Raw genomic sequence first — 43,424 nt, forward strand, 5'->3', positions numbered from 1 at the left:
GCGCACGAGACCCTCGAGTACGGCTATCCGCGCAACGACGTCTACTACACGGCGACGGCGGACGACGTGGCCCGTGTCCGGAGGGAGTTGGGGGTTCCCGAGGGCAGGACGGCCGTCCTGTACGCGCCCACCCACCGCGACTACCACACCGGCTTCGAGACCGGCCTGGACCTGGAGGCCTTCTGCGAGGAGGCCGGCGAGGACGTCGTGGTCCTGCTGCGCGCCCACTACTTCTACGACCAGGGCAAGGCGAAGAACACCGGCCGCATCATCGACGTCACCGCGCACCGCTCCTCCGAGGACGTGTGTCTGGCCGCCGACGCGCTGATCACCGACTACTCGTCGATCATGTTCGACTACGCCAACCTGGACCGCCCGATGGTCGTGTACGTCGACGACTGGGAGGTCTACCGGGAGACACGGGGCGTCTACTTCGACCTGATGGAGCTGCCGCCGGGGCCGGTGGCCCGGACGCCCGAGGAACTGGCGCGGATCTTCCGCGACGGCTCCTGGGCCGGGCCGGAGTCCGGGGCGGCGCGGGCCGCGTTCCGGGAGCGGTTCTGCGGCTTCGACGACGGGCGCGCCGCCGAACGCGTCGTACGACGCGTGCTGTTGGGCGAGCCACCGGAGGCGATCCCGCCGGTGATCCCGCTCGCCGAGCGCCTGCCCGCCCCCGCCGCGACGACCCTCGCAAGGAGCTGACGTGCCCCGCTTCAGCATCATCGTCCCCGTCTTCAAGGTGCAGGGCTATCTGCGCGAGTGTCTCGACTCGGTGCTCGGGCAGTCGTACCCCGGCTTCGAGGTGATCGCCGTCGACGACCGCTCGCCCGACGGCTGCGGCGCGATCCTCGACGAGTACGCGGCCCGCGACGAGCGGGTGCGGGTCCTGCACCTGCCCGAGAACGTCGGCCTGGGCCGGGCCCGCAACGCCGGTCTGGCGCAGGCGCGCGGCGACTACGTCCTCTTCCTCGACAGCGACGACCTCTACACGCCGGGCCTGCTGGCCGCCGTCGCCGATCGCCTGAAGTCGGCCGAGGACCCGGACATCCTGGTCTTCGACCACATCCGCACCCACTGGTGGGGCCGCGGCGGCCCCAGCGACGCCTCGGCCCTGCTGGCCGCGGCCGGCCAGGACGTCTTCGACCTGCGCGAGAGCCCGCAGTACATCCATCTGTTCCTGGTCGCCTGGAACAAGGCGTACCGCAGGGCCTTCTTCCAGGAGCACGGCCTCCAGTACGCGCCGGGCCTGTACGAGGACGCGCCCGTCACCTACCGCTCGATGGTGCTGGCCGACCGCATCGCCTGCCTGGGCCGGATCGGGGTCGAGTACCGGCAGCGGCGGCAGGGTGCGATCACCAAGACGCCTGGGCGCAGGCACTTCGACATCTTTCCGCAGTACGAGGGCCTGTTCGCGTTCCTGGAGGAGCGGGAGGACCTCGCGTGGGCGCGCCCGCTGCTGTTCGAGCGGGCCCTGGACCACATGCTGTACGTCATCGCCCGCGAGGACCGGGTGACTCCGGCGGACCGCGCCGACTTCTACCGGGAGATCCGTTCCTTCCACCGCCGTCACTGTCCCGAGGGCTTCACGGTGCCGGACGGCGAACGCGGCACCGAGATGCGGCTCTTGGCGAGTGCGCCCTACGCCTCGTTCGCGGCCCTGCGGGGTGCGCGCGGGGTGCGACGGCTCGCGGATGCGGGCAAGCGGCGTACGGGGGCCAAGGTGTCGGCGTCGGCCCAGAGTGCCTGGTACGCGGCCCAGTTGAGGCTCCCCCTCGATCCCCGTCTCGTCGTCTACTCCTCCTGCCATCACGCGGGCGTCTCCGGGGATCCGGCCGCGATCCACGCCAAGGCCCGTGAGATCGCACCGCAGTTGCGCGGAGTGTGGGTGGTGCGGGAGGAGGACGTGGCGTCAATCCCGGAGGGCGTCGACCATGTCACGCCCGGCTCGCGGCGCTACCACTCGGTCATGGCGCGGGCCACGTACTGGGTCAACAACGTCAACTGGCCCGGCAGCCTGGTCAAACGTCCCGGCCAGGTCCAGGTGCAGACCCATCAGGGCACCCCGCTCAAGTACATGGGCGTCGACCTGCTCGCCAAGCCCGGCGCCCGGCACGGCTACAGCGTGCCGAAGCAGCTGCACCGGGCCGACCGCTGGGACCTGAGCCTGGTCGCCAACCGGCACTCGGAGCTGGTGTGGGAGCGGGCGTATCCCTGTCACTTCGCGTCGCTGCGGACCGGCAGCCCACGCAACGACATCCTCGTCGACGCCCCTGAGGGGCACGGCGCTTCGGTCCGTGAGCGGCTCGGCATCCCCGCCGGACACACCGTGGTGCTGTACGCCCCGACCCGCCGCGAGTACCGGCGCGGCGGGCACGTCGACCGGATCGACCTGGCCCGGTTCGCCGCGGACCTGGGCGCCGGCCACACCCTCGTCGTACGCCTGCACCCCACGCTCGCGACCGGTACGACGCGCGGGTTCGGTCTCGCCGATCTGCACGCGCGGGGCGTCCTGGTCGACGCGACGGACGAACCGCACGTCGAGGATCTGATGCTCGCTTCGGACGTGCTGGTCACCGACTACTCGGCCCTGATGTTCGACTACGCCAACCTGGACCGGCCGATCGTCGTCCACGCCGACGACTGGGGCGCGTACGCGGCGAGCCGGGGCGCCTACTTCGACATCACGGCCGAGGCGCCGGGCCATGTGTCGTGCTCCTACGGGGAGTTGGCATGGCTGTTCGCCTCGGGGACCTGGCGGGACGAGGAGTCGACGGGCCTGAGGGCCGCCTTCCGGGAGCGGTTCTGCGAGTTCGACGACGGGCGGGCCGCGGAGAGGGTCGTACGGCAGGTGCTGCTGGGTGAGACGCCGGTCTCCGGTGAGGGCGCGGTCGCGAGCATCCCGCGGGCAGCCGACGGGTCGGCCCGGCTGCCTCAGTACAACTGATCCTGAGATACCGGGAGTTGCTCTCCCGCCCGAGGGGGCCGGACGGTCGCGTCCGGTCCCTTCGCCGCTTGGTTCCTTGTGTGGTTCTCGATCAGGAGCGGGATGCCGCACACCGGCAGCAGGGTCGCCATCACCAACAGCCGTGATCCCATGGCCATTTCGGGATGTCCGGCCTGGTTCACGAAGCCCGCGACGGCGACCCCGACGACCAGGAACCCGAACGAGCGGTGCCACCGCAGCGCCCCCCACGCCCCGGCCGCGAGCAGCAGCAGGTTGAAGGGCTGGACCAGCCCGCCGCGCAGCCACTCCCGCCAGAACCCGATGCTCAGGCGCAGGAAGTGGTGCAGCAGGTGCGGGGGAAGGGGCCTGCTGTAGTGGACGGCCATCAGCTCCTGGAGGCTGGCCCGGGTGCTGGGCAGTCCGAGAGCGACGATGACGAGTTGAAGTGCCGTCACGAAGAGACCGGTCGCGGCGAGGAGCAGCCATTCCGGCCGGGGGAATTCCCGGTGCCGTAGCCACCGTACGCACACGAACAATGCCGTCATGCCCGCGATTCCGGCCACGGCCAGCAGGGTCTGGGCGTATTTGACCGTGGCGGCGCCGGCGAACGCGGCGAGAGAAATCGCCGTACCCGAGCGAAGGTGTCCCTGGAGAACGCGGACGCAGCCGAGAATTCCGGCGAGGAGAAGGCACAGCAACAGTCCCTCGCACAGGGGCTGCATGGAATCCGTGCCGGTCTGGAGGGCGTAGTAGAGGATCTGCCCGAGGAGGGCGAGGGGGACGGAGACCCCCAGTCGGCGCAGCGTCAGCACCACGAATCCACTGGCCGCGACGGTCACCACGACGGCCGCCATCCACAGGCCCCGGACCAGGCCGAACGCCTTGACGAAGGGGATGATGAAGGCCGGATAGCCGGGCCGGGTCGCGAAGATCTCGGAGACGCGCGGGTCGCTGAAGAGGGCCTGGTAACCGGTGATGTCCGTGCGCCGCGCGGCGTTCTCGATGCCGCGTTCCGTCCGGGTCCGGCAGCTCCAGTAGGCGGATTCCCCGCCGCTGTGATTCCGGTAGTTCGCCAGATCGGCACTGTCGCGCCGGGCGGTTCCGACGCGCGCGCTGTCGCAGTAGTACTCCATCGCCCGCCGGGAGGCCTCTTCCCGGCCGACCCCTTGCAACATGTAGCTGTGGGCGACGTATTGGCGGGTGTCCATGCGGGCGCGGCCCTGAATCTCGGCCGACTGCGCGACGGTGAATACCAGGGCGATGACAGCGAACCAGAAAGGGAGCCTCCACATGGTGGAACGGCCTATCACGAATACCGCGCTCATGACTCGACCCGCGCCGAGGTGTCGACGCGGGTCGGGTGAGGGTCGTCTCGGACCTACTCGCAGGGGACTTACTCGATGACGAGGTCGACCTCGATGTTGCCGCGGGTCGCGTTGGAGTACGGGCAGACCTGGTGGGCCGTCTCGACCAGCTTGCGGCCGGTCTCCTCGTCCACGGTGTCCGGCAGCTCGACGCGCAGCGTCACCTTGAGGCCGAAGCCCTCGCCCTGCTTGCCTATGCCGACCTCGGCGGTGACGGCGGCGTCGGTGACGTCGACCTTCGCCTGGCGGCCGACGAGGCCGAGGGCGCTGCCGAAGCAGGCCGCGTAACCGGCGGCGAAGAGCTGCTCGGGGTTGGTGCCCTCCCCGTTGCCGCCCAGCTCCACCGGCGGGGCCAGCTTGAGGTCGATCTTGCCGTCGTTGGAGACGGCGCGACCGTCACGGCCGTGGGTGGCGGTGGCGACAGCGGTGTAGAGCGCGTCCATGGAAAACCATCCCTCTCGAGTCACAGTGCTCCGGCGGCTCTCTTGCGGCCGCCTCACGGCCATAAGTAGAGCACACAATTTAGTTGTGCACAACTAAATGACGGGCAAGAGCTATCCTGGGAGCATGAGCACCTCGCCGACCCCGACACCGACCCCCACGGCCACGCCCACGCCCACGGCCGACTGGCTCCGCCTCGACCAGCAGATCTGCTTCTCCCTGAACGCCGCCTCGCGCGCCTTCGGCGGCCTCTACCGCGTGCTCCTCAAGGACCTCGGCCTCACCTACCCGCAGTACCTGGTGATGCTGGTGCTGTGGGAGCACGGCGATCTGCCGGTCAAGAGGCTCGGCGAACACCTGCGCCTCGACTCCGGCACGCTCTCCCCGCTGCTCAAGCGGCTGGAGGCGGCCGGCCTGGTCCGGCGCGAGCGCAGCGTGCGCGACGAGCGCTCGGTGGACGTGCGGCTCACCGAGGAGGGCACCGCATTGCGCGAGCGCGCCCTGGAGGTACCCCGGCGCATCATGACGGCGACGACCTTCGACGTCGACGAGATCCGCGCCCTGCGCGCCAGCCTCGACGAACTCACCACCGCACTGGATGAAGCGGCCCTTTCGGAGGCCGACTCACAGCAGTGAGCGGCGGACGTACAGGCCGAGGGTGATCCGGCGCCCGCTCCCGTAGTCCTCGACGGGCGTGAAGTGCTCCTCCACGAGCGCGAGTTTGAGGCGCTCGGTCGGATCGCTCGGGTACCGGCGCGACCTCAGGACATACGCCGGGGCGACGACCCAGACCCGGTTCACCGACGCTAGCCTGCGCCGCAGCTCCCCCGGCGGCGCTTCGAGGCCGCTCAGCGTGCCGGACCGGGGCCCGGACTCGGCGAGCGCCACATCACGCGCCTCCCGGAAGCCCTTCGGATAGGCCAGCGCCCCGACCCGCCAGAACGCCGGCAGGAACAGCACCGCGTCGCCGGGTCGGGCCCGCCGGGCGACGACCGCGGAGACGGCGGCGAAGTTCTCGGGGCGGTGGTCGGCCTCACGGTCGGCCCGCTGCTGTGGCAGGCCGTCGACGAAGGCGAGCGCGACGGCCAGGACACCGGCGAGGGCGACGAGGGGATGCCTTCCGGGATGCGGCCGCCGGGGTGCGCTCGGCAGCAGGCGCCCGGCCGACGTCACCAGCCGGTCGGCGGCCGCCGCCGCGAGCAGGGGCGCGCCGGCGAGGGCGTACAGCACGTACCGGTCGTCGTAGAGCGGCTGGATCTGCGATACGGCCAGCAGGGTCGCCGGGGGCAGCACCAGCAGCGGCAGCGCGACCGCGGCGAGTCGCCGCCCGGCCCAGACGCCCATGGCCACGAGGAGGACGTACCCCCAGAACACGACCCCCGTCCGGCCGACGGCGAACGACCGCACCAGGTCCTCCACCTGCGGCCAACCGGGCGTCCGCAACCACGCCACCTGCCCGGACTGCCCTTCGGAGACCCGGACCAGCGGCAGCAGGACGACCGCCGCCGCCCCCGCGCCGCGCACCCACCCGAACCACACCGCGCGCGGTACGCGCGCGAGGGCGAGTGTCGCCGCGTGGGCGAGGAGCACCAGGACCGCCAGCTCGTGCAGGACGGACGTCAGCGCGAGCAGACCGCCGTACGCCCACCACGCGCGCGTGCGCCGCTCCCGCAGGGCGCGGACCAGGAGCAGCGTCGCGCCCGCCACGCCGGCCGAGACGAGCGCGTACGACCGCCCTTCCTGCGCGTAGTGGCCGGTCATCGGGGTGATCGCGTAGAGCAGGCCGGCCCACAGGCCGACCCGCGGGCGGGCCAGGCGGGTACCGAGGGCGGCGATCAGGCCGGCGGCCACGGTGGCGCCCAGGACGGACGGGAGGCGGAGCACCACCTCGCCGGGGTGAAGCGCGAGGACGTAGTGCATGCACAGGTAGTACAGGCCGTGCACCGCGTCGACGGTGTGCAGCAGCCGCCAGATCTGCGGCACCGTGCGCCGCGCGACCAGATAACTGACGCTCTCGTCGCCCCACATGCCACCCCGGTCCAGGCCCCACAGCCCGAGCCCGAGCATGACGGCCGACGGCACCGCCACGGCAGTGATCTGCGCCCGCCTCGAAGCCTCGCTCTCCACACCCTGGATAACGTTCGTCACGCCGCTGAGTTTGGGCCGTTAGCGAGCTCTTACCGACGATTGACGGTGTATTAGCAATCACACACCATTCGCCCGGCTTACGATCCGCGGTGATGAATGCCGCGTCGAACATCCTCGGGAACGTCCGGACCATGGGGAAACACCCGCGCCTCGCTCTCGCCGCCGCCTGGCTCGCCACCCGCGCGGCGATGCTGTGGCTGCTCACCCACGACGCCGTGCCCCTGCTCGGCAGCGGCTCGGTCGCGCGGGAGGTGTGGCGGCTGTACCACCAGTGGTACGGCGTCCTCGCGCACGGCACCTTCCCGGCGCACGACCCCCTGTGGCAGTACCCGCCGGGCGCCGGCGCCGTGCTGCTCTCCCCCGCGCTGCTGCCGGGCCTGACGTACTTTCAGGCGTTCGTCGTCCTCACCCTCGCCGCCGACGCGGCGATCGCCCTGGCACTGACCGTCGTCGGCGGCCGCCCCTGGCGCTCCCTCCTCGGCGCCTGGGTGTGGGTGGGCGGTCTCCCACTCCTTCTGCACATCCCGCTCGCCCGCTACGACGTCCAGGTCACGGCCCTCGCCGTCATCTCCCTGTTGACGTTGCCGCGCTCCACGCGTGCGTGCGGCGTGTTCGCGGCACTCGGGGCGCTCGTGAAGGTGTGGCCCGCGCTGGTGCTGCTGGGTGTGCCGAGGAGGCGGGCGACACGCTCGGCGTGGAGCTGGGCGGCCGGTGCGGCGGCCGTCGTACTCGGCGTACTGGCCGCCGTGTTCGCCCACCCCTTGTCCTTCCTGCGCCAACAGGGCGGCCGGGGCGTGCAGATCGAGTCGCTGGGCGGCACCGTGCTCGCGTTCGCGACGCACGCCGGCTGGCCGGGGAAGGTGCGCTACCAATACGGCTCCCTCGAATTCACCGGCCCGCACGTCCGGACCGTCGCCCACGTCTGTCTCGCCCTCACCGCGGTCGCCTTCGGCCTGCTGCTCCTGTGGCGGCTGCGCGCCCGCCGCTGGACGCCCGCGACGCCGTACGACGCCGCCCTGAGCGCCGTCCTGCTCTTCACCGTCACCAGCCGGGTGATCAGCCCGCAGTACATGATCTGGCTGGTCGGCCTGGCCGGCGTCTGCCTCACCGCACGCCAGACCGTCCAACGCCCGGTGGCGGCGCTGATCCTGGCGGCGACCGCGGTCAGCGCGCTCGCCTACCCGGCCCTCTACCACCAGGTCATGGCCTGCACCTGGACGGGCTGCGCCCTGATGCTGGTCCGCAACGGCCTGCTCCTGACGGCCGCGATCCTGTCCTTCACCCGCGTATGGCGCTCGACGAGGCCCGCACCGCCTCTCCGCGTACCCCACGTGTCCCCCGACGCACGGGGAGTCACCCCACCCGTGCCGGTCTGACGGTGCCGCCTGCTTCACTGATACGTGAACACGGGACAGGACACGGGACAAGGCAGACAGGCCCAGGGACGAGGGGACGGCCGCACATGACCTGGCTGATCACCGGCGGTGCCGGTTACATCGGGGCGCACGTCGTACGGGCGATGACGGAGGCCGGCGAGCGGGCCGTGGTCTACGACGACCTGTCGACGGGCTTCGCCGAGCGCGTGCCGGCCGGGGTGCCGCTGGTCGTGGGCTCGACGCTGGACGGCGAGGGCGTGACGCGGGTGCTCGCTGAGCACAAGGTCACCGGGGTGGTCCACCTGGCGGCGAAGAAGCAGGTGGGCGAGTCCGTCGACCTCCCCCTCCTCTACTACCGGGAGAACGTCGAGGGCCTGCGCGTCCTCCTGGAGGCGGTGACGGCGGCGAACGTCCCGTCCTTCGTGTTCTCGTCCTCCGCGGCCGTGTACGGCATGCCGGACGTCGACCTGGTCACGGAGGACACCCCCTGCGTCCCCATGTCCCCGTACGGCGAGACCAAGCTGGCCGGCGAATGGCTGGTCCGCGCGACGGGCCGGGCGACGGGCCTGTCCACCGCCTCCCTTCGCTACTTCAACGTGGCGGGCGCGGCGAGCCCGGAGTTGGCCGACGTGGGCGTCTTCAACCTCATCCCGATGGTCTTCGAGAAACTCACGGAGAACGCGCCCCCACGCATCTTCGGCGACGACTACGCGACCCCCGACGGCACCTGCGTACGGGACTACATCCACGTGGTCGACCTGGCGGAGGCCCACGTGGCCGCCGCCCGCGCCCTGCGGTCCTCCCCCGGCCGCGACCTCACCCTCAACATCGGCCGCGGCGAAGGCGTCTCGGTCCGCGAGATGATCGACCACATCAACGCCCTCACCGGCTACGACCGCCCCCCGACGGTCACCCCCCGCCGCCCCGGCGACCCCGCCCGAGTGGTCGCCTCGTCCGACCGAGCGGCCACAGAACTGGCCTGGAAGGCCAAGCACGACGTGCAGGACATGATCGCTTCGGCTTGGGAGGGGTGGGTGCGGAGGTATCCGGGGGCGGCGCGGAACTAGGGCCTGTCGCCCCAACCGACAACGGGCGTCCACGCACGCACCGACCGCACCTCGACGCCGGGCGTACGCCGGTAGTACGGATCGGCGTCCAGGATCTCCTCCAACTCCCCGCGGTCCACGGCGAACACGAGCAGCGCCCCGTCGTCCTCGGCCCAGGGCCCTGCGGCCATGAGCCGCCCCTCCGCGTGCAGACGGGCGAGGGTCTCCCGGTGGGCGGGGCGGGCGGCGAGGCGTTCGGGGGCGGGGGTGAAGGCGAGTTCCACGACGAGCACGGCGGTCCCTTCGGTCGGCTCTGCGTACGGCGACGGATGCGAGGTTAGGCTCGGCGCGGTGGGCGAGGCTGTATCGCGCGATACAGCCGACACGGCACGGCTACGGCGGTGAGGGCGCCGCCGGCGAGGAGGCGGCACGGGCATGGGCGGCAGCGCGCCGGGCCGACGGCGACTGCGGGACGTACCTCTGTTCTCCGCGCTGCCGGACCCCGACCTGGACCGCCTGTGGGAGGCCTCCGTTCCGCGGTGCTACGACACCGGGGAGCAGCTGCGCGCCCAGGGCGAGCCCGCCGACCGGCTGCTCGTTCTCCTGGAGGGCCGTACCGCGGCGTCGGTCGTCACGGCGGGCGGGCGTGTGGTCCGGTTCGGCGCGTGGAGCGGGCCGTGTGCGCTGGACAAGGTGGCGCTGCTCGACCGGGCGGGCCACACGGCGACGTTCACCGCGCTCACTCCGTGCGTCGTACGAGCCGTGCCGCGGACGCGGTTCATGGAGCTGCTGGACGACTCCGCGGCCGTACGCGCGCATGTGCTGCGGCTGCTCGCCGCCCAGGCCCGTGCCCAGCAGCGGCGGTTGACGGACACGGTGACGCTGCCGTGCGAGGCGCGACTGGCGGCCTGGCTGCTGGAGGCGACGGACGCCGACGGGCACGCGTCCCTGCCCGGCGGTCAGCGGGAGCTCGCCGACCTGCTCGGTGTCACCCGCGTCACGGTCAACCGGGCCCTGTCCCGGCTCCGGCGCGACGGTCTGATCGGGTCGGCCGAGGGCGGCCGGATCGAGGTGCTCGCACCGGAACTGCTCGCGCTGCGGGCCGCACCGGACGCGTACCTGAACTGATCTGCGGCTACTGGTTGTTCAGATACGCCAGGACCGCCAGCACCCGCCGGTGCCCGCTGTCGCTCGGCGGCAGGCTCAGCTTCAGGAACACGTTGCCGATGTGCTTGTGGACCGCGCGTTCGGTGACGACCAGGGTCTTGGCGATGGTCGCGTTGTCGTGGCCCTCGGCCATCAGCCCCAGCACCTCGCGCTCGCGGGGCGTGAGGGAGTCGAGGGGGGAGTCCTTGCGGCGGGTGAGGAGTTCGGTGACGACCTCGGGGTCGAGGGCCGTGCCGCCGGCGGCGACCCGCTCCAGCGCGTCGAGGAACTCGTCGACCCGGCCGACCCGGTCCTTGAGAAGGTAACCGAGCCCGCTCGCCCCGCCGGTGAGCAATTCGGCGGCGTACGACTCCTCGACGTACTGGGAGAGGACCAGCACCGGGAGGCCGGGGATCTGCGCGCGTGCCTCCAGAGCGGCCCGCAGGCCCTCGTCACGGAAGCCGGGCGGCATGCGCACATCCAGGACGGCCGCGTCGGGGCGGTGTTCCAGGAGCGCGGGGAGCACCTCGGGACCGGTGCCGGCGACGGCCACGACCTCATGACCGGCGGACGTCAGCAGCAGGACGAGCCCCTCGCGCAACAGGGCGTTGTCCTCGGCGATCACGACTCTCACGGCAGTTCCGCCTCAACTCCGGTCACCGCGGGCGGCGACGCACCTTTCGGCCACCGGCGGCCGGGGACCGCAGCATACTCACAGCGCCTTGAGAGCCTGAGCGGTGGCCCTGGTCAGGACCCCCAGGTACTCCTTCGGCAGCTTCGGGCTGCGGATCACCACCGAGCGCCAGTACAGGGGCCCCGCGATCAGGTCGAGCGCCAGCTCGTCGTCGAAGCCCGCACGGATCTCGCCGCGCTGCTCCGCCGCCACCAGGATCTTGAGCGCCACACCCTCCTGGCCCTCGCGCAGGGTCTTCTGCACGGCCTCGGCGATCTCGGGGTTGCGCGCCGCCTCGGCCTGCAGGTCCGGGATGATCTGTGAGGCCACCGGGTGGCGCAGGGCACGCGAGGTGACCTCGTACAGCAGGCGCAGGTCACCCTCCAGGGAGCCGGTGTCGGGTGTCGGCAGGCCCATCACCGCGAGCGCCGAGACGACGTCGAGGACCAGGTGCAGCTTGGACTTCCAGCGCCGGTACACCGCGGTCTTGCCGACGCCCGCTCTCCGCGCGATCCCCTCGATGGACATCCGCGCGTAGCCGACCGCCGCGAGCTCCTCGAAGACGGCCGCCCGGATGGCTTCGGTCACATCCTCCCGGAGTACCGCCGCTCCGGCGGGGGTCCGGCGGCGCGGACGCGTCTGGGGCTCCTCGGCGTTCGTCGTCATACGGTCCAGCATAGGGCGTTGCGACGATACGGTCCCGTCCCCACGCAAGAGGACGCCCGGCGCGTCACGACGAAACGGTTGCGTTCCGACGCCGGTTGGGCCTACGCTCACGTTGCGACGATACGGTCCCGTCCCGACGTAAGAGAACGTGAAGAGAAGCGTAAGGAAACGTGGGGCAAAGGACCGGCCGGCCGACGGGTCGGACGCCCGCACCCCCCTCCCCCCGAGCGAAAGCAGCGGATGTGAGCCAGGTCCTCCACACACCGCCACAGGCACCGGCCCCGGCCGACGACGACCTCGCGGCGCTCGCCGCCCGCCACGGCCTGACGGTCAGCGGTGCCCGCCCCACCCTGCCCGAGTACGTCCGCCAGCTGTGGGCCCGGCGCCACTTCATCACCGCCTTCGCCACCGCCAAGCTCACCGCCCAGTACAGCCAGGCGAAGCTCGGCCAGATCTGGCAGGTCATGACGCCGCTGCTGAACGCGGCGGTGTACTACTTCATCTTCGGCGTGCTGCTGGGCACCAAGCGGCACGTGCCGGACTACATCCCGTTCCTCGTGACGGGCGTGTTCATCTGGACGTTCACACAGAGCTCGATCATGGCCGGCACCCGGGCCATCTCCGGCAACCTCGGCCTGGTGCGGGCCCTGCACTTCCCGCGGGCCGCGCTGCCGATCTCGTTCGCCCTCCAGCAGCTCCAGCAGCTGCTGTTCTCGATGGCCGCGCTGGTCGTCATCCTGCTCTGCTTCGGTGTGCCCCTCGCCTTCTCCTGGGTGCTGGCGATCCCGGCCCTGATCCTGCAGTTCACGTTCAATGCCGGCGTCTCGATGATCATGGCCCGGATGGGCGCGAAGACCCCGGACATCGCCCAGCTGATGCCGTTCGTACTGCGCACCTGGATGTACGTCTCCGGCGTGATGTGGAGCATCGACCGGCTGACCAAGGGCGACCACCTGCCCCGCTGGCTGACGATCGCGCTGGAGACCAACCCGGCCGCCGTCTACATCGACCTGATGCGCTACGCCCTGATCGACAGCTTCCACGCCAGTCAGCTGCCCCCGCACGTGTGGGCGGCGGCGACCGGCTGGGCCCTGCTCGCGGGCGTCGGCGGGTTCATCTACTTCTGGAAGGCTGAGGAGACGTACGGCCGTGGCTGAGCACATCACCGAGCGGACCCCCGTGCCCGCGGACAGCACGATCCCCACCGTCGTCTGCGACAGCGTCGACATCGTCTACCGGGTCAACGGCACCGGCGCCGGACGTGGCTCCGCGACCGCCGCCCTCAATCGCATGCTGCGCCGCCAGCAGGCCGAGAAGGCGGCCGGCGTGCGCACGGTGCACGCGGTCAAGAAGGTGTCCTTCGTCTCGTACAAGGGCGAGGCGATCGGTCTGATCGGCACCAACGGCTCCGGCAAGTCGACACTGCTCAAGGCGGTCGCGGGCCTGCTGCCGGTGGAGAACGGCAGCATCTACACCGACGGCCAGCCCTCCCTCCTCGGCGTCAACGCGGCCCTGATGGGCGATCTGACCGGCGAGAAGAACGTCTACCTCGGCGGCCTCGCGATGGGCATGTCCCGCGAGGAGGTCAAGGAGCGCTACCAGGACATCGTCGACTTCTCCGGCATCAACGAGAAGGGCGACTTCATCACCCTGCCCATGCGCACGTACTCCTCCGGCATGGGCGCCCGGCTGCGCTTCTCCATCGCCGCCGCCAAGGACCACGACGTGCTCCTCATCGACGAGGCGCTCGCCACCGGCGACCGTTCCTTCCAGCGGCGCTCCGAGGAGCGCATCCGCGAACTGCGCCAGCGCGCGGGCACGGTGTTCCTGGTCAGCCACAACAACAAGTCGATCCGGGACACCTGTGAGCGGGTCCTGTGGCTGGAGCGCGGCGAGCTGCGCATGGACGGCCCGACGGAAGAGGTCATGGCCGCCTACGAGGAGTTCACCGGTGGCGCCGACAAGGCGAAGCCGAAGGCCGCCTAGCGTCTTCGGCGGACCCCGCGCTCCTGCGCGAAAGGGGGCGCCCCGAGCCGATCCGGCCCGGGGCGCCCCCCTCGTCGTAACAGCGGTACTGCCTGGGAGACGTACCGCCTACGAGTGCTGCCTCAGCAGCGTGCGCATCGTCCGCATCGCCACCGACAGGTTGGCCAGGTCGAACGTCTCCGAGCCCTGGATCTCCTCCAGGGTCGTGCGCGCCCGGCCCAGGATCGCCGCGTTCTTCTCCTCCCAGGCCTTGAAGCGCTGCTCGGGAGTCGAGGTGCCGTTGCCGACCGCCAGGACGTCGGCGGTGAGCGCCGCGTGGGCCGCGTACAGGTCCTCGCGGATGGAGGCGCGGGCCATGGACTGCCAGCGGTCGGCGCGGGGCAGCTCGATGATGCGGTCCATGAGCTGGGTGATCCGCAGGCGGTCGGCGAGGTCGTAGTAGACCTCGGCGACGTCCAGCGGCTCCCTGCCCATACGGTCGGCCACCGAGACGATGTCGAGCGCCGGGAAGGCGGAGGAGAACCCGGCCACGCGCGTGGCGAGCTCGTCCGGGACGCCGGGGCCGGTCAGCTCGTCGTAGATCTGCTGCCACCACTCCAGGTCCGCGCCGCGCAGCAGTTTGGTCAGCTGCGACCAGACCTGCTCCACACGCTCGGCGAAGAACTCGACCGTCTCGGCGAGCTGGAGCGGCTGCGGCCGGTTGTTGAGCAGCCAGCGCGTGCCGCGCTCGACAAGTCGCCGCGAGTGCAGCCGGATACGGGTCTGTACGGCGGCCTCGACCTGGTTGTCGAGGGCCTCCACCGCGTCCCACACCGGCGCCGAGCGGAAGATCGCGCGGGCCGCGGTCTGCGCGCGGACGATCTCCTCCAGGGAGGCCCCGGTCTCCTCGCGCAGGCGGTGCAGATACGTCGTACCGCCCGTGTTGACCGTGTCGTTGACCAGGACGGTCGTGACGATCTCACGGCGCAGCGGATGGTTGTCCATGTACTGCGGGAACTGCTCGCGCAGCGCCGTCGGGAAGTACGCGTGCAGCAGACCGCGCAGGTACGGGTCGTCCGGGAGCGAGGTGTGCAGCAGCTCGTCGGCGACCGTGATCTTCGTGTACGCCAGCAGGACGGCCGTCTCGGGACTGCTCAGGCCCTGGCCCTGGGTGACGCGTTCGCGGATCTGACGGTCCGTGGGCAGGAATTCCAGCGCCCGGTCGAGGTGGCCCTCGCGCACCAGGTGGCGCATGAAGCGCTGCTGGGCGTGGAGCATGTCCTTGGACTGGAAGAGGGCGTTGGCGATCGCCGTGTTCTGCGCGTAGTTGTTGCGCAGGACCAGGTGGCCGACCTCGTCGGTCATCTCGGCGAGCAGCTTGTTGCGCTGCTTGACGGTCATGTCGCCGTCCGCGACCAGGCTGTTGAGCAGGATCTTGATGTTCACCTCGTGGTCGGAGGTGTCCACGCCCGCGCTGTTGTCGATGGCATCGGTGTTGATCTTGCCGCCGTGCAGCGCGAACTCGATCCGGCCGAGCTGGGTCAGGCCCAGGTTGCCGCCCTCGCCGACGACCCGGACGCGCAGGTCGGCGCCGTCGACGCGGATCGGGTCGTTGGCCTTGTCGCCGACGTCCGCGTGGGTCTCGGTGGACGCCTTGACGTACGTACCGATGCCGCCGTTCCACAGCAGGTCCACCGGCGCCTGCAGGATGGCCTTCATCAGGTCGGCCGGGGTCATCTTGGAGACCTTGCCCTCGATGCCGAGGGCCTCACGGATGTGCGAGTTGAGCTGGATCGCCTTGGCGGTACGGGGGAAGATGCCGCCGCCGGTGGAGATGAGCTCGGTGTTGTAGTCGGCCCAACTGGAGCGCGGGAGCTCGAAGATGCGCCGGCGCTCGGCGTACGAGGTGTCCGCGACCGGGTTCGGGTCGATGAAGATGTGCCGGTGGTCGAAGGCGGCGACCAGGCGGATGTGCTCGCTGAGCAGCATGCCGTTGCCGAACACGTCACCGGACATGTCACCGATGCCGACGACCGTGAAGTCCTCGGACTGGGTGTCCACACCCAGCTCGCGGAAGTGCCGCTTCACGGACTCCCAGGCGCCGCGGGCGGTGATGCCCATGCCCTTGTGGTCGTAGCCGGCCGAGCCGCCGGAGGCGAAGGCGTCGCCCAGCCAGAAGTTGTAGTTCTCGGCGACCCCGTTGGCGATGTCGGAGAAGGTCGCGGTGCCCTTGTCGGCGGCGACGACCAGGTAGGTGTCGTCCTCGTCGTGCCGGACCACATCGGCCGGGGGCACGACCTCGCCGGCCACCATGTTGTCGGTGATGTCGAGCAGCGCCGAGATGAACGTCTTGTAGCTGGCGATGCCCTCGGCCAGCCACGCGTCCCGGTCCACGCTCGGGTCCGGCAGCTGCTTGGCGACGAAGCCGCCCTTGGCGCCGACCGGCACGATGACGGTGTTCTTCACCATCTGCGCCTTGACCAGGCCGAGGATCTCGGTACGGAAGTCCTCACGCCGGTCGGACCAGCGCAGACCGCCGCGCGCGACCTTGCCGAAGCGCAGGTGCACGCCCTCGACGCGCGGCGAGTACACCCAGATCTCGAACGCCGGGCGCGGCGCGGGCAGATCGGGGATCGCCTGCGGGTCGAACTTCATCGACACGTACGCGTGCGGCTTGCCGCCCTCCGCCTCCTGGAAGAAGTTCGTCCGGAGGGTCGCCTTGATGACGGTCAGGAAGGACCGCAGGATACGGTCCTCGTCGAGGCTCGCCACCTGGTCGAGGGCCGCGTCCACCTCTTCGAGGAGAGCGTCGACGATCTCGTGCCCGGCGCGCTGCCGGTCCGGGGACATCCGCGCCTCGAACAGGGAGACGAGCAGCCGAGTGGTGTGGACGTTGTTGCGGAGGGTGTCCTCCATGTAGTCCTGCGAGAAGGTGGAGCCCGCCTGCCGCAGGTACTTGGCGTACGCCCGCAGCACCATCGCCTGACGCCAGGTCAGGCCGGCGCTCAGCACGAGCGCGTTGAAGCCGTCGTTCTCCGCCTTGCCGGTCCAGGTGGCGGCGAAGGCGTCCTGGACGCGCTCGCGGGCGTCGTCGCCGAGGTAGTCGCCGCTGCCGTTCTGCGCCTTGGGCAGGCGCAGGCCGAAGTCGTAGATCCAGGCGGTGGTCCGGTCCGCGCAGCGCAGTTCGTACGGCCGCTCGTCCGTGACCTCCACGCCGAGGCGGCTGAGCACCGGCAGCACCGCCGAGAGGGAGACGGCGTCGCCCTTGCGGTAGATCTTGAAGCGGCGCTCCTCGGGGGCGGCGCCGACCGGCTCGTAGAGGCTGAGGGCGAAGTCCTTGCCGCTCTTCTCCTGGGCGTCGCTGAGCTGTTCCAGGTGGATGAGGTCGGCGACCGCGGCCCGCGGGGTGTGGTCGGCCTTGTAGCCCTCCTGGAAGGCGTTGCCGTAGCGGCGCAGCAGTTCGGCGGCGCGCTCCTCGCCGCACTCGGCGTTCAGCGCCTCCGCGAAACCGTCGGCCCAGGAGCGCGCGGCCTCCACCAGGCGCGCCTCGATGCGCTCCTTGTCGGTGTCGGACAGCTGCGGCAGCTCGGTGCCCTGCGGGACACGGACCACGAAGTGCAGCCGGGAGAGGATCGACTCGGTGTTCCAGGCCGTGAAGTCCACGCTGGTGCCGTCGAGTTCCTCCTTCAGGATGTCGATGATCCTGAGGCGGACGCCGGTGGTGTAGCGGTCGCGGGGCAGGTAGACGAGGGCCGAGTAGTAGCGGCCGTACTCGTCCTGGCGCAGGTAGAGCCTGAGCCGCCGGCGCTCCTGCAGGTACAGCACGGAGGTGGCGATGGACTCGAGCTCGTCGGCCGGGGTCTGGAAGAGCTCGTCGCGCGGGTAGGTCTCCAGGATCTGCAGCAGGTCGCGCCCGTCGTGGCTGCTGGGCGAGAACCCGGCGCGCTCCAGCACCTCGTCGACCTTGCGGCGGATGACGGGAACCCGGCGCACCGACTCGGTGTAGGCGGCGGAGGAGAACAGCCCGAGGAAGCGGCGCTCGCCGACGACGTTGCCCTGGTCGTCGAACTTCTTGACGCCGATGTAGTCCAGGTACGACGGCCGGTGCACGGTGGCCCGGCTGTTCGCCTTGGTCAGGACGAGGAGCTTGTGCTCGCGGGCCTTGGCGCGGGCGTCGGCGGGCAGCCGCTCGAAGGACGGGCTGACCGGGTGGCCCTCGTCCCCGGCGTGGTGCGGGTCGGAGCGCAGGATGCCGAGCCCGGTGCCGGGGACGGCGGCGAGGGTGTCGTCGTCGCGCAGCCGGTACTCGCGGTAGCCGAGGAAGGTGAAGTGGTCGGTGCCCAGCCAGCGCAGCAGCTCGCGGGCCTCCTCGACCTCGTGCTTGGGCAGGTCGGAGGCGGTCGGCTCGGTGGGCAGCTCGTCCGCCATGCGGACGGCCGCGTCCCGCATCTTGTCCCAGTCCTCGACGGCCTCACGGACGTCGGACAGGACGCGCAGCAGGTCGGCGTTGATCTGCTTGAGGTCGCCGCGGTCGGTCTCGCGGTCGATCTCGACATGGATCCAGGACTCGACGTGCGCGTCATGCGCAGGCTCGCCCGAGGCCTGCGCGGGCAGCACCTCGATGAGTTTCCCGGTCACATCGCGGCGCACGGTGATCTGCGGATGGATCACGACGTGGATGCCGCGCCCCTGCCGAGTCAGCTCGTTCGTCACGGAGTCCACGAGGAAGGGCATGTCATCGGTGACGACCTCGACGACCGAGTGGCTGCACATCCACCCGTTCTCCTCGACGGTCGGCGTGTGCACTCTGACGTTGGCCGTGCCCTGGGGACGGTTCTCGGCCAGCCGGTAGTGGGAGAGCGCGGCTCCGAAGACGTCGACCGGGTCGCGGCCGCTCAGGTCCTCCGGGGCGGTGTGCAGGTAGTAGCGCTGGAGGAACGCGAGCACGGTCTCCCGGTCGGGAGTGTCCTCATCCGTCGTCCCGGTGGGTAGGTGCCCCCCGACCGGGCTGTTCTCAGCTACCCGAGCAGCCCTCTCCAGCAGCTCGGCCTTGGCTTCGTCCAGCTTGGTCTGCATTGTCCTCTGGCTCCTGTCGCGCGCCGTTGCGTGACGTAGAAGGAAGTACGGTCTCTTCCCCTGCGGCTCGTCGCCACGGCCCGGGTTCTCCGGTCTGCTCCGACGCTATGCCGCACGGTGAGATGAGCGGGGGGTTATCAGCCATTTTCGACGCGCCCGCGGGGTGTGACGCTGATCTCTGCGTCGCCTGCTTCCGGGGTGTGTACGGCGTCCTGGGGACCCTTGCGATCCCGTCCCGCCCGCGAGGACCAGCGACCGCCGCCCGGTCACGGAGGTATTCCGTGCTCACCGGGCGCAGGGCAGGGGCGACAGTGCCCCCGCGAACTATCGCGCTGATCACGCCACAAGGCTATCGCTCCCTACAGGGGGCCCGTCATGAGCCGTATGTGTACAAAACCGGGGGTGGAACTTTGACGTTCTGCACAGGGGCAAAGGGAGCTTCGAGGGCGTATCCCGCACATTCCCCTTTTCGCCTCCTTTTCCTCCGCGCGCCCCCTTGGCAAGCGCGGCCGTCGGAGGCACGTTGCCGACATGGCAGCCAAAATCCTCATCGTCACCGGCGACGCGGCCGAGTCGCTGGAGGTCCTCTACCCCTACCAGCGCCTGATCGAGGAGGGCTACGAGGTCCATATCGCGGCCCCCACTCGCAAAAAGCTGCAGTTCGTCGTCCACGACTTCGAACCCGGCTTCGACACCTACACCGAGAAGCCCGGCTACACGTGGCCCGCCGACCTGGCCTTCGCCGAGGTCGACCCCGGCCAGTACGCTGCCCTGGTCATCCCCGGCGGCCGCGCCCCCGAGTACCTGCGCAACGACCCCGAACTCCGCAAGATCCTCAAGTCCTTCTTCGACGCCGACAAGCCGGTCGCCCAGATCTGCCACGGCCCTCTGCTCACCGCCGCGATCGACGGCCTCCGGGGCCGCCGCGTCACCGCGTACCCGGCCCTGGAACCGGATATGCAGGTAGCCGGCGCGAGCTTCCAGGACGCGGAGGCGGTGGTGGACGGCACGCTGGTGTCATCCCGCGCGTGGCCGGATCATTCGGCGTGGATGCGGGAGTTCCTTACGGTGCTGCGGGCGAAGGCGCCGGTGACGTAGCGGCCGGCCGACGGAGCCGATGAGGTGGTTGGCCGAGGGAGTCGACGGGGGCGGTTGGCCGACGGACCCGGTGAGGTTGCGGTCGGCCGACGGATTCGGGGAGAGCCGTGCCGCTCGCTCAGGCCGCGAGCCGCTCCGCCTCCACGACCGCCTCCGCCAGTGTGTCCACCACGGGCACCCCGGCCTCCGCGAGGCTGGCCCGGCCGTGCGACCCCCCGGTGTACAGCACGGCCCGCGCCCCCGCGTGCAGCGCCGCCACCGCGTCGTCGGCCGCGTCGCCTATCACCACCGTGCGGGCCGGGTCCACGCCGTCGAGCGAGGCGAGGTGCCGCACCATGTGCTCCGCCTTGCTGCCCCCGGACGGCCCGACCCGCCCGTCGACCCGTATGAAGTGCGCCTCTATCCCGAACCCCCGCACCAGCGGCACGAGTTCGTCGTGCACGTACATGCTGAGGATCGACTGGCTGCGCCCCGCCGACCGCCACCCGGCGAGCAACTCCGCCGCCCCCTCGGCGAGCCGGCAGTCGACCCGGTGCTCTGTGTAGTAGCTGTGGAAGGTCTCGTCCATGACCTCCCACTCGGCGTCCGTCGGCAGCCGTCCGAGCAGCCGCTCGTAGAACTTCGGCACCGGCACGCAGTACAGCGCCCGGTACTGCTCCATCGTGATCGGCTCGAGCCCCAGCTCGCCGAACGCCGCGTTCGTCGCCCCGATGATCGCGTCATTGTCGTGGAACAGCGTGCCGTTCCAGTCCCACACAATGTGCGCTCCTGCTTGCTTCCCCATGCCAAAAACGTACCCGCCGCCACTGACAATCAAGAGAACCGCAGGCCAGAAGGGCACTGAGCTGGGGGAACGGGTCTCAGTCGCCGAGCCCCACCAGGTTCGGGATCTCCTGCGTGGCGTACCACAGCAGCTCGTGATCCTCGGCTCCGTCCACCACGAACTGCGCGTCGTCGTCCCCGCTGTCGGCGGCCTCCAGCGCTTCGGCCGCCGCGGCCACGTCCGCCTCCGCGTCGTCGAGGTCGACATGCACGGCGGCCGCCTTGGCCAGCGCCACAGCGCCCTTGACCCGCACCTCGCCGAGCGCCGCCGGGTCCAGCCCCCGGTCGGGGTCGGCGGACGCGGCACCGTCGGCCACGTCGACGGCGACCACGACACGGCGGCGCGGGGCCTCGGCATCGGCGGCCAGCAAACGCAGCGAGGCGAGGGCGGCGCGGTTCAGCGCCGCGTACTCCAACTCCTCGATGTCGTCGGAGAGATACCACTCGCGCAACGCGGGCGTGACGGCGTAGGCGACGAACGGCCCGCTTCCCAACTCACCCGTCTTGTACGCCTCGGCGAGCCCGGGGAGGGTCAGGGGGACGTAGACGCGCATGGCTGGCCGCTTTCGTGGTCGGAGGGCTGAGCTGGTGCCCGGAGGGCCGAATCGGTGCCCGGCGGGCCTTCAGGATACGTGCGGGCGTCCCCTTTCGAGTCCCCACCAACCCCTTCGGACCCGTCACCTCCCGACCCGCAATTCACCCGCCGCCCCCTTGTGAGTACGGGCCTGCACGCCTCCCCGTCACCCTGATAGGTGAACATTCCGACCCTCCGACGCGGGCCTGCCCTTCCTTGCGGCTGCCGTCCGGAGCCCCGTACAAGATCCCCAACAAGAAGTTACCGCCCGGTATCAATCGGGCAGGCAGAACGGGGACACCTATGTACGTCATGTCCAGGGCAGCCCAGCGCCGGTCCGGCACCCGCCCGCCGACCCGCGGTGACTCCCGCCGCCCCGGCGGGAACCCGCCCCGCACTCCTGGCGGCACCCCCACCCGCACCGCCCCGGGAGGCGGCCGCCCACCGGGCGCGCGGGGCACCGGCCTCTCCACCCGCACCAGGCCCGCCGACGGCCGCCCCTCGCCCGGCCCCGGAAGGAGCGCGGTCTCCGCCCCGATGAGGACCAGCGCGGCCTCGGGCAAGGCCGTGACGAGCTCCGGCAGGGTCACGACGCCCTCGGGTGGAGTCACGCCGGGTGGGACCGCCACCGCCCCGCGCGGAGCCCTTCCGGCTCCCCCCGGAGCCACGGCCGCTGCAAACGCCCGCCCCGCCCCCGCATCCCACCCGACGGTCCCCGCCCAGGCCGTCCACGCGTGCGTCCCGCACCCCCGCCCCACCGACCTCTTCGCCGACCGTCTCCTCGCCGTCCTGAGCGGCCAGCGCCCCGTCCACTCGATGCTCCGGCACACCGCCGGCCGCGCCTACGACGAGCTGGCCCGGCTCGCCGAACGCGGTCCCCTGCGGGCCCGCGGCACCCGGCCCGTCGTCCGCGACATCGGCTACTGCGTCCCGCGCCCCGGCGCCATCGAGGCCTTCGCCCGCATCGGCGCCGGCAACCAGCTGCGTGCCATGGCCTTCCGTCTGGAACAGGGCCCCGACCTGCGCTGGCGCTGCACGGCGATCGAGCTGGGCGGCACCCGCATGCCACGCCCGGCGGACGACTAGGCCTGTTGCGAAGGTCCCGTCGTCCGCCCGTAGGGCGGGGCCTGCGGCGGGACTTTCGCAACAGGCCCGAGGCCCGCACCCGCCCCACGCATGCCGAAGGGCCGGGCCCCCTCAGGGTGACCCGGCCCTTCAAGCCGCTACGGCGCCACCGGCACCGTCAGTGGTCGCGTTGCCGCCCGCTCACTTCTTGCGGCGTCGCCCGCCCCGCGACTGCTTGCGGCGCTCCGCGCGGGTGAGGCCGTCGGCCTCGGAACGGATCGGCTCGTCGTCGCCGACGAAGTCGCCCTCGATGGTGCCGCCCTCGCCGTCCACCGTCGGCGCGGAGAAGTGGAGGTTGCGGCGCTGCGGGGCGTCCAGCCCCTTGGCGCGGATCTCCGGACGGGCACCCGCCTGGGCGGGAACGACGTCCTGCTTCTCCATGTCGACCGGCTCGGCGTCCTCGACCGGGACCTCCTCGACCTGCTGCTCGACCTGGACCTCCAGGTTGAACAGGTAGCCGACGGACTCCTCCTTGATGCCCTCCATCATCGCGGTGAACATGTCGAAGCCCTCGCGCTGGTACTCGACCAGCGGGTCCTTCTGCGCCATCGCGCGCAGGCCGATGCCCTCCTGGAGGTAGTCCATCTCGTAGAGGTGCTCGCGCCACTTGCGGTCCAGCACCGACAGCACGACCCGACGCTCCAGCTCACGCATGATCTCGGAGCCGAGCTGCGTCTCCCGCGTCTCGTACTGCTCGCGGATGTCGTCCTTGATGGACTCGGAGATGAACTCGGCGGTGAGGCCCGCCCGGTCGCCGGCCGCCTCCTCCAGCTCGTCGACGGTGACCCGCACCGGGTAGAGCTGCTTGAAGGCGCCCCACAGCCGGTCCAGGTCCCAGTCCTCGGCGAAGCCCTCGGCGGTCTCGGCGGCGACGTACGCGTCGATCGTGTCGTCCATGAAGTGGCCGACCTGCTCCTGCAGGTCCTCGCCCTCCAGGACGCGGCGCCGCTCGCCGTAGATGACCTCGCGCTGGCGGTTGAGGACCTCGTCGTACTTCAGGACGTTCTTACGGGTCTCGAAGTTCTGCTGCTCGACCTGCGACTGCGCGGACGCGATCGCGCGCGTGACCATCTTGTTCTCGATCGGCACGTCGTCCGGGACGTTCGCCATCGACATGACGCGCTCGACCATCTGGGCCTTGAACAGCCGCATCAGGTCGTCACCGAGGGAGAGGTAGAAGCGGGACTCGCCGGGGTCGCCCTGACGGCCGGAACGACCGCGCAGCTGGTTGTCGATACGGCGCGACTCGTGCCGCTCGGTACCGAGGACGTAGAGCCCGCCGAGGTCCTTGACCTCCTCGAACTCCGCCTTCACGGCCTTCTCGGCCCGCTCCAGGGCGGCGGGCAGCGCCGCGGCCCACTCCTCGATGTGCTCCTCGGGGTCGAGGCCGCGCTGGCGCAGCTCCGCCTCGGCGAGGTCGTCGGGGTTGCCGCCGAGCTTGATGTCGGTGCCACGGCCGGCCATGTTGGTCGCGACGGTGACGGCGCCCTTGCGGCCGGCCTGGGCGACGATGATCGCCTCACGGTCGTGCTGCTTGGCGTTCAGCACTTCATGCTGGACGCCTCGCTTGCTCAACTGCTGGGACAGGTACTCGGACTTCTCGACCGACGTCGTACCGACGAGGATCGGCTGGCCCTTCTCGTGCTTCTCGACGATGTCGTCGACGACCGCCTCGAACTTCGCGACCTCGGTGCGGTAGATCAGGTCCGACTGGTCCTTGCGGACCATCGGCCGGTTGGTCGGGATCGGGACGACGCCGAGCTTGTAGATCTGGTGGAACTCGGCGGCCTCGGTCATCGCCGTACCCGTCATGCCGGACAGGCCGGGCAGTTCCTTGCCGTTCTGGTCGTGACGCTTGTAGAGGCGGAAGAAGTTCTGGAGGGTGATGGTGGCGAGGGTCTGGTTCTCGTCCTTGATGTCCACCCCTTCCTTCGCCTCGATCGCCTGGTGCATGCCCTCGTTGTAGCGGCGGCCGGCGAGGATACGGCCGGTGTGCTCGTCGACGATCATGACCTCGCCGTCGATGACGACGTAGTCCTTGTCCTTCTTGAAGAGCTCCTTGGCCTTGATGGCGTTGTTCAGGTAGCCCACCAGAGGCGTGTTCACCGACTCGTAGAGGTTGTCGATGCCCAGCCAGTCCTCGACCTTGGAGACGCCGGACTCGTGGATGGCGACCGTGCGCTTCTTCTCGTCGACGTCGTAGTCGCCGGTCTCCTCGACGCCCTTGAGGGGGTTGCCCGCCTCGCCCTTCTTCAGGCGCAGGACCAGCTTGGCGAAGTCGCCGTACCACTTGGTGGCCTGGTCGGCCGGGCCGGAGATGATCAGCGGCGTACGGGCCTCGTCGACGAGGATGGAGTCGACCTCGTCGACGATCGCGAAGTTGTGGCCGCGCTGGACCAGTTCGTCCTGGGCCCACGCCATGTTGTCGCGGAGGTAGTCGAAGCCGAACTCGTTGTTCGTGCCGTAGGTGATGTCGCACGCGTACTGCTCGCGGCGCTGGGCCGGCGTCATGTTGGCGAGGATGCAGCCGACTTCGAGGCCCAGGAACTTGTGGACGCGGCCCATCATCTCGGAGTCGCGCTCGGCCAGATAGTCGTTGACCGTGATGAGGTGGACGCCCTGGCCGGACAGCGCGTTCAGATACGCGGGCAGGGTGCCGACGAGCGTCTTGCCCTCACCGGTCTTCATCTCGGCCACATAGCCGAGGTGGAGGGCCGCACCGCCCATGATCTGCACGTCGTAGTGACGCTGGCCGAGGACGCGCTTGGCGGCCTCGCGGACCGTGGCGAACGCTTCGGGGAGGAGGTCGTCCAGGCTCTCGCCGTCTTCGTAGCGCTGCTTGTACTCATCGGTGAGGGCCCGCAGCTCGGCGTCGGAGAGGTCGACGAAGTCCTCTTCGATGGAGTTGACCTGGTCCGCAATGCGGTGCAGTTTGCGCAGGATCTTACCTTCGCCTGCACGCATGATCTTCGAGAGGACGGACACGGGGGTTGGTCTCCTTGCCGGTCGGGCCTGGGACGGTCGGTTTCCATTTGACTTACTGAGCAACGGCCATCGTATGCGAGGACCTGCCCGGGCCGGGAGGCCTGCCGTGACGACGACCGCTCACTGCTTGGCACACCGCTTCAAATCTTCTTCAAAGAGCACAACGGACGGCTCTCATGGATGGTGCCGGACCACGCCGACGAATTGCGCGAATTGTGATCGCCTGCTCACGCACGGCGAAAACATGGCGCCCGCGCGCGGTCTCCGAGCAGAATCGGCCGATGGACCCCGTGACCCTCACGACCGCCCGTCTCCTCCTGCGCCCGGTCGGCCCCCAGGACGCCGACGCGGTGTACGCCGCCGCCCAGGACCCCGAGATCCAGCGCTGGACGATGATCCCCTCGCCCTATCTCCTGGAGCACGCGCGGAGCTTCACCGGGGAGATCGCTCCGGGCGGCTGGACGAACGGCTCGATGCTCACGTTCGGCCTCTTCCTCCCCGCAGGGGAGGAACTGGTGGGCATGCTGGACCTGATGATGCGCTCCCTGAGCACGGCCGAGATCGGCTTCTGGTGCGCCAAGGAACACCGTGGCCACGGCTATGTCACCGAGGCCACCACCGAAGTCTCCCGCTGGGCCTTCACCCACCTGTCGATCGACCGGGTGGAATGGCGCGCGGAGGTCGGCAACCACGCTTCCCGAGCGGTGGCGGAACGCGCGGGCTTCGTCATGGAAGGGGTCCTGCGCGCCGCGATCATCCACAGAGGCGTACGCCGGGACACCTGGGTGGGCGCGTTGCTGCCGTCGGACCTGGGACTGCCGTCCACCGCGCCTTACCTGCCGGCACCGGTCCAATCGGCGCAGTAGTCCCCCAACTCGGCGCACCGGGCAACAGAACCGCAGCTCAACGCCCATTGTCAGTCCCGCCCCCTATCGTGCGGACCATGACGACTCCGCGCCCCACCGACCTCTCGGCGGACGAGGCCCGCCGCATCGCCCTGCGCGCCCAGGGGTTCCTGGGTACTCCCGACCGCAAGGGCGGTGCCCGCGGCGTCCTCCGCCACCTCGGCGCGGTCCAGTTGGACACGATCTCGGTCCTGGCCCGCTCCCACGAGCTCATCCCGTACGCCCGCCTGGGCGCGGTGGGCCGCAGGACGGTCGAGGACGCGTACTGGAACACCTCCTCGACCGGCGAGCCCCACGCCTTCGAGTACTGGTCCCACGCCGCGTGCATCCTCCCCGTCGAGGAGTGGCCGCACTTCGCCTTCCGCCGCCGCGCCTACCGAAACCGCCCGCACTGGAACCACGAGCTCCCGGACGGCGCCTACGACCAGGTCATCAAGCAGCTCCGTTCCGAAGGTCCGCTCACGGCCACCGAGTTGGGCGGCGCCAAGCGCACCAGCGAGTGGTGGGACTGGTCCGGTGCGAAGGTCGCCGTGGAGCGCGCGCTGATGTACGGCGAGGTGGTGTGCGTGGAACGCCGCGGCTGGAAGCGGGTGTACGACCTCGCCGAGCGCGCCGTCCCGGAGGCGCTGCTGCACGACGAGCTGGACGACGCGGAGTGCCTGCGCCGGCTGGTCCGTCTCGCCGGCCAGTCGTTGGGCGTCGGCACGCGCGCGGACATCGCCGACTACCACCGTCTCAAGGGAGAGCAGGTCGACGCGGTGATCGCCGACTCGGGCCTGGTCCCGGTCGCGGTCGAGGGCTGGTCCAAGCCCGCCTGGGCCGACCCGGTGGCACTGGAGACCCCACCGCGCGGCCGTCACCGCACCACGCTGCTCTCCCCGTTCGACTCCCTGATCTGGGAACGGGCGCGCACGGAACGGATCTTCGGCTTCACCCACCGCCTGGAGGCCTACGTCCCCAGGCCGAAGCGGGTGTACGGCTACTTCGCGATGCCGGTCCTCGCCGGCGGCCGCCTGGTGGGCCGCGTGGACCCGGCCCGGGAAGGCGCCACGCTGGTCGCCAAGCAGGTCACCCTGGACGGCGCCAAGGCGGTCCCGGCGGTGGCGGAGGCGCTGGTCGAGGCGGCGAGCTGGGTGAACTGCACGAGCGTACGCGTGGAGCGCGTGGACGCGCCGGAGCTGCACGAGCCGCTCACCACGGAGGTGACCCGGGCCCTCATCGCCGCCCTGCGCTGACCGGCGTCACGGCCGGTGGAACGGCTCAGCGGATCTCGAGGATCTTCTCCCGCATCGCGTACACCACCGCCTCCATCCTGGAGTGCAGCTGCAGCTTCTCCAGGATGTTGCGTACATGGTTCTTCACGGTGTTCTCGGAGATGAACAACTCCTTGGCGATGTCCCGGTTGTTCATTCCCGTGGCGACGAGTTTGAGGACTTCCAGCTCGCGGTCGGTCAGCCGTGGGGCGGGCACCAGTCGGCGCTCGTCGGTGCGCTGGATCATCGACTTGAACTCGGTGAGGAGTTTCGACGCCATGGAGGGACTGATCTGCGACTGGCCGTCGGCGACGGCGCGAATGGCGGTGGCCACCTCGTCCGTGGAGATCTCCTTGAGGAGATAACCGGTCGCACCCGCCTTGATCGCGTCGTAGAGGTCGGCCTCCTCGTCGCTGATCGTCAGCATGATGATCTTGGCGCTGGGCGCTACCTCCTTGATGGAGGTGCACGCCTCGATCCCGCCCCGCTTGGGCATCCGTACATCCATCAGGACGATGTCGGGCAGCAGGTCGGCGGCCTTGTCGACGGCCTCGGCGCCGTCCCCGGCCTCCCCGACGACCTGGATGTCCTCCTCGGCCGCGAGCACTATCTCCAGGCCACGGCGGAAGAGGGCGTGGTCGTCCACGACAAGGACTCTGATCGGTTCCTTGCGTGGAGTGCCCGCGTCCGGGCCCATGCCGACGACGCCGCCGTCGGCACCCTCGTCATGCATCGGTCCGAAGCTGTCCGCCATCGTTCCTCCCCCTGAAGGCTGTGGCCTGTGGTGCTGCGCCATCGCCAACCCAAGGCAACGGTCCACCGGTTGGGCCGTTGCGGCCATGATTCCATGCCCGGACGACAACGCGGTGACAGAGCGGGACTCGAAGTGGTCGCACGCCGGTGCCCCTGGGGGCGCACAGGCGCTCCAGGGGCACCGGCTCAACTGTCAGTCGCGTGGGTCAGCCGCCCAGCGTGCCACCGGGCGCGGGAGACTGCGCCTGGGCGACCATCGGGTCCGTGCTGAGGTGGATGACGCCGTAGTCGTAGGCGTGCCGCCGGTAGACGACACTCGGTTCCTTGGTCTCGGAGTCGACGAACAGATAGAAGTCGTGTCCGACCAGTTCCATCTCGTAGAGGGCCTGGTCGAGGGTCATCGGGGAGGCGACGTGGGTCTTCTCGCGGACGATGAGGGGGCCTTCGCCCTTCACTTCCAGCGAGCCGATCTTCTTGGTGGGGACGCCGTCCGGCTCTTCCTCGTGGACCGGGTGACCGTTCCCGTTGAGCGTCGCCGCGCCCGGGACGTGGTCGGGGACCTCGGCGGCCGAGATCCTGCGCGCGCCACGGCGCGAGAACCGCTTGTCGTGCTGCTTGCGCAGCCGGGCATCCAGCTTCTCCGCCGCCAGGTCAAGCGCCGCGTACGGATCGCTGGCCGCTGCCTCTGCCCGGATCACCGGACCGCGGGAGCGGAGCGTGATCTCCACTCGGTCACAACGGTCGGCCTGTCGGGGGTTGGGCTCCTTGGACACCTCGACGTCGAGGCTGATCACCTTGCCATCGAGCTTCTGGATCTTCTCCAGCTTCAGCTTCTCGGCCACGTGCTTCCGGAACCGCTCGGGCACCTCGGTTTTGCGGCCCTTGACGACGATGTCCACGCAGAACTCCGTTCCCGGATTGCTCCGCCTCGCTGCGGAGCATCTCCCTTTTGCACCAGGCTCCGGTGCTCCGGAACCTCGGACTCGGTGACTTCCACCTCCTCCCCCGCGGGCAAGATCTCCACTCCACCGACGCGGGTGATTGTGAAAAACCCGCAGCACGGCATTCGCGTATGAGAGGTGTGGCCTGCGCCTTTCTCTCACAACCGAACATATCTCGCCCGGACGGATGTCGTCACCCTCTACTGCGGCGTACCTCCGTTCAGGTGAATTGGCCCTGTCGTTACCTGCAACGATGCAAGTTCACGGTCAGTTCCGGTTTGTTTCGAAAGAATCTGGCGGAGCGGCGACCACAGCCGCGCAGACCGGGTCACCGACGCGACCCGGGCCCGCCATTCCCGGCCCGGCGGACCACCGGCCGGCCCCGACGTCCCGTGATCCGGCCCTCCGTTCCCCTCTGCCTTCCCGAGTCACCGCCGTATACACGGCCGTTGCCCCTTGGCCGTACGAAACCGGCCCCGGCCCGCGCCCGTGCGCGTCCGCACTCCTGCCCCGCGTCCCCGTCCCGTCGTCCTCCGCCAGCGCCGCCCGCACGGCCCGCGCCGCCTCGGCGAGCGAGGCCCCGGTCGTCATCAGGTCGTCCACGAGCACCACCCGCCCCGCGCGCAGCAGCCGCACCCCACCCGGCACCACGACCAGCGCACCGGACAGATTCTCCAGGCGCTGACGCGAGTTGAGCCCGGCCTGATCCGCCACACCCCGCCCCTGCCGCAGCACACCGACCACCCGCGCCGGAATCCCGCCCCGCCGCAACTCTCCCGCCGCGGCAAGCGCGATCCGCTTGGCCGGATCATGCCCCCGCGCCCGCACAGCGGCCCGCGCCGACGGCACGGGGACGAGCAGCACGGAAATGTCTCCGTCCCCGACGGCACGCCCCAGCACCCCGTCGTGCCCCGCCGGGACACCCCGGCCGCCACACCCCCGAGCCTCCCCCAGCCCCGCCCGCACGGCCCCTGCCAGAGCCGCGCCCAGCGGTGCCGCCAGAGTCAGCACGCCTCGTTCCTTGTGGGCCAGCAACACGGCCCGTACCTCGTCGGCGTACCGGGCGGCCGCGTGCACCGCGGGCAGCCCGGGCGGCTCCGGCACCGGTCGCACCCGGCTCGGCGCGGCCCCGTTCAGAGCGGCACGGCACTCAGGGCAGAGCACCGTGCGAGGCCTCCCGCAGCCTCCGCACTCGGCCGGCAGCACCAGGTCGGTGAGGTCCTGCCACCACCCCCGCATGCTCACCACTGTGCCAACGTCCGAGCCACCCGACCACCCCTGTGGACAACTCCCTGTGGACAACTCGAGGCGGTGTTCGGGCGTCGTCCCGCGACCCCACATCCGACAGCGCCCAAGGCAGAAGCGGCCGCCCCCGGCCGGGCTCCCCGACCCGCGACGGCCGCTCCTCGGCTGCCTCACCCCGGATGTCTCACCCCGGGTAGACCGGCGCCATCCCGTCCGTGACCACCTTGTGCCACTGCGCCCCGGACTGCAGCCGTACGATCCCGTCCTCCGAGTACGCCACCAGCGGGAACCCATCGGAGTCGGTCGCCGTGATCTCCTTGACGCCGCTGAGCGCCGCGGGCGCGGGCCCCTCCGGCGTGGAGCCGTCGACCTGGACGTACCGCAGGTTCTGCACACCGCCATGCTCGCGCCCGACCACCACGAGCCGACTGTCACCGGCCCACGACATGGCGGTGATGTCCTCCAACTCCGGTGTGACGGACAGCGGTTCGAGCACGGAGACCGTCGGCTTGTCCCCTTCGGTGCCGCGCTCGATCCGGCCGATGATCAGCGACCGCTTCTCGCCCTGCGCCACCACGAGCGCGATGCGCACTCCGTCGGCGGCCACCTTGACGTCCTCGATCCGCCCGCCCAGGGCCGGCATCTTCACCGTGAGCGGCTTGCCCTGGCCCCGCTCCAGCAGAAGCAGCCGGGCGTCGTCGGGGTTGCGGTCGGCCACCCAGAGGTCGCCCTGCGCGTCCCAGCTGGGCGCGGTCAGCCGGTCCTTGTCCGTCTTGCCGTGACTGACCAGGACGGGCGTCCCGAGCGAATCGCCCGACTCCAGCGACGCGACGTACAGATTCTTGCCGTCGCCGCCGACCGCGGCCGCGCTGTGCTCGTCGCGCGACACGGCCACCGAGCGCAGTTCCTTGTCGTTGTCGCCCAGCGGCCCCGGCACCGGATCGGCCTTGGTACCGCCGTTGTTGTCGGCGGCGATCCGCACCAGCCGGCTCTTGCCCTGGATGAAGTACACATAGCCCGGCGTGTCCGCCGAGCCCCGCACGGCGACCGCGTGCCCCTCCTCCAGCGAGCAAAGCCGCGTCTCGCCGGAGCGCAGCTCGACCTCCTCCACCGCCGGGGCGAGGTTCTGCAGCGTGAACAGGAGCTGGGCCGCCATCTCGTTGCACTTGGTCGGCCCGACCCGCGCGGCGCTCTTGTTCAGCGGCACGGTCAGCTTGTTCTGGTCGTCGGGCGCCAGCGAGGTCACGCCCTTCTGCAGCGCCGTCCCGGTGGGGAAACTCGTCCGCACCGCCTGGTTGAGCCAGTTCGTGGGGCCGTGGAGCAGGGACCGCACCACCTGGGTCATGGGGTCCACACGCCGGCGTACGTACACGGGGTCGGCGACGGCCGTCGGCGTCCCCGCCGCGGCGTCGACGGCCAAGTAGTACTTGTTGACGGACATGTAGTTGCGCTGGAAGTCCGTCTTCCCCATGACGACGCCCTGAGGCAGCCGGTCGATGCGCCACTGATGGGTCTTCTTGTCCTTCGTGAGGTGCACCGGGGCTTCGTAGGACCCGCTGTCGGGCGTGTACGCCTGCTGCGAGTCCACCCTGGCGACCCTGGCGCCGGTGAGCGTGAACGACGGGTCGTCGGTGTTGTCCCGGCCGCCCGAGTGGACCCGCTCGGTGCCGGGCCCGTTGGCGAGGACCGTGGTGGAGAGCGCCGGCTCCCAGGTCTTGGACGCCTGGCCGGTCAGATACTGCCGGGCCGTCGAGTAGGTGGGATCGTCGCTGGTCAGCGCCTCCAGGAAGCCCGACACGATCTCCACGGGCTGCGCGTCCTCCTGCGGCGGCATGGCGAAGACCCGTACCTGGGTGTCCTGCTGCGGTGCGGAGTCGACCCCGCGCAGATCCCCGCTGTCGGGCATCGACGCGCACCCCGCCAGCAGTACGACGCCCAGGGCGCCGTACGCCACCGCGTGCACCGGTCTGCGCCGGGCGGCCCCCTCGCGGTCAGCGCCCACGGAATGCCTCCCCATGCTTCTTCGAGTCCTCCGCCCCGGCACCCGGGTGGCTCGAGGTCTCGCTCCGTGCCCCGTCCACGGGGGGCGTCTCGTCCTGCTGTCGCCGTACGCCGGAGGCGGGCCGGGGCACCACGCGCGCGCCGTTGCCGGGAAGCGCCGTCGGATCGGCCGTGGGGGCCGCTCCGGTCAGCCTCGGGGCAATGGGCGGTATCTGGTCTCCCGCGGGCTGTACGGGGACGGTGGCGGCCTTCTCGCCCCCGCCACGCGGCAGGCCGGCGTCGTTGAGTCCGCGATTACGGCGCGAGTCCTTGGGTTCCAGCGGTATCGGCGAACCCCGCAGCGGCTCGTCCGCGGTCCGCGGCAGTGTCAGCCGGAACTGCGAGCCACCTCCCGGCTCGCCCCAGGCCTGCAGCCAGCCGCCGTGCAGCCGCGCGTCCTCCAGGGCGATGGACAGCCCGAGACCCGTACCGCCCGTGGTACGCGCGCGTGCCGGGTCGGCGCGCCAGAAGCGGCTGAACACGCGCGTGGCTTCGCCGGGCTTGAGCCCGACCCCGTAGTCGCGCACCGCGACCGCGACCGCGCCGCCCGCCGCGGCGAGCTTGACGACGACGTCCTTGCCCTCGCCGTGCTCCACGGCGTTGACGACGAGGTTGCGCAGCACCCGCTCCACGCGCCGGGTGTCCGCCTCGGCGACGACGGGCTGCTGGTCGCCTACGACCCGTATCGTCGTCCCCTTGCGCTCGGCGAGCGGCTCGGCGCCACTCACCACCCGCCGTACGACCTCCCGGAGGTCTATCGGCTCCGCCTCCAGGGCCGCCGCGCCCGCGTCGAAGCGGCTGATCTCCAGCAGGTCGGCGAGCAGGGACTCGAACCGGTCCAGCTGGTCGGCGAGCAGTTCCGCCGACCGCGCGGTCACCGGATCGAAGTCCTCGCGCGCCTCGTGGATGACGTCCGCGGCCATCCGTACGGTCGTCAGCGGTGTCCGCAGCTCGTGCGACACATCGGACACGAACCGCCGCTGCATCCTCGACAGGTCCTCCAGCTGCTGGATCTTCAACTGGAGGTTCTGCGCCATCTTGTTGAAGGCCTCGCCGAGCCGCGCGATGTCGTCCTCGCCGGTGACCTTCATCCGCTCCTGCAGCCGCCCGGCGGAGAGCCGCTCGGCGATCCCGGCCGCCATCCGCACGGGCGTGACGACCTGGCGCACCACGAGCCACGCGATGGCCCCGAGGAGTACGACGACGAAGAGCCCGGCGGTCGCCAGCGTGCCCTTGACGAGGCTGAGCGACTTCTCCTCCTGGGTGAGCGGGAAGAGGTAGTAGAGCTGGTACGGGTCCCCGTTCGGGTCGTTGATCTGCTTGCCGATGACCAGCGCCGGCTGGGACTCCTTGTTGTTGCTGTAGATGATGCGGGTGTAGCTCTGGGCGGCCGCCGTGTTGTCGTTGATCTTGGCGCGCAGGTCCTCGGGGACACTGGCCGAGGGGTCGACGTATCCGGAGGCGCGCGGCCCGCGTCCGCCGCCGCTGTCGTCACCGATGGGCAGCGTGACCACGTCGAAGGCGCCCTGGCCGCCGCTGGAGAGAGACTCCACGAGGTCGCTCATCCACGAGGTGAGGTTCTGGGAGGACCGCCCGTCCGCCGAAGTACCGTCACCAGCGGTTTCGGCGCCGGCCTCGTCGGCCGTCTGCTTGGCCACCGCGAACCCGCCGGTGGCCTGACTCTGTGAGGCCTTCACCTTGGCGTCGAGCAGTCCGTTGCGCACCTGCCCGATGACGACGAAGCCGAGCAGCAGCACGACTCCCAGGGACATCAGCAAGGTCGTGACGACGACCTTGAGCTGGATGTTCCGCCGCCACAGCCGCATGACGGGCAGCACGGGCCGCCGTACCCACCGCATGAACAGCCGGAGCACCGGGCTGCCGTGGACACCGCCCTGCAGCAGCCCGCCCTCCAGCAGACGCCCCCAGCGGGAGCCCGCCGTCTTCCGGCCGACAGGCCGCCCCGCACGGGCCCCCGCCGACCCGTTCGCCGAAGCGGCACTGTCACCGGTCATCTCAGCTCGGTCCTGCCTTGTATCCCACACCCCGCACGGTCACCACGATCTCCGGCCGCTCCGGGTCCTTCTCGACCTTGGAGCGAAGCCGCTGCACGTGGACATTCACAAGCCGGGTGTCGGCGGCGTGCCGGTAACCCCAGACCTGCTCGAGCAGCACCTCACGCGTGAACACCTGCCAGGGCTTACGCGCGAGGGCCACCAGCAGATCGAACTCCAGCGGTGTCAGGGCGATCGACTGCCCGTCCCGCTTCACGGAGTGCCCGGCCACGTCAATGACCAGGTCACCGATGGCGAGTTGCTCGGGCGCCGGCTCCTCCGACCTCCGAAGCCGCGCCCGGATCCTGGCGACAAGCTCCTTCGGCTTGAACGGCTTCACGATGTAGTCGTCGGCCCCCGACTCCAGCCCGACCACCACGTCGACGGTGTCGCTCTTGGCCGTGAGCATCACGATCGGCACACCCGACTCGGCCCTGATCAGCCGGCACACCTCGATGCCGTCCCGCCCCGGCAGCATCAGATCGAGCAGCACGAGATCAGGCTTGGCCTCCCGAAACGCAGCCAGCGCCTTGTCCCCGTCGGCTACGAAAGACGGCTCAAAACCTTCACCACGCAGCACGATGCCGAGCATCTCGGCCAGTGCGGTGTCGTCGTCGACGACAAGGACTCGTCCCTTCATAAACGACATCATCCCATTCTCATAACGGTGGCGAAGGTGCAGGTGAGCAGCGTCACTGGCCCGTGACGATAGTCGTACGGAGGCGTCACTGTCTGCCCCAGCTACCCAGAGTAGGGGGCCGCTGATCTCAAGGTCGACGAAGCCGGCGATCACCTGGCTCCGCAGAGCACCGGGCCGGTGCGTTCACCTTCAATCGATTGCAACGATTGAAATCCGACGCATTGCGTTACACCCAGTCCCGTTGCAACGATTTTTACACCTTGACGTGCCAAAACGTATAACTCTCGCAATAAATCAGTTGCCCAAACAATGAACGCAACGTAGCGTTTCCGTCATCAGAAACGTCGGATGGTCAACGGGGGAACTGATCGTGGAACCGGCACAGAGACAGCAGCAGGCAGCACCCGGCGCCTTCACCGCTTTCGCCCGCTTCGTGCTCTGCGGCGGCGGAGTGGGGGTCGCCTCCGGCTTCGCCGTGGCGGCTCTCGCCTCCTGGATTCCCTGGGGTCTGGCCAACGCTCTGATCACCGCGGCCTCCACCCTCCTCGCCACCGACCTGCACGCCCGCTTCACTTTCGGCGCTGGCGGGCGCGCGACCTGGCGTCAGCACGCGCAGTCGGCCGGGTCCGCGGCGGCCGCGTATGCGGCGACCTGCGGCGCGATGCTCGTCCTGCACCAACTCGTGGCAGCACCGGGTGCGGTGCTCGAGCAGGCCGTCTACCTGCTCGCCTCCGCGCTCGCCGGCGTCGCGCGGTTCGCGGTGCTGCGCCTCGTTGTCTTCGCGCGGAACCGTTCGCGGACCGCGGTCGCCGTCCGACCCGGGCGAACCGGGCAGCCCAGCCGCGAGCTCCCGTCAGCCGGCCGTCACCCGGCGGGACTTGGCACACAACTCCGCGAGAGCCTCCGCCGTCACGGGCGAGACGACGCCCTCTTCCGTGACGATCGCGGTCACCAGCTCGGGCGGGGTCACGTCGAACGCCGGGTTGTACGCCTGGGTCCCCAGGGGGGCCACCGGTATCCCGCCGCCCGCTTCCGCTCCCGCCACCGGCGCCTGGGGTGCTGTGACCTCGGTCACCTCATGTCCGGGACGCTGCTCGACCTCGATGGACGCCCCGTCGGGGGTGTCGGGGTCCACCGTCGTCAGCGGTGCCACCACGATGAACGGCACATGGTGGTACCGCGCGAGCACCGCGAGCGGGTAGCTCCCCACCTTGTTCGCCACCGAACCGTCGGCCGCGATACGGTCCGCCCCGATCAGCACGGCGTCCACCTCGCCGGCCGCGAAGAGCGAGCCCGCCGCGTTGTCGGTGAGCAGCGTGTACGCCATCCCGCTGCGCGCCGCCTCATAAGCCGTGAGACGAGCGCCCTGCAGCAACGGACGCGTCTCGTCCACCCAGAGCCGCCGCAGCTGCCCGGCCCGGTGCGCCGACAGCGCCACGGCGAACGCCGTCCCCTCTCCGCCGGACACCAGCGAACCGGTGTTGCAGTGCGTCAGGATCCGGTATCCGCCGCCAGGCAACAGCTCGTCCAGCAGCGCCAGCCCGCGCTCTGCCATGTGCGCGCTGGCCTCGGCATCCTCCTTGTGCAGCGCTCGCGCGGCGGCCAGAGCGGCCGCGGCGGCCTGCTCCGCGCCGCCGCCCTTGGCGAACTCGGCCCGGTAGGCGGACTGCGCCCGGCGCACCCCGACGGCGAGGTTCACCGCGGTCGGCCGGGCACCCGCCAGCGCGCTCGCGGCATCGTCCACGTCGAACCCGCGCGCGGCGGCGAGCGCGACGCCGTACGCCCCCGCGATCCCGAGCAGCGGTGCCCCGCGCACGGCGAGCGAACGGATCGCCTCCACCAGCGCGGGTGCGTCCGTACAGACCAGTTCGACCTCCTCGGCCGGCAGCCTCGTCTGGTCGAGAAGCACCAGAACGGGGCCTTCGGGTGGCTCCTCCCAACGGATCGCCGGTACCTCGGTCGGCCTGCTGTCCTCGCCGGATTGCGCGTACTGATCAGCCATGCGATCAGTCTGCCCCTTATCCCTCGGACAATTGAAGGTGTGCAGCCCATACCGTGGCCGGTACCTCGGCGACCACCCCATGGCACGATGGCTGCCAACCTGCCGCCGCGACCGCGGACGGGCACCGTGAAGGAGCGACGATGAAAGACACTCCGGGCTGGGCCTCGCCCGGATCTGCCCCGTCCGACGGGCAGGAGCCCGGCGCGTCCGGCCCCGCCGAGCCCACCGACCGCCCGAGCACCACGGAGCCCGCCGACCAGCCGGACCAGTCGGGTACGAACCCGCAGGACCCAGGCGTGAAGTGGTCCAAGGAGCAGCCGGCGGCCGGCCAGTGGTCCGCGCCCACCGGCCCCGCAAGCCCCGGCCAGGCCCCGCCGCCCCCACCACCCGGTCCGGGCTGGGGCGGCCAACCCCCCGGTGGTGGCTACGGCGGTCCGGGCGGACCCGGCGGTTACGGCGGTCGGGGTCCCTACGGCGGCTGGGGCGGCGGCGCCTGGGGCGGCCCCCCGCCCGCGGCCAAGCCCGGTGTGATCCCGCTCCGCCCGCTCGGCGTGGGCGAGATCCTCGACGGCGCGGTCTCCACCATGCGCACCTACTGGCGCACGGTTCTCGGCATCTCGCTGACCGTCGCCGTGATCACCCAGGTCCTGGTCGTCCTGCTCCAGGGCCTCGTCCTGAACGACGCCGGCACCGCGGCCCTCGACGACCCGAGCGCCTCCGTCGACGACGTGACCCGCGCCCTGGGCGAGGTCATGGCCAGCTCCGGTGCCGTCGCCCTGATCACGCTGATCGCCAGCGTCGCCGCGACCGCCCTGCTCACCACGGTCACCAGCCGTGCGGTCCTCGGCAAGCCGGTGACCGCAGGCGAGGCCTGGAGCGACGCGCGCCCCCAGGTCGTGAAGCTCTTCGGCCTGATCTGCCTGCTGCCGCTCATCGCCGCCGCGATCATCCTCGTCGGCGCGACGCCCGGCATCCTCGTGGGCGTCTTCGCCAACACGACGGCGGGGGTCGCCCTCGGCGTCCTCGGCGGCGCCGCCGCCGGCGTCATCGCACTGTGGCTGATGGTCCGCTTCTCCCTCGCCTCGCCCGCGCTGATGCTGGAGAAGCAGGGCATCACCAAGTCGATGAGCCGCTCCGCGAAGCTGGTCCGCGGCTCCTGGTGGCGGGTCTTCGGCATCCAGCTGCTCGCCACGGTCATCGCGAACATCGTCGCGTCGATCGTCGTGATCCCCTTCACCTTCATCGCAGCCGCGGTCGGCGGAGACGGCCTCGTCGGCCTCTTCAACACCGACGGTGGCAACGCCGGCTGGGCCTTCCTCATCATCAGCGGCATCGGCTCGGTGATCGGCTCCATGATCACGTTCCCGATCACCGCAGGCGTGACCGTGCTCCTCTACATCGACCAGCGCATCCGCCGCGAGGCCCTCGACCTCGACCTGGCCCGCGCCGCCGGTGTCCAGGGCTACGGCAGCGACACCAGCTCCGGAGGCTGATGCCGTGAGTCCGACGGGGGGAGTTCTCACAGCGGTGCCGGCGCTGCCGCGCGCCACCGAAGCGGCCGTACGGGCCCTGCTGCGCGCCGGCCACACATCCGTACTGTCGTCGGCGCGCTCCGGCGACGAACCGCCGGTGACCATCCCGCGCGATCCCGCGCGGGAGGCGGCCCGGCGCGAACTGTCCAAGCGCATGTACCACGAGAACGACCCCAGTTGGTACCAGCGCGCCCTCAACGCCTTCTGGGACTGGATCGACAAGCTGTTCAGCTCGGCCGCCTCCGCGACCCCTGGAGGCACGCTCGGCCTCCTGGTCGTCCTCGTGGCCGTCCTCGCCGTCCTGGGCGCGCTGTGGTGGCGCCTCGGCACCCCGGGCCGCCAACCCGTCTCCTCCGCGGCCCTGTTCGACGACCGCCCCCGCAGCGCGGCGGAACACCGCGCCGCCGCCGAGGCACACGCCGCCCAGGGCCACTGGAACCAGGCCGTCCAGGAACGCATGCGCGCCATCGTCCGCTCCCTGGAGGAACGCACGCTTCTCGACGGCCGCCCCGGCCGCACCGCGGACGAGGCGGCCGCGGAGGCCGGCCGCGCACTGCCGTCCCACACGGACCGACTGCGCGCCGCAGCCCGGGACTTCGACGACGTCACATATGGCGGCCGAAGGGCGAGCGAGATGTCGTACCACCGCATCGCCGAACTCGACCGTGACGTCGAACGCACCAAGCCCCAGCTCACAAGCAGCATCCCCGGCACGGCCCACAACGCCCGCCAGGGAGCCGCCGGATGACCGCCGAGGCCACGCTCCCGTCCACCTCGGCCTCGCCCACCGCCCGCCAGGTGTGGACCCGCACGCGAGGGGTCGCACTCGCTCTCGTGCTCCTCCTGGTGGCAGCCGTGGTCATCGCCGTGGTCCGCTCGGACACCCGGCACGGCGAACTCGACCCGCGCTCCGTCGACCCCTACGGCAGCCGCGCCGTCGCCGAACTCCTCGCCGACCGGGGCGTGTCCACGCGCGTGGTCACCACCCTCGACGAGGCGCGCGCCGCGGCCGCCCCGGACACCACTCTCCTGGTCGCCGTCCCGGACCTGTTGACGCACCGTCAACAGTCCAGCCTGCACACGGCGATCGTCGGCTCCGGCGGCCGCACCGTCTTCGTGGCCCCCGGCAGTTCCTCCGTCGAGAAGCTCGTCCCCGGTGTCACCGCGGACCCCGCCACCAGCTTCGACTCGACACTCGCCCCCGACTGCGGACTGCCCGCCGCCCAGCGCGCCGGGACCGCGGACACCGGCGGCATCCGCTACACCACCACGCACCTCGACGCCGACAAGTGCTACCCCAGCGAGCGCCTGTCCACCCTGCTGCGCATCCCAGAGACCTCCGGGGACGGTGACACCATCGTCCTCGGCGCGCCGGACATCCTCTTCAACGATCTCCTCGACAAACAGGGCAACGCCTCGCTCGCCCTCCAACTCCTCGGCTCCCGCCCCCATCTGGTCTGGTACCTCCCCTCGCTCTCCGACTCCTCGGCCGCCGGCACGGGCGACAAGAAGAGCTTCTTCGACCTGCTGCCCTCCGGCTGGCGCTGGGGCACGCTGCAGCTCTTCATCGCGGCAGCCCTCGCCGCCTTCTGGAGGGCACGCCGACTCGGCCCCCTCGTACCTGAAAAACTCCCCGTGGCGATCCGCGCCTCCGAAACCGTCGAAGGCCGCGCCCGCCTCTACCGCAAGGCCAACGCCCGCGACCGCGCGGCCGCCGGTCTTCGCTCCACCACCCGCACCCGCCTCGCCCCCCTCGTAGGCGTCCCCGTCGCCCAGGCGCACGCGCCCGAGGCTCTGCTCCCCGCCCTGTCCGCCCACCTGCACGGCGACGGCCAGGCCCTGCAAACCCTCCTCTTCGGCCCGCCGCCCGGCGACGACGCGGCCCTCATCACTCTCGCCGACCAACTCGACGCCCTCGAAAGAGAGGTACGCCGTCCATGATGGACCCGACCACTGACAACGCCGGGCACACCGGGGACCCGGGCAAGGCCCGAGCCTCGCTGGAGGCTCTGCGCGCCGAGATCGCCAAAGCCGTGGTCGGCCAGGACCCCGCCGTGACCGGCCTCGTCGTCGCTCTCCTCTGCCGCGGACACGTACTACTGGAAGGAGTCCCTGGGGTCGCCAAAACGTTGCTCGTCCGCGCCCTCGCATCCGCACTCGAACTGGAGACCAAACGCGTCCAGTTCACCCCCGATCTCATGCCGAGCGATGTGACGGGCTCCCTGGTCTACGACACCCGCACCGCCGAGTTCCGCTTCCAGCCCGGCCCCGTCTTCACCAACCTCCTCCTCGCGGACGAGATCAACCGCACCCCGCCGAAGACCCAGTCGTCCCTCCTGGAAGCCATGGAGGAACGCCAGGTCACGGTCGACGGCACCCCTCGCCCCCTCCCCGACCCCTTCCTGGTCGCCGCGACCCAGAACCCGGTCGAGTACGAGGGCACGTACCCCCTCCCCGAAGCCCAACTCGACCGTTTTCTCCTCAAACTGACGATCCCTCTCCCCTCCCGCCAGGACGAGATCGACGTCCTCACCCGCCACGCCGAGGGCTTCAACCCCCGCGACCTGCACGCCGCCGGCGTACGCCCGGTCGCCGGCCCCGACGACCTCGAAGCCGCCCGCGCCGCAGTCGCCAAAACGACGGTCTCCCCCGACATCACGGCCTACGTGGTCGACATCTGCCGCGCCACCCGCGAATCCCCGTCCCTCACCCTGGGCGTCTCGCCGCGCGGCGCGACAGCTCTCCTGGCCACCTCACGCGCGTGGGCATGGCTCACGGGCCGCGACTACGTCATCCCCGACGACGTCAAGGCCCTCGCTCTCCCCGCCCTCCGCCACCGCGTACAGCTGCGCCCGGAAGCAGAGATGGAAGGCGTGACGGCCGACTCGGTCATCAACGCGATCCTCGCCCACGTCCCCGTCCCCCGCTGATGGCCCTCACCGGACGCGCCGCACTCCTCGCGGCCCTCGGCTCCCTCCCCGTCGGCATCTGGGATCCCGGCTGGACGGGCATCCTCGCGGTGAACGCCCCCCTGGCAGTGGCCTGCGCCTGCGACTTCGCCCTCGCGGCGCCGGTACGACGCCTCGTCCTGACCCGCTCCGGCGACACCTCCGTACGCCTGGGCGAACCCGCCGACGTCACCCTCACGGTCACCAACCCGTCGGGCCGGCCCCTCCGCGCGCGCCTGCGCGACGCCTGGCCGCCCAGCAGCTGGCACCCCGGCACGGAGGTGGAAGCCTCCCGCCACCGCCTCACCGTCCCCGCCGGCGAGCGCCGGCGCACCACCACCCGCCTACACCCCACCCGCCGAGGCGACCGCCAGGCGGACCGAGTGACGATCCGTTCGTACGGCCCCCTCGGCCTGTTCACCCGCCAGGGCACCCACAAAGTCCCCTGGACGGTCCGCGTCCTGCCGCCTTTCACCAGCCGCAAGCACCTGCCCTCGAAACTGGCCCGCCTGCGCGAACTCGACGGCCGCACCAGCGTCCTCATCCGCGGCGAAGGAACAGAGTTCGACAGCCTGCGCGAGTACGTCCCCGGCGACGACACCCGCTCCATCGACTGGCGCGCAACGGCCCGCCAGTCCGCCGTCGCCGTACGCACCTGGCGCCCGGAACGCGACCGCCACATCCTCGTCGTCCTCGACACCGGCCGCACCGCGGCGGGTCGCGTGGGCGACGCCCCCCGCCTCGACGCCTCCATGGACGCGGCCCTGCTCCTGGCCGCCCTCGCCTCCCGCGCCGGCGACCGCGTGGACCTTCTCGCATACGACCGCCGAGTCCGCGCCCTGGTCCAGGGCCGCACGGCACGCGATGTACTCCCGTCCCTGGTCAACGCGATGGCCACGCTCGAACCCGAGCTGGTGGAACTGGACGCTCGAGGCCTGACCGCCACGGCCCTCCGTACGGCGCCCCGCCGCTCCCTGATCGTCCTGCTCACCAGCCTCGACACGGCACCGGTGGAGGAAGGCCTGCTGCCCGTCCTCTCCCAACTCACCCAGCGCCACACGGTTCTCGTGGCCTCGGTGGCGGACCCCTACATCGCCCGCATGGCCACGGCGCGCGGAAACGCGGACGCGGTGTACGAGGCCGCGGCAGCCGCTCAGGCCCAGAGCGAACGCCATCGCACAGCGGATCAACTCCGCCGACACGGGGTTACGGTCGTCGACGAGACGCCGGACGAATTGGCACCGGCGCTGGCGGACGCGTATCTGGCACTCAAGACGGCGGGCCGCCTGTAATCGGGCGGCCCCGGGTGGGCACTGAAATCCCGGTGGCCCCTGAAACGCAGAAAACCCCCGAACCGGTATCCCCGGCCGGGGGTTTTCGCAAAGATTGTTCGGCGGCGTCCTACTCTCCCACAGGGTCCCCCCTGCAGTACCATCGGCGCTGTAAGGCTTAGCTTCCGGGTTCGGAATGTAACCGGGCGTTTCCCTCACGCTATAACCACCGAAACACTATGAAACTGACAACCGGACCATGTGTGGCACATGGGGCTGTTCGTGGTTTCAGAACCAACACAGTGGACGCGAGCAACTGAGGACAAGCCCTCGGCCTATTAGTACCGGTCACCTCCACACGTTACCGTGCTTCCAGATCCGGCCTATCAAC

34 protein-coding genes, 1 rRNA gene and 1 pseudogene (1 of these 36 only partly in view) are annotated in these 43,424 nt (G+C 70.7%); 18 read left to right on the forward strand and 18 right to left on the reverse strand.

Annotation, left to right across the window (positions count from 1 at the left end; translation table 11 throughout):
- Both ACWC09_RS14590 and ACWC09_RS14595 read left to right on the forward strand, forming a co-directional pair.
- Window positions 1–702, forward strand: partial view of a CDP-glycerol glycerophosphotransferase family protein gene (locus ACWC09_RS14590; RefSeq protein ID WP_450850870.1) — the 3' end only. The gene continues 1,500 nt to the left of window position 1, outside the view; only the last 702 of its 2,202 coding nucleotides appear in the window; the start codon falls outside the window, past its left edge; its stop codon occupies window positions 700–702.
- A gap of 1 nt (window position 703) precedes the next feature.
- Complete coding sequence (locus tag ACWC09_RS14595) at window positions 704–2,944, forward strand: bifunctional glycosyltransferase/CDP-glycerol:glycerophosphate glycerophosphotransferase (RefSeq protein ID WP_450850871.1); 2,241 nt, start codon at window positions 704–706, stop codon at window positions 2,942–2,944.
- On the opposite strand, the gene ACWC09_RS14600 is transcribed toward ACWC09_RS14595, so the two are convergent.
- Together ACWC09_RS14600 and ACWC09_RS14605 are read right to left on the reverse strand one after the other, a co-directional pair.
- Window positions 2,932–4,236, reverse strand: coding sequence for a hypothetical protein (locus ACWC09_RS14600; protein WP_450850872.1), 1,305 nt, complete (start codon window positions 4,234–4,236; stop codon window positions 2,932–2,934). The genes ACWC09_RS14595 and ACWC09_RS14600 overlap by 13 nt on opposite strands.
- Window positions 4,237–4,337: 101 nt before the next feature.
- Window positions 4,338–4,751, reverse strand: coding sequence for an organic hydroperoxide resistance protein (locus ACWC09_RS14605; protein ID WP_450850873.1), 414 nt, complete (start codon window positions 4,749–4,751; stop codon window positions 4,338–4,340).
- A gap of 124 nt (window positions 4,752–4,875) precedes the next feature.
- Between ACWC09_RS14605 and ACWC09_RS14610 the strand changes: the two genes are divergently transcribed.
- On the forward strand, window positions 4,876–5,385 hold the full coding sequence (locus tag ACWC09_RS14610) for a MarR family winged helix-turn-helix transcriptional regulator (RefSeq protein ID WP_450850874.1): 510 nt from the start codon (window positions 4,876–4,878) through the stop codon (window positions 5,383–5,385).
- On the opposite strand, the gene ACWC09_RS14615 is transcribed toward ACWC09_RS14610, so the two are convergent.
- The gene (locus tag ACWC09_RS14615) at window positions 5,374–6,897 is read right to left on the reverse strand and encodes a glycosyltransferase family 39 protein (RefSeq protein WP_450850875.1); all 1,524 of its coding nucleotides are present in this window, start codon (window positions 6,895–6,897) and stop codon (window positions 5,374–5,376) included. The two genes, ACWC09_RS14610 and ACWC09_RS14615, sit on opposite strands and share 12 nt — an antisense overlap.
- Before the next feature lie 92 nt (window positions 6,898–6,989).
- Here ACWC09_RS14615 and ACWC09_RS14620 point away from each other — a divergent pair, with 92 nt between their 5' ends.
- Together ACWC09_RS14620 and galE are read left to right on the forward strand one after the other, a co-directional pair.
- Window positions 6,990–8,273, forward strand: a complete 1,284-nt coding sequence (locus ACWC09_RS14620; protein WP_450850876.1) for a glycosyltransferase family 87 protein — start codon at window positions 6,990–6,992, stop codon at window positions 8,271–8,273.
- An 86-nt stretch (window positions 8,274–8,359) separates the two neighbouring features.
- On the forward strand, window positions 8,360–9,340 hold the full coding sequence (gene galE / locus ACWC09_RS14625) for a UDP-glucose 4-epimerase GalE (protein WP_450850877.1): 981 nt from the start codon (window positions 8,360–8,362) through the stop codon (window positions 9,338–9,340).
- On the opposite strand, the gene ACWC09_RS14630 is transcribed toward galE, so the two are convergent.
- On the reverse strand, window positions 9,337–9,612 hold the full coding sequence (locus ACWC09_RS14630; protein ID WP_450850878.1) for a YciI family protein: 276 nt from the start codon (window positions 9,610–9,612) through the stop codon (window positions 9,337–9,339). The two genes, galE and ACWC09_RS14630, sit on opposite strands and share 4 nt — an antisense overlap.
- A gap of 142 nt (window positions 9,613–9,754) precedes the next feature.
- Between ACWC09_RS14630 and ACWC09_RS14635 the strand changes: the two genes are divergently transcribed.
- Window positions 9,755–10,447, forward strand: coding sequence for a Crp/Fnr family transcriptional regulator (locus ACWC09_RS14635; protein ID WP_450850879.1), 693 nt, complete (start codon window positions 9,755–9,757; stop codon window positions 10,445–10,447).
- 7 nt (window positions 10,448–10,454) lie between these two features.
- Here the strand turns inward: ACWC09_RS14635 and ACWC09_RS14640 are convergent, their stop codons facing one another.
- Window positions 10,455–11,099 (reverse strand): response regulator transcription factor, encoded by a 645-nt coding sequence (locus ACWC09_RS14640; protein WP_450850880.1) that lies wholly within the window; start codon window positions 11,097–11,099, stop codon window positions 10,455–10,457.
- Window positions 11,100–11,177: 78 nt separating this feature from the next.
- A complete protein-coding gene (locus tag ACWC09_RS14645; protein WP_450850881.1) occupies window positions 11,178–11,804 on the reverse strand; it encodes a TetR/AcrR family transcriptional regulator in 627 nt (208 codons plus the stop codon).
- A 242-nt stretch (window positions 11,805–12,046) separates the two neighbouring features.
- On the opposite strand from ACWC09_RS14645, the gene ACWC09_RS14650 reads away from it, so the two are divergent.
- Complete coding sequence (locus ACWC09_RS14650) at window positions 12,047–12,961, forward strand: ABC transporter permease (protein ID WP_450850882.1); 915 nt, start codon at window positions 12,047–12,049, stop codon at window positions 12,959–12,961.
- The gene (locus ACWC09_RS14655; RefSeq protein WP_450850883.1) at window positions 12,954–13,790 is read left to right on the forward strand and encodes an ABC transporter ATP-binding protein; all 837 of its coding nucleotides are present in this window, start codon (window positions 12,954–12,956) and stop codon (window positions 13,788–13,790) included. Before ACWC09_RS14650 ends, ACWC09_RS14655 begins: the two co-directional genes overlap by 8 nt.
- 108 nt (window positions 13,791–13,898) lie before the next feature.
- Here ACWC09_RS14655 and ACWC09_RS14660 read toward each other — a convergent pair whose 3' ends face one another.
- Complete coding sequence (locus ACWC09_RS14660; RefSeq protein WP_450850884.1) at window positions 13,899–18,845, reverse strand: NAD-glutamate dehydrogenase; 4,947 nt, start codon at window positions 18,843–18,845, stop codon at window positions 13,899–13,901.
- Window positions 18,846–19,376: 531 nt separating this feature from the next.
- Between ACWC09_RS14660 and ACWC09_RS14665 the strand changes: the two genes are divergently transcribed.
- Window positions 19,377–19,943 (forward strand): DJ-1/PfpI family protein, encoded by a 567-nt coding sequence (locus tag ACWC09_RS14665; RefSeq protein WP_450850885.1) that lies wholly within the window; start codon window positions 19,377–19,379, stop codon window positions 19,941–19,943.
- Between the two features lie 118 nt (window positions 19,944–20,061).
- Here ACWC09_RS14665 and ACWC09_RS14670 read toward each other — a convergent pair whose 3' ends face one another.
- Both ACWC09_RS14670 and ACWC09_RS14675 read right to left on the reverse strand, forming a co-directional pair.
- Window positions 20,062–20,727, reverse strand: coding sequence for an HAD family hydrolase (locus ACWC09_RS14670; RefSeq protein ID WP_450850886.1), 666 nt, complete (start codon window positions 20,725–20,727; stop codon window positions 20,062–20,064).
- 76 nt (window positions 20,728–20,803) lie between these two features.
- Window positions 20,804–21,319 (reverse strand): DUF6912 family protein, encoded by a 516-nt coding sequence (locus ACWC09_RS14675; protein ID WP_450850887.1) that lies wholly within the window; start codon window positions 21,317–21,319, stop codon window positions 20,804–20,806.
- 323 nt (window positions 21,320–21,642) lie between these two features.
- On the opposite strand from ACWC09_RS14675, the gene ACWC09_RS14680 reads away from it, so the two are divergent.
- Window positions 21,643–22,425 (forward strand): Rv3235 family protein, encoded by a 783-nt coding sequence (locus tag ACWC09_RS14680; RefSeq protein ID WP_450850888.1) that lies wholly within the window; start codon window positions 21,643–21,645, stop codon window positions 22,423–22,425.
- Between the two features lie 180 nt (window positions 22,426–22,605).
- Here ACWC09_RS14680 and secA read toward each other — a convergent pair whose 3' ends face one another.
- Complete coding sequence (gene secA, locus ACWC09_RS14685; RefSeq protein ID WP_450850889.1) at window positions 22,606–25,449, reverse strand: preprotein translocase subunit SecA; 2,844 nt, start codon at window positions 25,447–25,449, stop codon at window positions 22,606–22,608.
- Window positions 25,450–25,730: 281 nt separating this feature from the next.
- Here secA and ACWC09_RS14690 point away from each other — a divergent pair, with 281 nt between their 5' ends.
- Together ACWC09_RS14690 and ACWC09_RS14695 are read left to right on the forward strand one after the other, a co-directional pair.
- Window positions 25,731–26,315: a GNAT family N-acetyltransferase gene (locus tag ACWC09_RS14690; protein ID WP_450850890.1), complete on the forward strand. Its 585-nt coding sequence runs from the start codon at window positions 25,731–25,733 to the stop codon at window positions 26,313–26,315.
- A gap of 77 nt (window positions 26,316–26,392) precedes the next feature.
- Window positions 26,393–27,589 carry a winged helix-turn-helix domain-containing protein gene (locus ACWC09_RS14695; RefSeq protein ID WP_450850891.1) on the forward strand — a complete coding sequence of 399 codons (1,197 nt, stop codon included), beginning with the start codon at window positions 26,393–26,395 and terminating at the stop codon, window positions 27,587–27,589.
- A 25-nt stretch (window positions 27,590–27,614) separates the two neighbouring features.
- Here the strand turns inward: ACWC09_RS14695 and ACWC09_RS14700 are convergent, their stop codons facing one another.
- The 6 genes from ACWC09_RS14700 to mtrA all read right to left on the reverse strand — a co-directional run bounded on the left by ACWC09_RS14700 (window position 27,615) and on the right by mtrA (window position 35,292).
- Window positions 27,615–28,361: a response regulator gene (locus tag ACWC09_RS14700; RefSeq protein WP_450850892.1), complete on the reverse strand. Its 747-nt coding sequence runs from the start codon at window positions 28,359–28,361 to the stop codon at window positions 27,615–27,617.
- A 205-nt stretch (window positions 28,362–28,566) separates the two neighbouring features.
- A complete protein-coding gene (gene hpf, locus ACWC09_RS14705; RefSeq protein ID WP_450850893.1) occupies window positions 28,567–29,259 on the reverse strand; it encodes a ribosome hibernation-promoting factor, HPF/YfiA family in 693 nt (230 codons plus the stop codon).
- Window positions 29,260–29,568: 309 nt separating this feature from the next.
- Entirely contained in the window at window positions 29,569–30,540 is a 972-nt protein-coding gene (locus tag ACWC09_RS14710) for a ComF family protein (protein ID WP_450850894.1), read from the reverse strand.
- Window positions 30,541–30,730: 190 nt separating this feature from the next.
- Window positions 30,731–32,548: an LpqB family beta-propeller domain-containing protein gene (locus ACWC09_RS14715; RefSeq protein ID WP_450850895.1), complete on the reverse strand. Its 1,818-nt coding sequence runs from the start codon at window positions 32,546–32,548 to the stop codon at window positions 30,731–30,733.
- A complete protein-coding gene (gene mtrB, locus ACWC09_RS14720; RefSeq protein ID WP_450850896.1) occupies window positions 32,538–34,601 on the reverse strand; it encodes an MtrAB system histidine kinase MtrB in 2,064 nt (687 codons plus the stop codon). Before mtrB ends, ACWC09_RS14715 begins: the two co-directional genes overlap by 11 nt.
- 1 nt (window position 34,602) lies before the next feature.
- Window positions 34,603–35,292 carry a two-component system response regulator MtrA gene (mtrA, locus tag ACWC09_RS14725; RefSeq protein ID WP_187283109.1) on the reverse strand — a complete coding sequence of 230 codons (690 nt, stop codon included), beginning with the start codon at window positions 35,290–35,292 and terminating at the stop codon, window positions 34,603–34,605.
- Between the two features lie 358 nt (window positions 35,293–35,650).
- On the opposite strand from mtrA, the pseudogene ACWC09_RS14730 reads away from it, so the two are divergent.
- A pseudogene (locus ACWC09_RS14730) lies at window positions 35,651–36,097 on the forward strand (hypothetical protein); the annotation flags it as partial.
- A gap of 36 nt (window positions 36,098–36,133) precedes the next feature.
- On the opposite strand, the gene mtnA reads toward ACWC09_RS14730, so the two are convergent.
- Window positions 36,134–37,282: an S-methyl-5-thioribose-1-phosphate isomerase gene (gene mtnA / locus ACWC09_RS14735; protein ID WP_450850897.1), complete on the reverse strand. Its 1,149-nt coding sequence runs from the start codon at window positions 37,280–37,282 to the stop codon at window positions 36,134–36,136.
- A 140-nt stretch (window positions 37,283–37,422) separates the two neighbouring features.
- On the opposite strand from mtnA, the gene ACWC09_RS14740 reads away from it, so the two are divergent.
- The 5 genes from ACWC09_RS14740 to ACWC09_RS14760 are packed head-to-tail and all read left to right on the forward strand — an operon-like array spanning window position 37,423 to window position 43,054.
- Window positions 37,423–38,775, forward strand: a complete 1,353-nt coding sequence (locus ACWC09_RS14740; protein ID WP_450850898.1) for a glycerophosphoryl diester phosphodiesterase membrane domain-containing protein — start codon at window positions 37,423–37,425, stop codon at window positions 38,773–38,775.
- Between the two features lie 4 nt (window positions 38,776–38,779).
- Window positions 38,780–39,562: a DUF4129 domain-containing protein gene (locus tag ACWC09_RS14745; protein ID WP_450850899.1), complete on the forward strand. Its 783-nt coding sequence runs from the start codon at window positions 38,780–38,782 to the stop codon at window positions 39,560–39,562.
- Window positions 39,559–40,755, forward strand: coding sequence for a DUF4350 domain-containing protein (locus ACWC09_RS14750; RefSeq protein WP_450850900.1), 1,197 nt, complete (start codon window positions 39,559–39,561; stop codon window positions 40,753–40,755). Before ACWC09_RS14745 ends, ACWC09_RS14750 begins: the two co-directional genes overlap by 4 nt.
- Entirely contained in the window at window positions 40,755–41,744 is a 990-nt protein-coding gene (locus tag ACWC09_RS14755) for an AAA family ATPase (protein ID WP_450850901.1), read from the forward strand. Before ACWC09_RS14750 ends, ACWC09_RS14755 begins: the two co-directional genes overlap by 1 nt.
- Window positions 41,744–43,054, forward strand: coding sequence for a DUF58 domain-containing protein (locus tag ACWC09_RS14760; RefSeq protein WP_450850902.1), 1,311 nt, complete (start codon window positions 41,744–41,746; stop codon window positions 43,052–43,054). Before ACWC09_RS14755 ends, ACWC09_RS14760 begins: the two co-directional genes overlap by 1 nt.
- A gap of 96 nt (window positions 43,055–43,150) precedes the next feature.
- Here ACWC09_RS14760 and rrf read toward each other — a convergent pair.
- Window positions 43,151–43,267 (reverse strand): 5S ribosomal RNA (gene rrf / locus ACWC09_RS14765).
- Between the last annotated feature and the right edge of the window lie 157 nt (window positions 43,268–43,424).

This window comes from Streptomyces sp. NPDC001617 (assembly GCF_053596855.1).

Coding starts and splice junctions, on each gene's coding strand:
- ACWC09_RS14760 (WP_450850902.1), top strand. CDS start 41,744: ATGGCCCTCACCGGACGCGCCGCACTCCTCGCGGCCCTCGGCTCCCTC.
- ACWC09_RS14635 (WP_450850879.1), top strand. CDS start 9,755: ATGGGCGGCAGCGCGCCGGGCCGACGGCGACTGCGGGACGTACCTCTG.
- mtrB (WP_450850896.1), bottom strand. CDS start 34,601: ATGACCGGTGACAGTGCCGCTTCGGCGAACGGGTCGGCGGGGGCCCGT.
- ACWC09_RS14620 (WP_450850876.1), top strand. CDS start 6,990: ATGAATGCCGCGTCGAACATCCTCGGGAACGTCCGGACCATGGGGAAA.
- mtnA (WP_450850897.1), bottom strand. CDS start 37,282: ATGGCTGATCAGTACGCGCAATCCGGCGAGGACAGCAGGCCGACCGAG.
- ACWC09_RS14665 (WP_450850885.1), top strand. CDS start 19,377: ATGGCAGCCAAAATCCTCATCGTCACCGGCGACGCGGCCGAGTCGCTG.
- galE (WP_450850877.1), top strand. CDS start 8,360: ATGACCTGGCTGATCACCGGCGGTGCCGGTTACATCGGGGCGCACGTC.
- ACWC09_RS14690 (WP_450850890.1), top strand. CDS start 25,731: ATGGACCCCGTGACCCTCACGACCGCCCGTCTCCTCCTGCGCCCGGTC.
- ACWC09_RS14700 (WP_450850892.1), bottom strand. CDS start 28,361: ATGGCGGACAGCTTCGGACCGATGCATGACGAGGGTGCCGACGGCGGC.
- ACWC09_RS14660 (WP_450850884.1), bottom strand. CDS start 18,845: ATGCAGACCAAGCTGGACGAAGCCAAGGCCGAGCTGCTGGAGAGGGCT.
- mtrA (WP_187283109.1), bottom strand. CDS start 35,292: ATGATGTCGTTTATGAAGGGACGAGTCCTTGTCGTCGACGACGACACC.
- ACWC09_RS14610 (WP_450850874.1), top strand. CDS start 4,876: ATGAGCACCTCGCCGACCCCGACACCGACCCCCACGGCCACGCCCACG.
- ACWC09_RS14680 (WP_450850888.1), top strand. CDS start 21,643: ATGTACGTCATGTCCAGGGCAGCCCAGCGCCGGTCCGGCACCCGCCCG.
- ACWC09_RS14755 (WP_450850901.1), top strand. CDS start 40,755: ATGGACCCGACCACTGACAACGCCGGGCACACCGGGGACCCGGGCAAG.
- ACWC09_RS14695 (WP_450850891.1), top strand. CDS start 26,393: ATGACGACTCCGCGCCCCACCGACCTCTCGGCGGACGAGGCCCGCCGC.
- ACWC09_RS14675 (WP_450850887.1), bottom strand. CDS start 21,319: ATGCGCGTCTACGTCCCCCTGACCCTCCCCGGGCTCGCCGAGGCGTAC.
- ACWC09_RS14600 (WP_450850872.1), bottom strand. CDS start 4,236: ATGTGGAGGCTCCCTTTCTGGTTCGCTGTCATCGCCCTGGTATTCACC.
- ACWC09_RS14645 (WP_450850881.1), bottom strand. CDS start 11,804: ATGACGACGAACGCCGAGGAGCCCCAGACGCGTCCGCGCCGCCGGACC.
- ACWC09_RS14750 (WP_450850900.1), top strand. CDS start 39,559: ATGACCGCCGAGGCCACGCTCCCGTCCACCTCGGCCTCGCCCACCGCC.
- ACWC09_RS14710 (WP_450850894.1), bottom strand. CDS start 30,540: ATGCGGGGGTGGTGGCAGGACCTCACCGACCTGGTGCTGCCGGCCGAG.
- ACWC09_RS14670 (WP_450850886.1), bottom strand. CDS start 20,727: ATGGGGAAGCAAGCAGGAGCGCACATTGTGTGGGACTGGAACGGCACG.
- ACWC09_RS14740 (WP_450850898.1), top strand. CDS start 37,423: ATGAAAGACACTCCGGGCTGGGCCTCGCCCGGATCTGCCCCGTCCGAC.
- ACWC09_RS14605 (WP_450850873.1), bottom strand. CDS start 4,751: ATGGACGCGCTCTACACCGCTGTCGCCACCGCCACCCACGGCCGTGAC.